We start from the raw sequence: 47,935 nt of genomic DNA, 5'->3' as shown, positions 1-47,935 counted from the left end.
TTTTTTTAATACTGTGCAAAAGGATCTATTTAAATAGATAGTTTCAACCAAGGAGGAAACAAATGCGAGATTGTCCCGAAGAATTAGACTTTATTTCATTATTTGAATGTATTCCACTTAAAAAGGACCAAAATGAGAGCTTTTTGTACGATGAGTCCACTTTTATCTTTACGAACGAAATAAACAGGTTCGAAGTGAAAATCTCACCATTCTATAATTCTTTCTCGCTTTCAGTAACGGATTTAGAAGATGATGAAATCTTTTACTACAGACTCGAATCAGTTACAAAGATTGAGATCATGAATGACAATAAAGAAAGCAAAGCAATTCGATTATTTATAGATCAAGGAATTGACCGTTTTATAATGATTATGGATTTAGTATTTAGACCCAAATTTAAAGTTGTGCTAAAAGAGGTTTTAGATTCCTAGAACGCATATCATGGTAATTGTAAATGTATGCACTCATACATGAAATAATAAGGATAAAAACTTTAAAAGGAGAAACGACTTTGAAGATAGAGAATCAGAGATTAGCAGAAAAAGCTTTACAGTATTTACTTGTAGGTAGTCAGATGGATGGAATAAAGTTCACGAGTGAGGTTTCCGCCATTTCCCTGACCTTTACTCACTACGATCGAAAGGAAGATGATGCATTCGTTTTAACGATTGAAACAGAGTGGACGTTATATGATGACGTTCCACTTGTCTACCCATCCTCAGAGAAAGAAGTCCCCGCACATACCGAAGAACAGCATTTTAAGCATATTTGGGATGTTAAGAGACAAAAAGTAGTCAATGTTCAATTAGGTCATCGGTCGCCCCATCTCATTATTTCATTTGAATCAGGCAGCACCTTGTTTGTAAACGGTCACGACCCGAATTATGAGTGCTGGCAACTAGGTGATCATTTTGCAGGTGGTAGTTGTGATTGGCTTTTAGTAGCAACTCCAGGCGATGATATAGCAGTTTGGTCTCCTGAAAGCTTTGAATAAACTTCTAGAATGCTGATTATGGTAACTTTAATAAATACTTAGGAAAGGTGAAATTAATGTTTGAAAGTCAGCCAACTAAAAAAGACTTGGTAAATAAATTAGAGAACGTTCTTAAAGGAAAGATGGCTAGAGAACAATTTAATCAATGGTCCTATAAATGGGTTCAAAACCTAGAGAGTAGAAATGTGCTCTCTTCTGATGAAGATCAACTATATGAATACCTTATTTTTTTATTATGTATAGATTTAGAGATTGAACCAAATATATATTTTCATGAAGATATAGAACTAAAAGAATGGATTAAAAAAATAACGCTAGGTATTCCATTAATTTAATATAGGTATTTCAATGATTGCCTATAATACGTTTTATGTTAACTAATTTTGTATTAGATATATACCCTAAAAATCAGAAAAAACGACTGTCTTCAGTAAGAAAGAGAAGGGCAAGCCCTTCTCTTTTTTCTATTCGATTCTGTTTTAAACGTTAAAGAAATAAAGTTAAGGGTTTTCTTTGAGCTAATGAAATTATTTTAATGCTTTGTTATACTCCTTGAATTATAATAGAGTATTTAAATCGCTCATCTTTCTTTTAACTTGCTAAGGAAATAATACTACACTAATATTGACAGGTACAACAATTGATTTTTAAATAAGAGGTGTATCAATGAAGCTAGATGAGTTTACAATTGGACAAGTATTTGAAACTAAGTCCCTTAAATTAACAAAAGAAGATATTATGAGATTTGCAAAGGAATTTGACCCTCAATATATGCATTTAGATGAAGAAAAAGCAAAACAAGGGAGATTTAATGGAATTATTGCTTCTGGAATACATACAATGGCGCTTTCATTTAAGCTTTGGATTGAACAAGGTATGTACGAGGAAGATGTTATTGCTGGAACAGAGATGAATAATATTAAATTTATAAAACCCGTTTATCCAGGCGATGAATTGCATACTATTGTCAAAGTTATTGATAAAAAAACGAAAAAAAGTGAAACGGGAATCCTTACTGTCTTATTATCTACTTATAATAAAGAGCAAAAAGTATTTGAAGGTGAGTTGTCGGTACTGATTAAAAGATAACTTCTTATTGAAAAAGAAGAAATCCAAAAACTTTGTCGACAATAAGTTAAATCAAAAGGAGCAGTATTGTTAATGTACTGCTCCTTTTATTTGAATAAATCCCGAGATAGTTAAGGATTAAACGTTAAAATAATATTTAATCTATCAATTAGTCCTTTTACTACATTTTTATCTATATCGACAACTTTTTAAATAGCAACACAGCATTATGTCCGCCAAAACCAAAACCATTAGAAATAGCATAGTTTATCTTTGTCTTAGTTGCATGATTTGGCGAATAATCTAAATCACAATCCTCATCCGGTGTTTCATAATTAATAGTAGGAGGAACTATATCTTCCATAATACTTCTGAGGGTTATTACAGCCTCAATCCCACCAGCTGCCCCAAAAAGATGTCCCGTCATTGATTTCGTGGAACTTACCTTTAAGTTATAAGCATGAGCACCAAAAACACTTTTAATCGCTTTAGTCTCTGATTTATCTCCTTCAGGGGTGCTTGTCCCATGCGCATTTATATAATCCACTTCAGTGGATTTTATATTCCCCATGTCTAAAGCCAATCTCATGGCATTTGCGGCTCCGGTATAATCAGGGGAAGTTATATGATAGGCATCTGTTGTGGAACCATAGCCTACGATTTCTCCTAAAATTGTTGCTCCTCGTTCTCTTGCGTGTTCATACTCTTCCAAGAATAAAACACCTGCTCCTTCAGACATGACAAAGCCATCACGACCTCTGTCAAATGGGCGACTTGCCTTTTCTGGAAAATCATTAAAAGTGGACATTGCTCTCATTCTTGAGAACCCAGCAAAAGCCAGTGGATTAATAGGAGCCTCAGCCCCTCCAGCTAATAGGCCATCAGAATATCCATGTCGAATATTTAGAAAAGCCTCACCAATTGCTTGATTTCCTGTTGCACAAGCAGAAACAGGTGAAAAGCTAGGTCCCTTAAAACCCGTTTTTATAGAAATAATTCCCGAGGCCATATTACTAATCATCATAGGAACCATAAATGGAGAAACTTTTCTTGGTCCTTTTTCAATTAAAGCCTTATGATTATCTAATGTAGTATTAATTCCCCCAATACCGGAACCAATATAAACCCCTAATCGCTCCTTATTCAAACTTTGTAAATCTAGATTCGCCTGTTCTAAAGCTTGTTGAGCAGCAGCAACCGCATATTGTACGAATAAGTCATATTTCCCCAATTCTTTTTTATCGAGATATTGCTCTCCATCAAAGTCGGTAATATAACCTGCAATTTGGGTGTTAATATTATTAAAGTCATCAGACTTAATTTTTTTGATACCTGACTTACCTTCTTTAATATTCTCCCAGAACGCTTGAACCGTATTTCCTAACGGTGAAACGACTCCATATCCTGTGACTACAACTCTTCGTGACATCAAAAACACTCCTCCTCTAACCTTCTTTTTTACATACAATTCAATCTCTACTTACAAGTATTGCTGGCATTGCCTCGATGAGAAGTTTTGTACCTACTCCTACGTTATGAATATTGTTTTCTCTGATAATAATGGTTATCGCCTACCCCATACACCCGTAGCTTCGAACATTGCTTTTGTAAGATTATCTACAAGTTTGGACTTGGTCTCCTTGAGGTGGTCAGGAGAATGCAGTTAGTTGCCTTTACCATAAAAATTGGATTTAAAGTATTCAAAGAAGAAAAAATGATTAAAAGCTACTTTAAATACTGGATATCTTAACTTAGTAAACAATGCACTAAACGTATTGAATGTAGTAATGTCTTGACAATGAGAAGGCATCGAATAACCTAGCCTAGATAAACTGTACCATTCTATACACAATTCGGGGAAGGACCGTGGCTAGTTTTTCTAGCACCTCCATTTGGTCATCGCTCGACCCGCGCTGTACGTTCTCTAATCGAACGAGCCATCACCTTGCGAGGTAGCAACCTCGGCAGAGATGTTACGAACCGATGGACAGCTCCTGGAATAATTAACGTCTTTCCGCGTAAGAAATCGCGATACGCTTCGTCCGCCACCTCCCCGACCCCCATGACGCCACTTTTGTATAGCTTCGAAGATCCTAATTCCGCACGAGCAATAAAGCCGGTTGCTGTCGGACCCGGACAAAGTGCTGTCACAGTAACGCCTGTGCCACTTAGTTCGTTCTCCAGAGCTTCGGTGAACGAAAGCACGTACGCCTTCGTCGCGAAGTAAACTGACATTAGAGGTCCCGGATAAAAAGCTCCTACCGAAGCCACATTCATCACACCCCCTCGGCGTCGTTTAAACATATCTGGCAAGAACAACTTCGTCATAATAGTTAAAGCCTTGATATTGACATCAATCATATTCATTTCTTGTTCCAACTGCGTCTCCAAAAATTCCCCATACAAACCAAATCCCGCATTATTGACGAGATAGTCGACAGTAATACCTTTCTTCTTAAGATCCGAGACAATTTCTTCTGCCACGCCAGGTAACGAGATATCCTTGGCATAGACCGTCACTTGCACACCATATCCTTCCCGATATTCCTTCGCGAGTTCCGCAAGTTTGTCCTCACTTCGCGCTACCAGCACCATATTGTATCCATCCTTGACGAAACGATTCGCCAACTCTTTGCCAATCCCGCCCGACGCTCCAGTAATAAGTACAGTTTTGCTCATCTTGTAACCCACCTCTACTATTATTTTTAAATCAGTTATTCGCTTAAGCATAGTTCACTCTTGACTAAGCGGCGGTTAATTTAGTACAGAATTTATCCCGATTATGCTTGGAGGTGCTTGCAGTCCAGTTCTCCGCATAACCACTCTTCACGAAAGTTCGATAACTCCAAGTACTCCAAGTTTTTCACCATGGAAATTAGTTTGTTCAACTTGGATGTTCATTGTTTTTACCTCTTTTTTGATATTCTTCCGTTTTTAAAAGTTTATAAAAACCACTTTTATATATTTGTTAAGTTTGAACTTTTTTCTTTTTTATTTTCCCATTGTAGAGCCACTAGTATTAATGTAATGACGATAATTCCTATTAAAATTCTAAAAAGCATAATTATCTCATGAGAAATGGATGGACCTCCAGTAACCAGTTTCATGATCCCGTCAACTGCATAAGTTGCTGGTAGAAAGTTACTTACATTTTGATAAAAATTTGACAATAACTCCCTTGGTATAGTTGAACCAGATGATAACAGTTGAATAGATAACATAGAAATATTTACCCATCCACCTGCATCACCCACAATAAAAAATGGAACCTGGGCAAGGAATAGAAATGTTAGCACATATATCATTTGAAAATACCACATTGTTATAAACCCTTGATGAGAATGTACGCCCATTACATAAACCATAATGGATCCAATGGTAGAAATCAGGATGGTAGCCGTAATAATTAAAAGAACTCTTGCCCCAAACCTTTGCCAACGATTGTATAAAGTCTTGAAAGCTTTAGCAGCTTTGTTCATTTCCATAATAAATAGCATTGAACCTGTAAAGGATGCCATTACTAACATCATAGGAACCATCAATCTTGAAAAATTTGAAACTTTATTAATATTGTTAACAACGGGATGTATACGTTCTGATAGTCCTTGAGACAATCCAATAACTTGATTAGAAGGTACATGCATTTGCTCAAAAGTAAATTGTAAGCCCGACTTCACCGATTCCTTATTAATCGTACTAGTTACTTTTTCCTCAACTGTTTGCATTACACTTTTTAACATACTTGGATTTGATTCATTTAAAGAGTAAATGATTTTCGCCTTTTTTTCATTATTTTGAAGCGTAGAACTAAAATCTTCTGGTATATAGATTACCATTTGAACTTTACGATCATCTAGCTTATCCATTGCACTTTTTAAGACTGAAGACTGAGTAATTTTAAATTTTAAGTTTTCTTCTAAGTTATTTGCTACTTGTGCTCCTATTTTAGAGTCTTCATTTACAATAATAATTTTAAATTGATCAATGCGATCAGTAACATGATCATATCCCGTAATCCAGATAATGCTAAATAATACTTGAAATATAATTGCAGTTATTAAACCAATAATAACGCTCCGTGTTTTTAATAAGGATAAATATAAATTTTTCATTTCAGTAATTCCCCTTAAATTTACTTATGCCTTTTAAAATCCATATTAACGTTGTGTATATTGACATTGTTAATATGGATTTCATACATTATAAGAACCTAATAAAACTACCTCCTTTTGCAGGGAGGGCAGTTTTTTAAGAGATTTTTCTATGAACTGTATCGGTAAAGAAATAATGTATCGAACCTAACAAAATGATTAGGTTATTTTCCACTTTTTATTAAAATCTTCACCTCTTTTATGACGGAAAGCACTTGCTGAAAGCCTTGAACAGCTTTAATTGGCCTTTTGTGCGAATTTTACCTGACATGACTGCTGATAACATCCCTGTTTCTTTGGCCATCAGCCGAATCCATGTTTGACTGTCTGCAATAAGTTGGAAATCTGAATCCCCGATATGTCCCTTTTCCACAGTAAGGGTCTTGTTCTGAATGATAACCGTTGCTTGAGCATTTTCTTGCCCGGTAAATGTAAAATGATAGGTAGCAGCTAAATCGTTTGCTTGATTTCTTTGAAACATATGAGGGAGCACTTGCAAAAACGCCTGAATTGATTTCGATCGTAAGCCGTTGCTCACCGGCCGAACTTGTTTATGAGGAAAACGCTTTTTTACATGATCCTCAGCGTCGGAATTCGGTACTACATACACCATTTCGCTTTTATCCTGCAGTGGTTTGACAACATCTTTCAAAAATTTCTTACGATCTTCAAGAAACTCACCAATTACGTCTTCTCCGGCAGGACAAACAGACAAACAGTAGGCTGCTTTATAGCTAGCACCAAAAGAAAGGCTCTGCCACATAGATGCTGTTTCTGCATCATTTACTTTGTCCTTATATGCTTTAGAATTTTTGCTGTCGGTAATCTTCTCCACCCAATCGGTGAAGCCACCGGAAAATTCTCTATAGTTGTGCGTATAACAGGCGGAGAAATTAAAATGACCATCGGCACCAATGGCTCCTACCGGACAGGCAGCTACACACAATTTACACTCTAAACACGGGTTATAATCAATGGGCTGACTTTCCGAAGTCATATCTACATTTGTAAGGATCGTACCTAACAAAATAAAGTTGCCGAACTTGGGATGAATGACATTTCTATGGATGCCGATTTGTCCGAGTCCAGCCGCAACCGCAATTGGTTTATGTGAGATGACCCATGCTTTTCCGGTACTTTCCTGTTCCATCGGGAATCCTGCTGGCGGATTTAACGCTTTGATGCCTTGCTCTTCAAGCTTTTTCACGATTTCATGTCCGATATGCGTTACATTATCGACAACATGATGAAATTCCGTATTTGCAATGGATCGAGCCGTCGAACGCAAGGGTTCGCGGTTCATTTTACATACGAAACTAATAAGCGTCCTAGCTTCCGGAAACAGATTCAAAATCTCTTCTCGTTGGTCCCCAAGTTCGTTTCGGTCGATAGAGACGAATCCAACATCGTCGGCTCCTGCATGTAGACATAAATTCCGCAACCATTGTGTATCTATGCGCCTGCCTTTGGTTCCCTGCATAGTTTCCTTTTTCTTGTAATATTGTTTTACAGTAGGGTGATCATTTATTGTCGCCTTTTTCATGACACTCAACTCCTTAGTCGTTCAATTTAACGCCCATCTGTCAGTACTACTCTGTTTGATGGCTTGCCCAATCATTTGAAGTCGTGCATTCCATACTGACTTCGTAAAATTGATTTTTAGTTCTAGCGTTTTGAATGCCTCTCCCTTCACTGAAGGTAGATGCGTAGGCTATTCTAATGGCTGTATTAGTAGCATCGCAAAGTACACCGTTATAGAACTTTATACCAATATTGATAGAACTTATAAGGAAAGCTTATCGGAAGAGTTAAGGCTTAAAGTTCTTTCCTCTTGCTCATCGATGATCAGGTGATATCAAATTTGACAGTATCCCTGTCAGATTTCTTAATATCATTCTAAATATTATAGGTAGTTAAAGAGACCGAACGGTCTTTTTTAGAGTAAAAAAAAGCCCTCGTCGGCTTCTTTTTTAGACTGTTAGGCAAAGTTCTGATCAAGAAACAATCTAAGATGATGCACAGCCCTTTTCATGTACTCTTGGTTCTTGTAGAGTTTGCTAAGTGCTAGCGCCCCCTCTAACGTGGAAATAAACACAGTCGCCACAAAATCGGGATCCACTCCTTGTTTAACCTCACCCTTCTTTATGCCTTCCTGAACAAGATTACGAACCATTCCGAGCAAGCTATCCATTGCTTCACGGACTTTTTCTTGAAGCAATGGGTCTGCGTCATCCGCCTCAATAGCAGCATTCATAATCGGGCAACCTCCAGGGAACAATTCCTTTTCAGCCATCCCCTCGAATACGGAAACAATGGAAAGAAGACGTTCCATGCATCCTTGTTTGCCTGCCATTGCTTCAGAGAAAAAATGACTCATCGTATCAATGGAAAAGGAAAAAGCGCTCAACATTATTTCCTCTTTATTTTCGAAATGGTTATAAATCCCTCCTTTTCGAAGACCAGTCTCGTGCATGATGTCTGATATAGAAGATGCCCTATATCCTTGGCTATTAAAAAGTTTCGATGCTTTTTCTAAGATTAGGGCTTTAGTCTGTTCTCCCTTGCGATTAACCATGAATCTATTTGCCTCCGTTTAAAAAAGTTTACGAAATTAATGAGACCGTTCGGTCTTTTTTATTGTATAATTAAGTAGTATCTTTGTAAAGTATTAAAAATAATAGGCATATAAAAAGGCAGAAAGTTTGTCTGAACGCGGTAACATTAAAGGAACAGGTACTAATTAATACATAAAAGAAAACATGCTAAGCCTCTAATGATTTTACAAAATCACTTGTATGCAAAAGATTTTGAATATGTTATATTTTTTCTAATCAAAAAATCACAGCTAAAGATGGTGAGATATTCATTAAAAACTACGATATCTGTATTCATTTTTTTCTAGGCAAAGCTTTACAAAGAGTGAAGCAAGTTAATAAACCCGAACTTTCTTTGTAGAGTGTAACACCTGTTCAATATTTACTACTTCTTCTCCTATGGAAATAGGTAATTTTATATTAGTAACCTTAATAAGTAAGGCTGGTTTTAGTTGTATATACTCTTACAATAAGCTTAATTTGTATTAATACATGCATAAATATTATAAAATTAAAAATTTTTGGTTAAAGGGGACTACATCACATTGACTGAATTACAGATAAAAGGAAAACAAGCAAAACAGGCATCCCACATCCTAGCAAATATAAGTAGTAAATGTAAACAAGATGCTCTATTTAAAATGGCTGATTATTTACTTAAATATAAGCAAGATATCTTAAAGGCAAATCAAATAGATTTAAACAATGCTTTGGAGAATGGAACATCAAAAACAATGTTAGATCGTCTATTGTTAAATGAAAATCGTATTGAAGAAATGGCAAACGGTTTACGACAAGTCGCTACTTTACCAGATCCTATTGGTGAAATACGGAATATGTCTGTACGTCCAAATGGTTTACAAATTGGACAGCAAAGTGTGCCATTAGGAGTTATAGGAATCATTTATGAAGCTCGTCCAAATGTAACTTGTGATGCAGCCGGATTATGTTTAAAATCTGGTAATGCAGCTATATTACGAGGTGGAAGTGAAGCAATATACTCTAATATAGCTATTGTAAATATATTATCAAAAGCTATTTCTGATGCAAATTTACCGTCAGGCGCTCTTCAACTAATTGAAGATACTCGACGTGAAACCGCAATATCATTAATGCAACTTAATGAATATGTAGATGTGCTTATTCCTCGTGGAGGTTCAGGGTTAATTCAGAACGTCGTGAAGAATGCAACAGTACCAGTAATCGAAACTGGTACTGGTAACTGTCACATTTATGTAGATGAATCTTGTAATATCGAAATGGCGAAATCCATTATTATTAATGCAAAAACATCTCGTCCTTCTGCATGCAATGCAGTTGAAAAAGTGCTTATACATAAAAATATAGCTGAGAAATTCTTACCAATCATCTCTCAAGCATTAATTGAAGAAAATGTTGAGATACGTGGAGATGAAAGGGTTGCTGAAATCTGTCCAAATATAAAATTGGCAACGGAAGAGGACTGGAAACAAGAATACTTAGACTACATCTTAGCTATTAAAGTGGTAGAAGATATTGATGAAGCTATTTCACATATTAATAACTATAGCTCAAACCATTCAGAAGCGATTATCACAAACGATTATAATCATGCTCAACGCTTTCTAAAACTTGTGAATTCATCAGCTGTGTATGTTAATGCATCGACTCGTTTTACTGATGGAGAAGAGTTCGGGTTTGGAGCTGAGATTGGTATTAGTACTCAAAAAATACATGCTAGGGGCCCAATGGGATTGAAGGAATTAACAACTACGAAATACATTATTTACGGAAACGGGCAAACTCGGTAACTAGAAGTTTATAAAGGGAAATATGGATTGCCAGTTTTTCCACAGAGTATATAAACATAAACTATTAAAAAAATATATTCTATTGTTTTCTTAAGGATAATGATAATTCAAACAGAATCTTTAAATAGATAAAAGGTAGCTAAGAACTATTTCTAACTGCCTTTTATTTATCTTATTAATTCCTTAAATAAGTTCCGATAACTGTGATTACGTTAACTAGGGTTTATATTCTCTGTTAAAGAAACAAAAAAGAGACCAAATACTTACTTGGTCTCTGCCTAATTATTTCTCTGGTTTGATATAAGGAACCATTTGTGCCGTGGCCCCTACAGAAGCGCCACGAATAAAATCTTTATTTTCTAACGCTTTAAAATTTTGGGTTTGGCCTGTCACCATCACCCCTAAAATTTTAACTTTATCAAATGATTTATCTTTATTTGATGCTAAAAACTTCTGGATTGTTTCATCTTCAGCATCTGCATTGTACTTTTTAAGGTTTTTGATAAATTCATTATAGCCCTCTTTCGGTGAACCAGATGGATCAAACCCATAAACAGGCATACCAGCAGGTCCTTTACTTTCATCTACAATAGGCGACGCCATATACAACCATACAATGTTCAAATTATCAGGAATTTGTTTTTGTATTTCCTTCAATGTATAAGGTTGATTAAAAGAAATAGTTACTTCCGCAACGTGATTTTTCATTTGTGAGACTGCACTTAAATCGTTTTTTATGCCTCCATAGTAATCTTTAATAGATGGATGATAAAAAGTACCCACTTTCTGTTTGGTTTGTTTATCATACTGATATAGTTCCTTACTATGCCAATAAAATCCTGGTACTAACTCATTTGTGTCGATATGAGATCTAAACCAGTCATAAGAACTTGTTAGTGTGCCCCACTGGACTACATAGCCATCAATATTTTTAGAACGATTCGTCACAATGTTACCACCAAACATTGTGCTACTACTTGTTACTTGAGAATCAATTTGGATATTTGGCTGAGCAATCTCATTATCTAAAAAAAGTGCGTCGTGAAGCCTTGTAGTACTTTTAGCTGCAAAATAATTGCCAACTCTATAAAGAGTAGCTAATGCAACAAGTACAATAACAATTGATATAATAATAATTTTAAAAAACTGTTTTCGTTTGGCTTTTTTTAAAGCTTTTTGTAAAGAACTTTCCATTAACGTTTTCCTCCTGCTTTTGAATGAATCAAGTTACGAGCACGATATAATTTCTGCTTCACACTGTTTACTTTAACGTCTAACATAGCTGCAATCTCTTCATACGAAAAATCATAGTAATACTTTAAAAAGAAGACTTCTTTGTACTCTTTTTTTATATCCCTTAACAAATAGAAGATTTCATTCTTATTTAAAATGGCATCAAATTCGTAGTCTGTATATTGCAATTTCGAATAAATTTTCTCTGTTAAATAGATGTTTTGCTGCTCCTTTTTTCTTTTTAAGTCTATGTATTCATTAAGTGCAACTCTAAAAAAACAGGGACGTAACGTGCTCTCTTTTAGATCATCTAATAGTGTGTATACCTTGTAAAACGTATTTTGAACGATGTCTTCTGCATCTTCCTTTGTAGCTCCCTTAGCTAGCAATAGTTTGAGCACTTCCTCTCCTAAATCGATAAGGTAGGAGGCGAGTATATCTTCTTTTTTCATTATTTATCCTCCCTGTACTTATACAACGAATAAGCAACAATAAATGTATACACTTAAAGGAGAGAAATAGAAAGTTTTTGATTATAAATAGAAGCTTACTTCTAATTTGGTTTTTATTACAGATGGAAATCGTAAACGATATGGAATACATTGCGACATTGTATTCCATAAAAAAAATTGTTAATATAAAGATATAATTATGAGAGGACTGATGAATGGACAATGATTAACTAATCTATATTTTTATTTGAAATGAATAACTTCAAACTACAAAATATAGGGTTAGTCTATCCATTTTTATAAATCAGTTTATACTTCATTTGTCATTATTCCGATGGCAAATAAGCACTTATTTAACATAAGTGAAAGACTAATCCTTCCAATTACAAATTGGGAGGATTTTTTATGCTCTCATAGGTAAGCTTAATATTTTTTAATTCTGCAACTTAATCTAATGAATAAAGGAGAGATAGAAATGAGCAATTTAGACACTATTGTTACGCATGTAATACTCTGTATAAGTCGTTAATATCCATCAAACTTATACAGAGTAATTTAGAATAGATGGATGTGCCGACTTTGTATAAAAAGTAAAAAGTGTTGATATACAAAGGAGGAATTATTATGTCAATGATACAAGTTCAAAATTTAACTTTTTCTTATCCAAGTAGCTTTGACAATATTTTTGAAGATGTAAACTTTCAAATAGATACGGATTGGAAACTTGGATTTATCGGTAGAAATGGACGAGGTAAAACAACATTCTTTAATTTATTATTAGAGAATTATGAGTATAGTGGGGAAATCATTTCCTCGGTAGAATTTAATTATTTCCCTTATCCAGTTTCAGATAAAAACAAGTATACTCATGAAATCTTAGAAGAAATCTGCCCCCAAGTAGAAGATTGGGAATTTCTTCGTGAAATATCCTATTTAAATGTTGATGCGGAGGTCATGTACCGACCATTTAAAACATTATCAAATGGGGAACAAACAAAGGTGTTGCTTGCTGGACTTTTTTTGAAAGAGGGTCAGTTTTTATTGATTGATGAACCAACCAATCACCTAGACACTGATGCACGAAAGATAGTCTCTGATTATCTAAGAAAGAAAAAAGGGTTTATTTTAATCTCACATGACAGAATGTTTTTAGATGGATGCGTGGATCATATCTTATCTATCAATAGAGCAAACATTGAAGTTCAAAATGGGAACTATTCTTCGTGGAAATTAAACTTTGATAGACAGCAGGAGCACGAAGAGGCAAAAAATCATCGTCTACAAAAAGACATTGGAAGATTAAAACAATCTTCAAAGCGTGCAACAGGTTGGTCTAATCAAGTGGAATCTTCAAAAAATGGGACAACAAATTCTGGTTCTAAGTTGGATAAAGGTTTTGTAGGACATAAAGCAGCAAAGATGATGAAGAGAGCAAAGAACCTTGAATCAAGGCAACAAAAAGCTATTGAAGAAAAGTCAAAGCTGTTGAAAAATGTGGAAAAAACAGAGTCGTTAAAATTAGAACCATTAGAATGTCAATCAAACGAATTGATTAATTTGACTGATGTATCTGTTAAGTATAATGACCAAATAGTAAACAAGCCAATTAGCTTTAAAGTTGAACAAGGTGACCGTATTGTACTTGATGGAAAGAATGGAAGTGGAAAAAGTAGTATTCTAAAACTAATTCTAGGAAAAACAATACAGTATACAGGCTCAATGAATTTAAGTTCAGGCCTCATTATTTCTTATGTCCAACAAGATACCTCTCATTTGAAAGGACGATTATCGGACTTTATTGAAGAATATGAGATTAATGAAACGTTATTTAAATCCATCCTACGTAAGATGGATTTTGACCGAATTCAATTTGAGAAAGATATATCTTACTATTCTGGTGGACAAAAGAAAAAGCTGCTTATAGCCAAAAGTTTATGTGAAAAAGCTCATTTATATATTTGGGATGAACCATTAAATTTTATTGATATTTATTCGCGTATGCAGATTGAAGAGCTCATTCAAAGCTTTAGTCCCACAATGGTTATCGTTGAGCATGATCAAGCATTTCAACAAACAGTTGCAACAAAAATCATCTCTATGTAAGCAGATATGAAGAATTAAAAGAAGCTATTAGTAAACTTGAAAACCTTTAGTATATATTTAACAAGACAAAACCCTTTGTAAAAAGGTTTTGTCTTGTTTTTGTACAGATAAGCAACATTATGTTAACTTTGTATATTATATTCATCTTAAAAAGAGAAAAAACTACTGGGACTAGCCAGTAGTTGAAGAAGACATCTTATAAAGCCTATCTAATACAAGGTAATAACGTGAACCCCACTCTCTCTTTTTAATATAAAGAAAAGGAGAAAATGGCTATACTTTCCGATAACTTTGTTATATCATTTTGTCAAATTCAATTTTTTACACCCACATGTTCAATTATTCGCTTCATTGCCTGAATCTGTCCCATATGAGTGGCTTCATGCATCAGTGTAACACCCGCAAGCTCTCCAAAGGTTTTACATCCCAGAAATGGCTTTTCTAAGGTATTGTTTAACTGTTCAGCAGGAACTTGCTGAATACGAGCCAATTGGTCTTTTAGCTGTATCATAAGCTCATCCATAGTAGGTACATCTCCCGTCCAATCGGCTGGTTTCGTACCATTTCCGAACAATTCCATATAGTTTGCTGGAAGATGGGTTGTTGCATGAGGAAAGCCAAACATAGTTTGTTCAGTAACTGTCAAAACGTGACCTGTATGCCAATGAATTGTGTTGTTAAAACCATCTGGCTGCACATCAGTTTGATCCTCAGAAACAGCCTCTATGATTTTGAGAAAGTACTCTCTTCCGATTTCAAATTGCTTGAATACAAGTTTGTTCATCTCTTTCTCCCCTTTCACTGATACAATCATCCATATTATACCACCTATAGAGGGAGAAAAATATAATCAAGGTACCTCTAGTGCTTTGAAATATTCGTACCCAGTTAACATAACTTATCTATTCTTGTCGTTTATATTTTATTAATAGATTGCCTTTTTCTATTTCTAAAGGAGTAAACTCTTCTTCTTTTTTTACTTGGTCTCTTAGTACAAGTTCTTTATACGCAAGAACAACCATTTTATATTTATACCACAAGATAAGTTTATAAAATACAATATTTTAATGAGTAAATATCAACTTATTTCATTTATTATGTTAGTTTTAATATTTACTCTTAATGACGACAAATAGACACTTTTTCTACAATATACAACAAATATGGCCTAGTGACAGGTAGAAATATTTTGTGGGGAAGTCGAAGTTGTTTTACCGAATAGCAACTACGGTATCGAATTTTTGAAACTATTTAAACATGATGGCATTCACGAAATAAGGTTGGCAAATATTCCAATAGTAGAAGGTTTAAGAGGTTTATGAAATGTTGTTCGTTAACAAGATATTATATGACATATCCGAAAACCCAGTTTCACATTTCCCTATATTGTGACAAGGTGTTTCTTGTTTGAAAGGGATTTAAAACTTTTTAATAGAATAATTATGAAGATGGTCAGATAATAAATTTTTACACATAAGGAGATAAAACTATGGCAAAAAACAACTTACTAAGAATGGACAATGTCAGCATCGTTGTAGAATCCCTTGATGACGCAATTTTTTTCTTTGAGGAGATTGGCTTGAACCTCGAAGGGCGAGCCACTGTCGAAGGTGAATGGGCTGGTCGCGTAACCGGATTGGGTTCTCAGTGCGTAGAGATTGCTATGATGGTTACCCCAGATGGCCACAGCCGACTTGAACTCTCGCGATTTCTCACCCCATCTACTATATCAGATCACCGGACTGCTCCTGTAAACGCCCTCGGTTATCTACGCGTCATGTTTACCGTTGAAGACATTGACGAAATGGTATCGAGACTCACTAAGTATGGTGCTCAGCTCGTTGGCGAAGTGGTTCAGTACGAGGACTCGTATCGGCTCTGCTACATTCGTGGAATCGAAGGACTTCTAATCGGTTTGGCAGAACAACTTGGTAACAAATAAGTAAGTGACATTTTATAAAAAGCCTTTACTGAAATATACATTACTGAAGTAAAAATATTCGAAGAAAATTCCTATTCAATAAAAGGGCGCAATTCACCTGTAAAGGTTCTTTTGCTGGCTCACTTCCGGAAAGAGGTATTATGTAAACTTGTTTTGTATATGATATTCATATTTAATTTCTATAAAAAGGGTAGTTTGCTTAGATAACTTCTGTTAAATTAAAGTAATTAAGGTATATAAAGTTATGTAAGGGGCATTTCATGAAGAAGAAAAGTGGTTTAAAATCATTTTGGAATCTTAGTATTATCGCAACTATAATTTTTGCTTTTATTCCAAAGGTTAGCATTAGGGTTGAAGGACCTTATCATTATTTTGGCTTTCCTGCTGATTGTTTAATATATTATAAAGGTCCAAGATTAACTCCTGATATAATAGGCATCGTATTTAATATTGCTTTCTTTTATTTTGTTTTCTTTATTTTAAACAAAATATTTAACAAGATTTTAAGAAGTACTATAAGGTAATGAGGAAAGGAGCACATTAAGTGCTCTTTTTGATTCCTGTAATTTTGATTATGTTAACTAACCATGTATAAGATACACAGCTTAAAAACAGAGAAAATTAATTACTCAAATTCGTTAATCTATAGGCGATTCTATTAAAACTATAAATTATTTCCTAATCTTATTGACAGTTTATATATGAATGTAGCATTATAAATAAGAATGAAAATCATTATCATATTTACTGGGGGATAAAATATGCGTACATATTCAAAAGCTTTACTTGCTTTATTATCCACTCTCTTTTTAGTTATCATGGCTGCTTGTGGCAGTAATGGAGCTTCAAAGGAAGAGTCAGGATCAAATTCAAAGGCAGAACAAGCTTACACAGTTAAGCATGCAATGGGAAAAGCAGAGATTCCTAAAACACCTAAGCGTGTTGTGGTTCTTACAAATGAAGGAACGGAAGCTTTGTTAGCAATGGGTATTAAACCTGTTGGGGCCGTGCAATCTTGGTTAGGTGATCCTTGGTATGACCATATTAAGGCTGATATGAAAGGTGTTCAAGTTGTCGGTACTGAAAGTGAAGTTAGCATTGAAAAGATTGCAGCATTGAAACCAGATTTAATTATCGGGAATAAAATGCGTCAAGAAGCTGTTTACGATCAATTAAGTCAAATTGCACCAACCGTATTCTCGGAGACATTAAGAGGAGATTGGAAAGAAAACTTTAAATTATATGCTAAGGCTGTAAACAAAGAAGAAAAAGGAAAAGAAGTATTGGCTGACTTTGATCAACACGTTAATGACGTTAAAGAAAAGCTTGGCGATAAAGTAAATCAAAAAGTATCTGTTGTTCGCTTTATGCCAGGAACAGCTCGTATTTACTACACCGATTCTTTCTCAGGAGTAATTTTTAAACAATTAGGATTTAAACGTACTCCAGAGCAAGAAAAAATGTTTAAAGATAATAGCAAATTAGGTAATCTTGCTATAGATGTTGGAAAAGAAGTTATACCTAAAATGGACGGGGATGTTATGTTCTACTTTACATATTCTCCAAAAGGTGACAATGAAGGTGTAACTATGGAAAAAGAATGGACTAATGATCCACTTTGGAAAAATTTAAAAGTTTCTAAGAATGGAAATGTGCATAAGGTTAGTGATGCAGTTTGGAACACTGCTGGTGGGGTAATTGCAGCTAATCAAATGTTAGATGAACTTGAGAAAATAATGGTTAATAAATAAGGTTTAATTCTTTAATGTTCTATAAAGTTGGGAATTACTATGATGCTTTTCATTTTTATGTTATAATGTTTTTACCCTTAAGAGGGATTTTCATTAACCGAAGAAACCAGCTATTTTATATAGCTGGTTTTTTTGTTCCTCCAGTCTTTCTTCGAGATTGTTCCCGCAGTCATGATAAATTGAAAAACTGAATAGTTAGATGATGTAGCAGAGAGTCTATTTCAGTATTTATATATAATTGTATTCATTCTTCACTTTGTTTAGGCCTTCTTTTCTCAAATTGCTTCTCCTGATAACGTTGATAGAACCAAATAGCAATAGCTAGCCAACAACCACTAGCAAAATATCCTCCAATAACGTCGCTAGGATAATGCACGCCTAAGTAAATACGACTAATACCTATTGCTAAAATCATTATAATGCTAGTAACGATTAAAAGTGTACGTCCCCAGCGAGTAGGAATATGACGCCAGAGCAAGAATGAAAGGACTCCATAAACAGCAAAGGCACTCATGGCATGTCCACTCGGAAAACTATAACCATTGATTTCAATTAATCGATGGAAATCAGGACGTGCACGATGAAAAAGGAGTTTTAGTAGCTCATTGAGGATTGGAGAACCTACAATGATCGCGATAAATAAAATAAGCTCTGTTCGGTGTTTTAATACTTTATAGAGAAAAAACAAACTAAAGAGAGAAATCACTGCAACAGATGGCGTAGAGCCAATGAAAGTAAAACACTTCATAATAGTCGTTAGCCCAGGAGTTTCGAACCCTTGAATTAGCGATATAATAGACCGATCAAATGCGACAATTTTTGATCCACTAATTAAAATAGCCATCCCACTAAAACAAATAAGGGACAACAAGCTTAACATAAAAGCAAGTGTAAATTGAAACTTCAACTTCATACTAGACACCTCTAATTTCTGTGCTTTATCAAGCTACTTTCGATGAAATGTGATAAGGTTTTTTTACTTTTAGATTTTGATGCTTCTTTGCTTTTGAAGTTAGGAGTATTAAAAATAAAGAGCTTGTTTTTATATGCACATTTATAGAGAGTTATTAAACAGAGGCCATACAGCCGTTACATTTGTTCCTTCGCCCTCTTTACTCTCGATGTTAATCGTACCGTGGTACTTTTCAATCCATCGTTTGGCTATAGCCAGTCCTAAGCCAAGTCCTCCTTGTTTTCTGCTCCTTGCCTTATCCACTCGGTAAAATCTATTTAAAATATAAGGTATATCTTCTTCTGGAATTCCAATTCCTTTATCCATTACTTTAAGGGATACCTTTTCATTGATTAGAGAACAGTCTATAACTACCTCTTTCTCTTCCTTCTTAGAATATTTGACTGCATTATCTAACAAAATGATTAATATTTGTTCTAGATGGCGAGAAGAAATATTCACGTACAGATTTTCATGTGAGTGTCTTATTTTAAACTCATAGTTGTTATACAGTACTTCAAAATTCCTTACAACATGTTGAACAGTGGCCAATACGTTAATAGGTTCAACATCTACAGGATTTACCAGACTATTTTCAGCTCGGGATAGCTCTAATAATTCTTGCACAAGATTCGTTAAACGCTCTACTTCTTTCAGACTAGATTTCAAGGATTTATCTAATACTGCTCCATCATTTTTCCCCCAGCGATTTAACAATGTCAAATGTCCTTGGATAATGGCTAAAGGAGTTCTTAATTCATGTGAAGCATCCTCTACAAACTGTTTTTGCTGTAAAAAGGAGTCTTCCAGGCTATCCATCAACTCATTAAATAAACTGCCTAATTGAGCAAATTCATCATTTTTTTCATTAACTGGAACCCGTTCTTCAAGGCCATTTGTTTTTATTTTTTTCATCGTCAATGTTAACGCTTGAACGTTAGATAGTATTTTCTTTGCTAGAATGGTTCCACCTAAAATACTAAAGATTAGTGAGCCTACTCCTGCAGCAAGCATTAATAAAAAAATCTTGTCCATAAAAACATCGGACATCTCCATGTTTCTAACAATTTCAACCGTTCCAGTGAAGTTGGCAGTGACAATTGGAGAACGAAGAACAAGTAGACGTTCATCATGATTTCGAGTCACTTTATACTCTTGGTGTTTTACCGTTTTTGGTTGTTGCCAGTTTGGTGAAACATTGTTTGAGGTACTGGTTATAATGTTCCCTTTTCTATCAAGAACACGAATTAACTGATTTTTTTCATTAATTTTCGATAAGTATCCTTCACTGTTTTCAATTTGTTTTAAGGATAAGGGCTCATCATCAGATTGAATAAAAGCGAGAACCTCGTTTAATTGATGAATACCATTTTGCTTCTCATAATTTAAAATACTGTTATCAATCACAAGATATTGAAAGAGGTTATAAGAAAGAAAAAGAAAAAATAAAAACATGGAAGACCATAGAGTTATCTTCCACCTTATAGGTAAGTCTTTCATATATTTTATCCATTTTCTCATTTAAACATCACGCATCACGTATCCAACCCCTCTGATGGTCTGAATATATAACTCTTTATCCTCTGCACTTAATTTGTTTCTTAGGTATCTAACATATACATCTACAACATTCGTTTCAACAACTGAATCGTATCCCCACACTTGCTCTAGGAGTATATCTCTTGTCAATACTTTATTAATGTTACGCATAAAAATGGCTAGAAGTTCAAATTCTTTGTTCGTGAGTTCAATTAGTTTTTTTTTCTTTATCACTGTTCTTGATTCCAAATCAAGTTCAATATCTTTAAATGTTAATAGTAGCTTCTGATTCACTATCTTGTTGTTTTCTTGACGTCTAAAAATGACTCGCATTCTTGCAAATAATGCTTCAATAGCAAATGGTTTGGACAAATAATCGTCAGCTCCATTATCAAGCCCCATTACCCTATCCATGACGCTACCCTTAGCTGTGAGCATAATAACAGGAGTATCTTTAGTTGTTCTTAGTCTTCTGCATACCTCAATTCCATTTAATCCAGGCATCATTAAATCAGGCAGTATAATATCGTAATCCTGCTTGGTTGCTTTGTCTAAACCAGCTCGCCCATCATAGGCTATATCAACTGAATATCCTTCATATTTAAGCTCTAATTCTAAAAAATCTACTAGTCCTTCTTCATCCTCTATAATTAGCACTTTTTGTATATAAAGTATTCTCCTTTATTTCCAAATGAAAGAATATAGAAACTTATAAACATTAAATTTTTATCTTCTCACTTTTTTAACTCTTCATAGTTTGACTTTTCTTTATTTTTTCGAATGATTTTAAAAACAAAATAAAGCTCAAAAGCTATAACTGAAAGTAATAAAGCTAAATGTACATATGATCCAGAAATTTGATTAATTTGCCTCCAATTGCTTCCTAAAGTTTTTCCAAGGTAAATAAATAAAATACTCCAAGGAATGATGGCAGCAATTGTATACAAAATAAAGCGAGTAAAAGCCATTTTTGTAATTCCAGCAGGAATTGAAATAGCATGTCGAATGATAGGAATAAAGCGAGTAAAAAAGACTACCCCTGCCCCGTACCGATTGAACCATGTTTCGGATTTTTCGAGATGCCTTGGACTTATTAAGAGAAATTTTCCGTACCTCAACAACAAAGGTCTTCCCCCATACGAACCTAATAAATATAAAAATATTTGTGCAATTAAGCCTCCTATTGTTCCAGCAATTGCGGCTCCTATAAAGGTGATTTTTCCTTGGGAGACAAGAAATCCTGCATAGGATAATACGATTTCACTAGGAATTACTTCTACCATTAATGCTGATGCTATACCTATGTATCCTAGCTTTGAAAGGTAAGCAAATGCAGCTGTAATAAATGTTTTCATTATTTCCGTCCTTCCTTAAGCACTTTTCTTCAATTTATCAAATGAAAATTAGATTTAAATAAAAAAAAGATTAAGAAAAAATGAAATTACTTCTTAACCTTCTTTAATGAACGATATAAGGTTGTTCTTGAAATTCCTGTAGCTTCTTGAATTTGCATAACTGTCATTTTTTGAGATAAATATAAAGAAATGGCTTCATTAAGCTTTTGTTGATTAACTTTAGGCCTTCCGCCTTTTCTTCCTCTAGGCCTACCTGTTTTTAAACTTGCTACTTTGCGTTCATGAAGAATGTTTCGACTAAACTCATTGAGAATTTCTAAAGTCTTAAACATAATCTTCCCTATTGGTATACGTGTATCAATCTGGTCCTCAATACTAACAAATATAATGCCTTTTTCTCGGATATAATTCGTAATCTGCAATAATTGAGTAATGGAATCTGCTAAATGCTTTAATTTACATACAACAAAGATGTCACCGGGCTTTAATAAATATAAAATCCCTAGTACTTGGCTATCTTTCTTTTCTGATGTAGAATTTTTCGAGTGGAAAAATTGATTACAACCATATTTTTTTAATGTCTCTACTTGGAATTTTAAGGTGTAATCATCATTACTATATCCTACATATCCCACTATCATGGATGTTACCTCCTATATAACATGGGTATTACGAAGAGGAGTTTTAAGTTAGGACTTTCTGAATAATAATAAAAATGTTACTTTACATTTCTTTAATCGTATATCCTATACCTCGAACTGTCTGAATAAAGGGTGAATTAAATCCTTCTTCAATCTTCTTTCTTAGATAGCTTATATAAACATCCAGTACATTTGTATCTCCCTCGTATTCATACCCCCACACATTTAGCAAAATACCTTCACGCGTAACCGTCTTATTTTTGTGAAGGACTAAATAAACCAATAAATCATATTCTTTAGGCGTTAAGCAGATATCTTGTCCAGCTCTAGTTACTTCTCTTGAATCCATATTGATGACCATATCGTTAATTAATAATAACGAGTCTTTTCCTATTTTTTCTCTAGTAGCAAGATTTTTATAACGTAGTAAAGAGCGTATTCGCGCTAATAATTCTTCCGTTTTAAACGGCTTAGTTATATAATCATTTGCTCCATGATCCAATCCCATTACCTTGTCTAGTGTTGAGTTACGAGCTGTTAAAAGAATGATAGGTACGTTAATTTCTCTTTTTCTTAATTTACGTAAAACCTCGATACCACTCATTTTAGGTAGCATAATATCAAGTAAAATTAAATCAAACGTATCTGATAAAGCCGTTTCAAGTCCGCACCGTCCATTATTTTTAATTTTCACTTGGTAGCCTTCATGTTCAAGCTCCATTTTTAATATATTTCCAATCTCTACTTCATCTTCCACGATCAAAATACTTTCTTTCATATTATCCCTCTTTTCAAACTCTACCTTCATTTATAACTTTCTGCTTTTCATGTCGGTCTTTCCATCGCCAGTAGAAGGATATAGCTACTACAAGCCAACACCCCATGGTGAAATAGGAATCTATAATATTACTAGGATAATTGAACCTAAGATAAATTCGACTTATCCCAATGCCTAAGATGACGACAGAAGCGATACACACTAAGAGAAAACGCCCCCATAGTCTAGAAATAGGACCCCATAATTGAAATAACAATATTCCATATACAATAAGTAAACTTACTGTATGTTCCCTTTCGTGTTGAAGGCTATAACCACTTATTTTAATTAAGTGATGTAAATCTGGACGACCAAAAGAGTAAAACATTTTTTGTATCTTATTAAGTATGAAAGATCCACTGGTAATTCCCAAAAACAAAATAAGTTCAGTCCTATATTTGAATATTTTATAGAAGAGAAATAAGCTTCCAAAAGAAAGCGTTATAATAAAAGGTGTGGACCCTAGAAACATAAAAACTTTCATAGCTCTTTTAAATATAGGAGATTTCAGGTGTTGAACATAAGATAAAATGATGCTATTAATATGAATAAATGTCTCACCACGAATTAAAATAAAAATCATGTCCACAAAAATGATTAAATATAAACTTAAAATAAAGGCCACTAAAAATTGGATTTTAAAATTCATATGATACAGTCCCTTGAATATAAATTTTCAGAAATCAGAATGTGGTGTCTCACTTTTTATCTATTGTTCTTTTGCTTTAATCACCATTACTTCGCTAATATTATTAAAGGTGGATGAGGGTTTTACAACAGCCAATTGTGTTAATCCATATTCATCAGGTTGTACCTTAATCACTTTTCCTAAAGCCAATCCACCTTGGAATATGGAACTGATGGGAGAAGTTTGAACTTTATCCCCTACATTGACCTCAGCCTCACTAGGGATTTTTCTAACAATTAAATTGCCCTTCTTTTCATCATAGCTTTCTAGTGTTCCATTCACATCTTTTTTATCCTTTAGAATTACGGCCATACGATTTGTCCTAAGATTTGAGCAAATTAGTTCAACCAAAGAAGTTGATGAAAAGACTTTAGCTACTTTGCCAATAACTCCATTTGAATTAAGCACATTCATATCTACTTTTATTCCTAGCTTAGCTCCCTTATCAATAATTAACTCATTATCCCAATTACTTATTGAACGATCAATTACAGTAGCAGATATAGGATTATAGGCTGTCATTCCATTTTGAACTTTTAAAAGTTCTGTTAGTTCTTTATTTTTATGTTTTATCTTATAAACATTCGCTTCAGCCTGACTTTCAGTGGCTAGTTCATTCTTTAGGGTGGCGTTCTCTTTGTAAGTTGGAAATAACTGACTCAATTGTTGAGATTCACTCCAAGAAACCTTGTTTAAAAAAGGCATGCTACCTTTGTACAAGGTCCCAATAAAAATGAATGATCCTACAGTAAGAATTCCTCCTAATAAAACATATCTGTATCTTTTTCTCTTTTTTTGAAAACGTATCAAATCTACACCTTCCTACCATTAGTCATCCTATTTACAATGTTACTAACTATTTCTTAAAAATTTATTAATTCACTTTAATTAAACGTACTTATACCACTCTTTAAAAGGTTAAAGAGTGGTATATATGGATGCTTCTAAAGTTTTTTATAAAGATATTCACCCTTATTTTTCATGGATAAAGGGCACTTGATCCTTTTTCGTTTTAGTTAGATAAATAACCAAGCTTAAGATTACTAAAAGAAATATTGCACTTGTTCCCATTGTTCCTAATCCAAGTCCACCAGCATGCTGAGGCTGTGACAGGTAGTCCCCTACAGAAGCTCCTAAAGGACGGGTTAAGATATAAGCAATCCAAAAAGAAAGGACAGCAGGAAGCTTAAAACGATAGTAAGCAATTGTTACAATTCCAATTAATACAGCAAACATTAAGGCTGACTTCCAATAACCCATGTGAAGACTCTCTGCTATAAAGTCTCCTGCTGCAGTACCTAGCGCAAACGTAAAAAGAATTGCTAACCAATAAAATGCTTCTCGCTTGCGTGTGAAAATAGAGTGAATAGATAGTGTTTTTTCTTTTGCATACCACACAAAAAATGTAATAGACAGTAAGAGAGCAAAAACAATATTGCTAACTTCAAGAGGCACGCCAAAATGATCAGTTAGGTTATCCGTAACAAGAGTACCCACGACGCTAATTAACAGGACTGTTAACCAATAGATACTAGGTATATATTTTCTCGCCTTAAATTGTACAAATAACACGATAGCAAGCAGTATACCCATGATATAGGTTGTATTCGTTAATCCTAGATGTAAATTTTCATTCAAAAAATCAGCAGCTGTTTCTCCAACCGTAGTTGCCATAATTTTGATAATCCAAAAGAAAATTGTCACTTCAGGTACCTTATTCAGTATTCTGCTTGTTAGAGAATTAGAATTCGAAGTGTTTTCCACTTGGGTCATATTTAAATCATTATTTTCCGTCTCTGAATCGAACGCCATTTATAATACCTCCCCTATCTTTCTAGTGTTTACTCTTATTTTTCTTTTTTTGTTTTAATGTGTTGCATAAATTTAATTTAATAGACTGGGATGAAATTAAGATGAGAATAAAATGAGAATTTCATAAAAAATATATTATCTATGGATCCTAAGATAATTGTTATATTATAGGGATTCAAGGAGGGACAAATTAAAAAAACGTTTTAGTCAATACTCATTATGGTTATCGTTGCTTGGAATTGTTATTGGGGTGGGACAATATTTTATATCAATATATAGTTCAAATATTCTTTATGTAGGAATCGTCATTTATCTTATGGGCTTTTCATCTGGAGTAATAACTTTTGGAAAACAGGAAAAAGGGCTAATGAAATATTTTAGTTTGTCCTCTTTTGTTGTAATTCCATTACTTATCATGTTAGGTATGCTATTTTTTGCAATGAATTTTGGTGAAAATTAAAAGAAGCAAGCATGCTATGCTCGCTTCTTTTTGTTTCCTAGACAATCTATTAATATTTTAGACTTCAAGATAAAAGATAATTATTTCCTATTGCAATATATATTATAGTGAATGGCAATACTCAATCAGAAGGAAATTCTATGGAGAAATTATCAAAAAATGCTTTAAAGGTATCAATATCCTCTTTATAATGAATACTCTTGAAATTAAATAATTGAACTTTTCTCTAAGACATGATTGATAGATTTTTACTCACATTTACGCTAGTTGATTGCCTTCACTTTTATCCATTTTCTTATATGTGATCGTAGAAATAACAATGCTAATTTCATATAGTACAATAAGTGGACATGTAATTAATAAGTGTGTCATCAATTCTGGTGGTGCAATGACTGCTGCGACAATAAGCATAATAAAATAAGCATATTTGCGAGATTTTTTCAAAAGAGCTGGTGTAATTAACATGATTCTTGTTAAAAACATCGTAAGTAGAGGCATTTGAAATAAAAAACCAAACGGCAATGTCATTTGAAGTAAAAAACGAAAATATTCTAAAACACCGATTGTATTGTGAATCTTAAGATCATTATTTAGTTGATACATAAATTTAAATGTAAAAGGAAACACGATCGTATATGAAAAAACAAGTCCAATTAAAAAAAGCAACACAATAACTGGGATATAAAAAAGCGTTATCCTCTGTTCTGTCTCATAAAGACCAGGTTTTACAAACGCCCAAATCTGATAAAAAAATAACGGTGACACGAGTATAAGCCCAATTACAAAAGCAAGCTGAATATATACTTGAAACGGATCAGTGACTTGAAAAGCATTCATCGTTATGCTTTTTCCTACACCTGCATGTTGAAGGTAAATCATAATTGGTTTGGCAACAAACATACCAACAGCAAACGTCATTACAACCATAATAAGTATAAAAATAAGCCTCATTCGCAATTCGTTAAAATGGTGAGTAAGGCTGAATTGTTTATCATCCATCATTTGTTCACTTATTTTGTATCCTTATCTTTCTTTTCGTCCTTGTCTTCCATAAGATTTGCCGTTGCATTTTTAAATTCTCTTAACGTATCTCCTGCTGCTTTACCGAGCTCCGGTAATTTTTTGGGACCAAAAACAATGAGCGCAACCGCACCGATTAAAACTAAACCTCCTGGACCTACCATGGTATACCCTCCTCTTAATATGAAAACACTTCTCAATTAGCGTGAAATATTCAAGAGAATTATAGAATTCAATTGATTGTATGTCAATAACAAATAAAGTAATTGCATTCTCTCCTCTCTTAACTCATTTTTCACTCCTATGTTCTCTGAAAATATTACCAATAAAAAAAGATGTTGACACCTTTAAAACTGAAGCTATACTTAATTTAGATAATGAAAATCATTATCAATTATTAGTCAAAAGAAGGTGGGTTTTTGAAAAGAAACATACATACGTACGGTCTTATTTTATTCTTCTTTCTCAGCTGTTTCTTTTTGCCCTTACATCAACATGCTTTCGCTGAAAAAGCAACTAGTCCTGATGTGGACGAAGTTTTAAAGCATGTAGGCAAGGCTTCTACTGCTTTAAAAAATAAGCAGTTAGATATGGCTAAACAAGAAAGCAGTTCAATTAAAGTATGGTGGAACCTCAACAAACAAAAAGTAAAAGATACCTCTTTAACTATGGCAACCGATGTAGAAAAAGAAATTGCTGACCTATCTCTTGCTTTAGTAACGGAACGCTCCACCGAAGCGTCTACGCATTTAAAAAAATTGCGCCAAGATCTCGAAAACTATCGAGATGGTGCTTACGTTGATAATGAGGGAAATACTCAATTAACACTGCGTACGTACATACTTAAAATGGAAGAGACGCAAAAGCTTCTTCAGCAAAAAGATTGGAACGAAGCTCAACAAAATGTACAGCTTCTGTCTAGCCAATGGCTCAGCGTAGAGGGTGACGTGGTTAGTCAATCGCAAGCAGTCTATAACGATTCAGAGCGAGATTTACTTTTACTCTCTTCTTATGTAAACACACCGTCTAAACAGGATCAGGCGGAACCACTGCTCGAAAATATGATTGAATCATTAAAGCCTCTTGCTGAAGCTGAATATTCCATGTGGGACGCAGCTTTAATTCCAATTCGTGAAGGAATGGAAGCTATTCTTGTTGTGGGCTCCCTTCTAACGCTTAGCCGAAAAGCAAAGTCGAAGCAGGCAAGTCGCTGGGTAATTGGCGGATCAGTTGTTGGAACAGTTATCAGTATCATTTTAGGTATTCTTGTCGTAGTGCTGTTTACATCATCAGCTTTTGGCACAAATAATATGCTCATCAACGGATGGTCAGGCGTTATTGCTAGCTTTCTTCTTTTATATGTTAGCTACTGGCTTCACAAAAATTCTGATATAAAACGCTGGAATGCTTATTTGGATAAAAAAAGCCAGCAGGCTATCAATAAGAAAAAAATGGTTGGTTTTGCAGTGCTAGCTTGTTTAGCTATTTTACGAGAAGGGTTAGAAACGGTGTTTTTTTTAATCGGAATGGCTGGGAAGATGAACTTATCTCAATTGGTTTCTGGTATCGGAGTAGGTTTTGGAATCTTATTCATTATTGCGATTTTAATGATGAAACTTGGAACAAAACTTCCATTAAGACCTTTCTTTCTTTTTTCAAGCATTGTCGTATTTTATTTATGCTTCAAATTCATGGGCTCGGGAATTCATAGTCTACAATTGGCAAACGTCTTGCCTTCAACGGTAACTGATTATTTGCCTTCAATTAATTGGATTAGCTTTTACCCTTCGTGGTATAGCGCATTGCCTCAGCTTTTATTCTTACTTGGAGCTATTTTAATGTTACTTTTCTCAAAGCTAAAAAGAGTAGAAACGACACATATCAAACAAAAACAAACGATTTAATTTTTGGGGGTTTACGATGAAAAAAGCAATTTTATCACTATCAACAGTATTAATGATTTCAACAGGTATTGCAGGATGTCAGTCAAATCAAACAGAAACAACTTCAAAACAACAAAGCAGTGCTTCTTCGGAATCATCTACGAAAACTTCTTCGTCTATTAAAAAGGATGCAATTCGAATGCAAAAGGAAACAAAAGCACTCCAGACGGCTATTGAATCAAAAGACAATTCGGCTATTAAGAAGACTGCGGAAACAGTAAATAACGATTGGCTTTCATTTGAGAATAACGTACGAGACTCTTTTCCTCTTCTTTATACAGAGATTGAAAAATATGAACAGCCAATTTTTATGGAAGCTTTCAATGATAAACCCGATATAGAAAAATTAGCACAGGATGCAGAAAAACTTCAAAAAGCTTTAGCTCAGCTTGAAAAAGCAAAAGAATCAAAATCCAAAACGTCAGCTGTATTAAATGAAGCTGTTAAAAACTATCAGTCTTATGTAAATGTACAAATGGATGAGCTTGTGAAAGAAACAACGACATTTACCGAAGCAGTAAAAGCTCAAAACATCGATCAAGCAAAAGAATCATATAAAAAAGCACGCGTGTATTACGAACGAATCGAACCTATTGCTGAAAGTTTTGGAGATTTAGACCCTAAAATCGATGCTCGAATTGCCGATGTCGAATCTGAAGCAAAATGGACGGGCTTCCACCGCATTGAAAAAGCCCTTTGGAAAGATAATTCTGCTGCAGGGCAAGAAAAAGTAGCAAACCAGCTGCTTGCAGATGTTAAAGAACTGCAGACTAAAACCAAAAGTTTAACGTTGAAACCAGAAGCAATGGTAGCCGGCGCGCAGGAACTTTTAAATGAGGCTGCTATTAGTAAAATCACAGGTGAAGAAGAAGCTTACTCACGCATTGACTTAATCGACCTTGCAGCAAATGAAGAAGGATCAAAAGCTGTGTATCAAGCTGTTCTTCCTGCTTTAGTTGAAAATAATAAAAAGCTCGCAGATCAATTAGATGCACAGTTTAATAAAATTGAAGCAACTCTTGTCACGTTGAAAAAAGATGGTGAATATCTACCTTATAATGAAATGTCAAAAGATCAAATTCGTCAACTAAGCGATGAGCTTAGTCAGCTTTCTAACTTAATGAAAGATACAGCACAGATTTTATAAACGGAGTGAAAGAGAAATGACAGAAGAAAAAAAGAACGGATATACACGTCGTGAGATGTTAAAAGTGTCTGCAGTGGCAGGTGCGGGGATCGCTATTGGAGCGAGTGGCCTTGGTACGGTTTTAAGTATAGGAAAAACTTTATCTCCTGCTAAAGAAACAGCTGCTACGTCGAAAGCTGATGATACAATCCCTTTTTACGCGAAACATCAGGCAGGCATTATTACTCCGCAGCAAGAATTTATTTACTTAGGTTCTTTTAATCTTACAACAAGCAGCAAAGATCAAGTCATTGCCTTATTAAAAGATTGGACTAAACTCAGTGATGTGTTGACGCGAGGAGCTATCCGAAGTAGTACAGACAACAAGCTTTTACCGCCTAATGATACTGGAGAAGCCATTGATTTATCTCCTGCAAAGTTAACTGTCACCTTTGGCTTTGGATCTAGTTTTTTTAAAGTAAATGGCGTGGATCGGTTTGGCATCTCGGATAAACAGCCTGCATTTTTAAAAGATATCCCTCATATGCCGCATGATAATTTAGATAAAAAAGCAAGTGGGGGCGATATTTGTATTCAAGTATGTGCTGACAATGAACAAGTTGCATTTCACGCTCTTCGCCAGTTCATTAAAGCAAGTACAGGTACGGCGTCTGTACACTGGATTCAAAAGGGATTCATTGCATCTGAAGGTGGCAAAACACCTAGAAACCTATTTGGATTCAAGGATGGGACGGCAAACGCAGCACCGACAAATGAGGCATTTCATAAAAGCTATATTTGGACAAAAGAAAATGAACCAAGCTGGATGAATGACGGCACGTATATGTGCTACCGGAAAATCCGCATGTTTTTGGAAGTATGGGACCGTACATCTCTTCAAGATCAAGAGGATACATTTGGACGCAAAAAAGATACAGGCGCTCCATACGGAAGAAAAAAAGAATCGGACTCCGTTAATATGCAAAAACAGCCGGTAAATTCTCATGTTCGTTTAGCAAAGCAAGCTGCTCAACCAATTTTACGTCGCGGTTATTCATATGTTGATGGCATGGACGAAGCGACTGGAAATGTGGATGCGGGACTTATTTTTATCAGCTTTCAAAAAAACCCTGAAAAACAAATTCTTCCTATGCTAAAAGTGCTTGGAAATCAAGACGCACTCAATGAATATATCTCTCATATAGGGAGTGCTATGTTCGCTTGTCCAAAAGGCGTTTCTCAGGGTTCGTACATTGGAAAAGATATTTTTGAAGCTTAATAATTGGGTTTAGCATTTTATATTTACTCTATACAAACAACTAAAATAAGTAATCTTTGATTCTCTTCTTTTAGAGTCAAAGGTTACCTTTTTATGATAATTTTTTATGAAAAAAACTTAATTTTCCGTCTATTATAAGGTAGCAATTTATAGAAAGAAGGCTCTTCTTTATGAAACCAAGAAAAGTGATTGCTAAGATTCACTTATGGCTCAGCATGATTGTAGGTATATTTATCGTATTAATCGGTCTAACTGGCAGTTTGCTCGTTTTTGAACCTGAAATTAATAACATGTTACACCCTGATTTTTATAAAGTAACAAAAGGTGAAAAGGTTTCTTATCAAGATGCATTAAAAACCGTCTCAAACACTTATCCAAAAGGCGAAATAGATCGTGTGTACACACCAGCAGAACCGACTGGGCGTGGAGTATACGTTTTCCGTGTAAATCAAAATGAAAAACAGCAGGCAATCTATATAGACCCTGGCACTGGAAAAATAAATGGTACACTCGGCGATAAAGCATTTTTCAATGTTGTGCTTGGTTTTCACGAATACTTGTTATTAGAACAATTTAATGGAGAAAGCATCGTTGGTATCATTGGATTTCTATTCTTTTTTATTTCACTATCCGGCATTTATTTATGGTGGCCTGGTTTAAAAAAATGGTCGCGCGGTTTTATCATGAGGCAAAGTAAAAACCCTTACGTAAAACAATATGATGTACATAAGGTCATTGGAGGCGTGTCCATTCCTTTCCTATTAGTTGTGTCATTAACAGGCGCGCTTTTTGCCTTTGACGAAACCATTTTCGGTTGGTTTGGAGGACAGGCAAAAGTTACACCTCCAAAAGAAAACTTAATTTCTACTCCCCTTGCTTCGGGCAAGGTTCCACTGGATCACCTATTAAGCAACGCTGAAAAAGCTGTACCACACGGGACAATCATGCAAGTTCGTCTCCCTGAAAAACCTGAAAAAGGATCCTCAGAAGGTGCGGTTGAAATTCGATTAAGCCGGTCATATGACCCTGGAAACGGGAATGTAAAAGTATGGTTAGATCAATATAGTGGAAAAGTAGTTGGTAAATTAGACCCTAAAGTTAACTCCGGTCTATTTTATCAAACGTGGCATTTACCCTTGCATACCGGTAGTTATGGAGGAGTATTCACAAAAATTTTATATGTAATTGGTGGTCTCACTCCCTCTATTTTAATGTTTACAGGAACCTATATGTGGTGGTACAAACGCAAAAACAAACAGAAAAAGAAAAAACAGCAAATGCCTCAATCAACAGTAGCTTAAACGCTTCTGATGCAAAGAGTAAAGTTGTATGAAAGAGATTTATAGATTATTATTGGAGTGTATTCTTAGAGAAAGACGGACGAAATTATTCGTCCGTCTTTCTCTTTATACTTTATACATATATTCTTTTGAAAGGTTTGTTTGGCATTATCGATAGCTATTTTACATAGTTGGTTTTTTTGTTGTCTAAATTAAATAAATTCTCTTTTTACTATAGATGAGTGGTCAGTATTCAAGCAAGAGAATAAGAATCCGGAAGAGTGCTTGCTTTTACTTCTTATCATATACCACTCTATCTTCTATTTTCCTTTCAGGAAATTTCTGTATTCATGGTGAACAAACAGAAAATCCGATAGCACCTAACATTAATGTATTTTTAATAAGGTGAATTCATTTATAAATATAAAATTAATTCATTTTATATAAAGAAGCAAATGAATAAACTCACTTATAAAAATAATAGTTTTACTATTTACTCTAGATGACGACAAATATGGGCTTTTTCTACATTAGTAGTAAATGATAAAGGAATCATAACAAAAATATTTTACTATTTACTATAAATTCAAAGTTTGTCATACATTTTTCTTTTTGTTATATATATATAGTTCTGTTTCTATCAAGAAATACAAACGAATTAAACTTATGTTCACGAATTACTACTTTATTAATTACATCATAGCTTTCCTATAAACATAAAAAACCTACTCCCTGTGCTTTGGGAATAGGCTAGATGACATGAAATGTTAAAAACAATCTCCAATATGCTTTTTTATTCTACAACAATTTAATGAAGAAATCACTTACAATTTTATTCTTAAAAATATATAAAAAAAATCGTGGAACAACATCATCGGTTTATTAAAAAGCGAGTTCGTTCAATGTTAGGATTACATTACTTTCGCACAGCTATATCCATTATTTCTGGAATAGAAGCAATACATATGATAAAAAAGGGGCAATTTGTTTTATAGGACAAGCCTGTCCGAAATCAAATGAAGTTTATATATCAACTATTTAGAAGGGCTGCCAAAGAACAGATTAGGTTAGGAATCTATATGCTTCCTTCACAGGGACTTAATCTTTGCACCAGAACCGCCTTTAATGATCTTAGGAAAGAGCACTTAAATAAAGATTTAATGAATCTTCTACTTCTTTTACAATTAACTGAATGAAATCTTGATAATTTTTGGTTGTATGAGATTTATCTAATGCTTCATAATAAGCTAATCGGTTTTCTACTTTAATAACGACTGCAGGAAAACCAGCTTTCATCAATTCTAAATTTAAAAGAAGGCGAGATGTACGCCCATTGCCATCAATGAACGGATGGATTCCAACGAATATTGCATGTAGCATAGCTCCTCGCTCCACTGGATGTAACTTTTGTGCTTCATTTTCATACCACTTGATTAACTGTTCCATTTGTTCCTTGATTAAATAAGGCGCTGGTGGTGTATGTTTTGCACCAGCAATAAACACTTGTTGGTCACGATACACACCTGCGTACTCATCATCAATTCCTTTTAAAACTAATCGATGGAGATTTTTTATTTGCCATTCTGTTAATGGCTCTCCTTTTTGCACAATTTCTTCAACGTATGCAATTGCATCCCGATGATTAATGACTTCTAAATGCTCTCGCATCGTTTTACCGCCAACAGTAATTCCTTCTAACACAACCTTTGTTTCATTCATTGTTAATGTGTTACCTTCAATAGCGTTAGTATTATATGTCCATTCAAGCAATAGCTTTTCACGCAAGCTCTTTAATGTATACTTCGGCAATGGACGTAAGGTATCTAGATTCACCTTTTTCCTGTTTATTTGTTCAAACATCTAATTTCACCTCTATGCATCGTTCTATATTTCTTATCTCAATTTTACACTAACTATTAAGTAAAAACAGCTTACACTATTCTAATGATGAGCAAACTATTTTATCAATCTTTATTTCAAAACAGTACAACTTTATTCTAAATCACACTAATAGGATATAAGGAAAAAAGAGTCTTATACAGCCTTGTTATTACATAATGAAATTATAAAAGTGTTTCTACACAAAACGAGTAAATCTATTATCTATCCACTGGTTGTTTTGCTTTTTTACTGTTAATAACATGTTTTATGGTGTGACAAGTAGTCGCTTTTATATAGTATGGCTTACGTCACTGGTTTAAACTCAAAAATAGAGGGTCTTTTACACTAAACTAGTACAGAGTAATGGAGATTTACATCATGTTAAAATCCAACTTGTTTACTATTAGGTACAATGCCTATTATGAAATGAAAAATCACTGTAAAGGTGATTTAAATTCACTATGATCATATAATTGAAGAACCTCGCGTAACAGTTCGATTTGTTGATACACGCTTTCTTTCGTTAACGGATCTGTACAAGTAGGATAGTCTTTAGTTAAATTTGAAAGTTCCCTCGTAAATAAGAGCACTTCATATTCATCTAGCATAAACCCTTCTCTTTTCTCATAAGGAATTTATAACCATACAATATATTTTCTATATACCCCTAAGAAAAAATAACCAACTACTATGTGTTATCCAAATTACTACAATTATTCCACTAAAAAAACAGAAAAACTCCCTGAATGCGTTAAAGGAGTTTTTCTGTTACACATATCTTATTTAAGGACTCATGCCTCACGTCATCTTGAGTAGTTTGCTCAAAATATTGGAGATCATTCATTTTATAAAGAATATTATTCGTTTGATTTTTTATGAAAGCCAATTACCTAAATATAAAAGCATGCATTACATACTTTTTCGAACGGATTAGCTCATTCATGTCTGTATTTTTTGTAATTTTTTGATATGTTTTGTAGAAACCATTTTCATTCTATCTTATATTGCTCATAATATTTTTTGTTGGCTCTATTTCTTTATTATGGACCTGCTAAATTTACTAGAGACTGAAAAAATTCGATGAGGTGAGAAGAAGCTATGTCAATGGTAGTTAATCCAGTAGGTCAAGTAGAAGACTTACGAAAGTGTATTTCAAAAAAAAGGAAAGAGTTAATTGATCTAGGTAGTAATTATGGACTTTTAGACGAAAAAACAATTAAGTGTAGTCAAGATTTGGACAAGCTTATAAATTTGCATATGAAATCTTATTCTGGTTCAACTAACATGTTTTTAGATAACGGAGGGGATCTACCTAGAATGAGACCCTCGTATGATACTTATAAAGTTAGTGATTTCAAATATGAGGTAAAAACCGTTGAGCTTGCAAGAAGTAATATTCGTTTTTGTGCTGCCCGATTGATTGCTAATTCAAACCTAGCAACATTTGGAGTATGTACTGTTTTAGTTCTAGTTGGTAACGGAACTAAAACATGTTTTGTTGCCCTTCAAAATTTACGACAGTTAACAACTCATTCGTAAAATCTATCTTTTCTAACATTTTAAACTAAATTTATAAGTACTTAAAAAACATCAGATTAGAAAAAACTGATGTTTTTTTAAATCACTTTAAGCTCAGAAAGTGATACTAATTTAACTTTTCCTAATGAACCTTGTTCCTTAATTTCACAAGTACCATTGTTGTATAACCACAAAACAGTATAATTTTTTTCGTCAAATATGACGTTACAACCAATCTTCACTAATTATCCCTCCAAGTATAAGATTTTCTATTTGCATAGTAAACTAAGTGAATATTTAAGTCATTTAATATTTTACATAATTGTAATCACTTTCTATTCATTAGTAAATATATGTTTCATCTAACTACACTTATGCGGGATATGTCATACCAAACAATATATGAATTTTCGTATGTAAATCATACAAAAAAAGGTTTTTTTGACTTTCTATCTAATTTTATAAGGTAACAAGTGTGTAGAAGCTAGGTTAACACCTCTACATACTAAGTTAAAATAATAGGATGAGGTGTTTGAATATGAATAAAATGGACCTAGTTAGTGCTGTTGCAACAAAAGCAGAACTAACACAGAAAGATGCTGAAAAGGCTGTAAATGCGCTACTGGAAACAATTTATGACACACTTGCCAAGAAAGAAAAAATCCAACTGATTGGATTTGGGACATTTGAAGTGAGGGACCGTGCGGCACGAACAGGTCGTAATCTTCGAACAGGTGAAGAAGTAAATATTCCTGCTTCGAAAGTGGCTGCTTTTAAAGCAGGAAAGGAGTTAAAACAAGCTGTTAAATAGCTATAGTTTTTGATAAATAAAACCACTAAAAATCGGAAATTAATTATAGAGATGGAAATATCGACTCCAATTTTATTATGGTGTATGTTCTCAAAAAAACTACCTCCTGAGGTAGTTTTTTTGCATTTGAAAATGTATACTTTATGCTTTTTTAGTTTACATAACAGCAATTATCGACAATAACAAGCGAAAAAGCCCTTTTTATTTAACGCAAATCTATCGTTTTTTTCTAGGGCCTAAAATTAATTTGATTCCTGTTCGTTCTTCATTATCGATTAAAATATTTGTAAACCCAGGAACAACAACCAAATCAACACCACTAGGAGCTACGAATCCCCTTGCAATGGCAACTGCTTTAATCGCTTGATTTAAAGCACCGGCTCCCATTACTTGAATTTCTACATTGCCTCTTTCTCTAAATATAGCTGTAATTGCACCTGCAACTGAATTTGGATTTGATATTGATGATACTCTTAATATAGTATCCATATAAAGTGCTCCTCCTGTTATTTAATCGATTTATTTGATCATTGGAACGAATGCAATTGACGTATCTTTAAATCATATTCATATCTCGATTAAACTGAACTATTAAACCGATTCCTAGATGGGTGCCTCAATTAAAGGATCTAAGACATACATCTCTTAACTTTTGTTTATTTTCCGACCATTCCCATGATAAATGGAGTAAGATCACTCAACTTTGTTTTATCGCTAAGAACCTTCAAAAAAACAGTTGAGACATGTTCAGGTATAGGTGTTCGACTATCTACAGTTGCTGTCAAAAAATAATATAAAAAATCAAAATGATTTCCTCTTCTCATGGCATCACTCAAATATTGAGCATAAAGATTATTATTTAATAGCTTCCTCTTTACGACTGTTCCAAAATCATACAATTCATTAACAGTTGTATTCACAAGGTATTCCTCCTTCTAAAGTTCAGACGGTTAAAAACCGGATACCACATAGTTACTATAAACTGAACGAAAAAACTTTTTAACTGCGTGTAGAAAAAACACTCTACTATCTATAATGAAAATACTACGTAATATTGCAGGTGGAAGCTGTTAAATAAGTGTATTATATTAGAAAAGGGGAACTTGTATGGATACGCGTAGAAGATAGTGGGGAAGAGAAAAATTATCCCTGTAGCAAAGGATTGTTAATCCCATGGGCAATTTAATTAGCTTGATTTGATGATTTTTGCACTAATACCATATTAAGATGACTAAAAAGAAATCATTGATAAACTAATAATTACACTTTCTCCTTACCAGCTTTAAAGAAAATTAGGAGGTTTTATTTTATATATATTCTTTTTTAAACTAAATTCCCCTGCTCTATTTCTTCTAGTAAATCTTTAATCTGTTTACATAAATTAATCCTCAAATTTAACATTACGCTTTCTTTTGACATCAAATTAGCTCCCGATAAAAAGATTTATAACAGCAATAAACGACCTATTCATTCGATTAGAATCATAAGGTCGCCTACATTATTTTCATTTTCATTTTTTATCCTTCCAGGATTCACATACGGAAATTCATATATTGTTTGGTATGATAAATTCTGCATAAGTATACTTAGATGAAAAGTATAACTATAATTTTTATAGATTTATTTATCTATTTACTTCAATTACACGTTTCTGTTTTAGTGGGTGCTTTTGATATGCCATTATTTCTGATCATCATAATTTGAAAGAAAGTATTTAAGCGTGTGAATTTCTCCTAAATCTAGAAGATCCTCTTTCATTTTCATAACTCGAAGTTTTATTGTGTCACCCATTGCCGGGAAATTCATCATATCAAACCTATCTCCTAAACCTAATGGAATATTTTCCCCATGCATGCTTCCTTCTTTAAAAAATTCAGAGGCTGGACCTTCCATTAATAAATTTCCATCTAAGTAAAACTCTACTTTTTCTTTTCCTGTGATTTTAGCCATAGCTTCCACCTCCTTTTCCATAAGTTACTTGCACTTTATATTTTATATTATTCTGAATACTATCGATACCTATTTCCTATATTGGTTTAAAGATAAGTTGGATAAGGTTGCAGGAAGTACAAATTGAATACCGAATTATCCTTAACAAATAGATTTCTTCTTACATCCAAAAGTTTTTTGTATGTTAACGAGCATGTATAATACCTATACTGTTGAAAAGGAGATGAGTGCTAGTTGTATTCTAGGAGGGTAACGAAGTATAACCCCTTAAAAAGAGATAATAATGGTTACTTTCTCAATGATGAATGGACTTGTTTTTCTGAAGTAGGAGTAAAGATAAATATGGATGAGTATTTGAAAGTGGAAAAAAATTATATTAATGCGGTTGTGACATTCATGAATGAAATGAATATTAACAAACTTTATATAAAAGGGTTAGAACAATGGTCTGAAGATATAGAAGCTCAAAATGCAACTGAATTTATATCAAAATTATGGATAGGACAATGGATAAGTATTCAAGAAGTAAAAGAGCTAGTAAAGCTAACATTACGAAATGCAGTGTGGTGTAAATTAGAGTTAGGAAACCAGTTCTTTGTCCATTTTGGCTATGATTATTATATGTACATAGGAACCTCTCACAAATGTTCTAATGCTTTAGAAAAAGTAGTTTTAACAGGTTTACATGTTGAAATGGTTGATTCTCCGTATCTATAACTGTGAAAAATAAATTTCTCAAATGTGTGTTATGTAAAGAATATTAGTTAATTAGCAGGGTTTGTAATTATTTCCTTGTAATAGTAAGAGTAGAAAAGATGATGGAGTAATATTTTACACATGACAAACACACCGGCTAAGTCGATATCAAATTAGCTCAGAATAATTAGATAGTACTGAACTAGATTATAGGAGGAAGAAAATAGTATGACAAACACCATTGAAACAGTAGAACAGTATATGGATCAAGTAGTGCCAGACAATCGAAAGCATGATTTGATCCAACTTCGCAACTTAATTATTCAAATAGTACCTAATGCTATAGAATCCATTAAATATGGAATGCCTTATTATGAACTAAACGGTTCACTATGTGCATTTGCTTCTCAAAAAAATTATATGAGTCTGTACTTTCTAAATACTCCTATTCTGCAAAAGAATATAGATTCTTTAAGAGACCTAAATGTCGGAAAAGGATGTATTCGATTCAGAAATATTGATCAGCTTTCGATAACTGTCATTCAGAAAATCTTAGAAGAATCAGTGGAAGATAACTTGGCTCGTTATAATGATCATTGCTAAATGCAATATTATTGGATTAATATCATGATAAGGAAAAAGGTATAGTGATAGTATTACTCCTAATCACCTACCGATAATTCGTGTTCGTAACTGAATAGCAGGGTTATATTAAGTGAATGCAACAAGAAAATCGTAAGCCATACAAGGTTGAAAAGAGAAAAAACAGCAGGCTTGTTAGACAGCCTGCTGCAGAAGACAAAATGGTTTTAAGGTATTGGTATTAAACTAACTTTAAGAGTCTGCTCTATTTAAGAAGCGCATATCTTATGGTATTCATTCTTAGCTCTGCGTTCACTCAGTTTAATGAAGTCCTGTCTCAACTCCAATTATACTTCCTATCTTATTTGGATCTTTCACTAAATTCATCAATTTCAACCAGTAACTTTCATTTTTCGTAACCGGTCTAATCGTTTTTGAATGCCCCTAGTAGAACGTCCCATTAATTCGCCTATTTCTTTTTGAGTACGGCCTTCTCCGTAAAACATGTGCCTTAGGCGAGTATCTTCCTCATCGTTCCAGTTTTTGTTTTCATTCCTAGGACGAGTAAGATAATCAATATCCCTTTGTTTATCTACCCAATCTGGCTCTGGAACAAGAGCGTTCTTTGGCACTTTATAAAAATTAATAAGCCCTCTATTCTGTTCAACCCATCCCCAAAAAATCAGTACGTCAATCAACATAAATTCACGCGTTTTCGCTACCATCTTTTTATAGGGCATTTTGTTATTCTTAATCCAGTTGTAAACAGTATGAACATCAACTTGAAGACACTCGGCTAATTCGTAGACTGTAATGTTTGTTGTATTTGCTTTTGCTCCATATACACCCAAACGATTTAACCTAGACTCTAAGGCTTTTACAGTTCTTTGTAAACTTTCTGATATATGTTTAAGAGATGCGGAGCCATAGTAATTTAATAGGTACTCATCTTCTTCATCCGTCCATCTACGAACTTTTTCTTTCCATTCAAGATTTAATACTTTGATACGTGTAACAACAGAACTGGCTACTTTCCCTAAATGTTCGCCTATTTCACGATTACTCATGGTATCGATGTTTTCTTTGAGAAAAGTATCTTGATTCTCCGTCCAGTTTTTGCGTAACCGTGTTTCTTCGGTCCGAAGTTTTAATCTACTAATACGTTTATTAACAGATTCTTTACTCCGATTTAAATGTTCGCCAATCTTTTGTAACGTCATTCGTCCATATTGTACTGTAACGAATAAATCTTCTTCGTCCGTCCAGATTCTCTGACTCTTACTCAACGTTATCTCACTCCTTTTCATCTAAAAAATAAAGAAGTCAATAAAAAAGGCGTTAGTGTGTGTACTATCTCCCTTGATGTTCTTAATCATTTTATGGTCTAACTGTGTTGTCCTCTTAAATTATCCAAATTATAGATCGTGGTATTTGGTATATTTAATAATCTGTAATGTTTCTACCTAAATAAGTGCTACTTTGTCATACTAATTATACACCCTTTTTAAGTAGTAGTATCGGTATGACAAAGAGAGGAATAACCTTTTCAAAAAAATTCGGTAACAAAACCAGATAAACCTCAACTGATATATTTTATTGAATAAAAAAGGAATTTTTTCTCACTCAAGGAATTATCAGTTTCATTTTCTATTATGAATATTTGATGAATGTTATATCTAAGTGTTGATTTTTTTGTGCATAACACCATTGAATCCCTAATCCCTCTTTGCTCTTAAATTTGTTTTGTTAGAATTTGATCAATTAAACCATACTCTTTTGCAGAATCGGCATTTAGAAAATAATCACGATTTGTATCTCTTTCAATTTCTTTTATTGTTCTTCCTGTATGGTAAGCCAGTAACTTATTTAGTCGATTCCTCATACTTAAGATTCTTTTAGCACTAATATCAATGTCAGATGCTTGCCCCTTAGCCCCACCTAATGGTTGATGAATCATAATTTCACTATTGGGAAGGGAAAATCGTTTTCCTTTTTTACCACCTGCAAGTAAAAAAGCCCCCATTGATGCAGCTATTCCAATGCATAATGTACTTACATCAGGACGAACTTGTTGCATGGTATCGTAAATTCCCAAGCCATCTGTGATAGATCCTCCTGGTGAGTTAATGTAAATAATAATGTCCTTTTTGTCATCCTCTGCTTGCAGGAACAATAATTGTGCAATGATACTACATGCAGTTTCGCCATTAATTTCTCCACTGATCCAGATAATACGCTCTTGTAATAATCGTGAATAAATATCATAAGCTCGTTCACCTGTTCGTGTTTGCTCAATTACATATGGGACAAAGTTCATTTGATTTCCTCCATCTTCAAGAATTCAGTTATTTTTATGTGCAATTTGGTTTACGATGATAGCCATTTCATAATCAACCATAATTAATATATGCTTATCTTTTAATTTTAAGGATCTTTAAAATTTAGTTCTTCCTAATAAAGCAGTCCCAAAAGGTACACCTTTTTATACTATAGGAAAACTAATGACAAAACGTCTACTTACTCTACTAAATAAACCTTATTATACGCACAAAAAGTAATTAACCTTTTTATACGTTAGAAGGTTACGTAAGCTCAAATTAGCTTCTCATTTTCTCTTATAAATCACAATTAGAACAATCTTGATTGTTCAGGAATAGACGCAAAAGCTTATCAAGACCAAATCGTAAAAAGTCATAAAAAAATAGATAGTGATACATATTAGTCATGTATAATATGTGTCACCATTTTACTTCTTGTTCAACAAACGCGCCCTTTATTAGAACAACTGTTTTTTAATAATTTTAGGTAAACCATCTTTATCGTTTGACAAAGGCTAAATTTGCCATTATCATCAACTCAAACTTATTTACAGGGAGAGGTTAAGATGAAAATTTATGTTGATGCCGATGCTTGTCCAGTAAAAGATATCATTATCTCTGAAGGTACGAATGCTGAAATTCCTGTTATCCTTGTCACTAGTTTTTCTCATTTTTCTAATGCAGAACAACCATCAGGAGTGGAAACCATTTATGTTGATTCTGGAGCAGATGCTGCGGATTATCGTATTATGAGGTTAGCAGAAAAAGGAGATATAATCGTTACGCAAGATTATGGTCTTGCTTCGCTAGGTTTAGCAAAAGGGTGTGCGGTACTTCACCATAATGGGGCTAGCTATACAAATGAAAACATTGACCAATTATTACAAACACGTTATTTGAGTGCAATGGCTCGAAAAAGCGGAAAGCGTACAAAGGGGCCAAAACCATTTACATCAGAAGATAAGGAGAAATTTAAGGGGCTTTTTAAAAGAGCGATTTCACGTTAAAAAAGAATCATCCATTGTTAAGAAAAACCTAGAAAAATAAATTGTCCAAATATTAAACTAACCTGCTCCGTTAGCTTAAGTACATTTCTTAACAATCTTCTCTATTTACTTCAACAAAATTTATCTAATTCGCTCATTAAGTGTTATTCCACAAAAGGGCCCTTAATAAAAAGAAAGAGCACAATTCTTGTTAACATAATGTCTCTTTACGGAGATAAGAAAGCAAAAGAACCCTTGGGGCGGTAGGCTTCCACCAAGGATTTTTCACCCGAATCATGCAACTTTTTATGCATCGTTGATATGACTATGTTCTTTGGATAGTTGAAAGAAACAAGAACGTATAAAAAGTGCACCTTTTATACATATGCTTATACGGAAAAATATAGTATCTCCAGCAAAAATGTGCTATTGTTTATTTGCAGTTATTTCTTTCATATTCAACTACGTGTGAACCCTATTAAAAGCAACCTCGCTTGCCAATGCCGAGGTTGCTTTTTATTTTGTTAACGATAATAATGACTTTCACATCGTATAATAGATTTAAATATTTTGTCCGTAAAAGTATATTTTTCATTTAAATAGACGTTTTTTGAATCATTTTTTCATCGTCTAAAAAGGTGTACCTTTTCGAACTATCTATATTGAACAACCTCAATCATAAATTAACTATACACAGTTAAGGGGATTCTGGTGCAGAAGTGTTGAAATGTTGTTACTAAAAAACTACCAGAAAAAATATCCTTTATATCGCGGTTAAATGTCTGTTTATTGCAATTCTGAGTATTTCTCATAATACTGTTTTTAGTGAAGGAGTTGGGGAGATTGAAAAAAATCATATACTGGATTATTTTTATTTTTTTGATTGTAGCTTATGTGACTGACATAGAAAACATTGACTTAAAGAATTTATTCCCTTTATCACACGAAAATACTACATCCTATGATAAATAAAGGAACTCGCCAAAGTAGTAGCAGGTTTAAGCCTGCTTTTGCTATATAAATGGTTTATATCTTAATTGAGCAACCTACCTAAGATGAATGAATCACCACCTTATAAGTAGTGATATGTAAAACAGAAAAAACCACTAGGATGGATTCTAGTGGTTTTACTGTTTAAAAATCGTTATATTCTTCTAAGTCGTCATCGTCTAATGAGCCAGATATATTTTCTAAATCTGCAACCTTTCCTTCTTTCAGTTGTGGAACCTTCGAAGGCTCTTCTTTTTGGAAGGAATGGTTTCCTACAAAACTTGTCGTTTTTGCTAATGTTTTTAAATCAGCTAATTCATTCTTGATATGTTCAAGCATTTCGTAGGTTTTTTTGTCTTCTATTGCTTTTCTTCCATTAGATGAATCATCTAGATCACGTAGAATTAAAGATGAAATATAGTCCCCTAACTTACGCGATTTAGCATGTTTAGCTAGTTTATTATAAACTTCATCACTCAATCGATTGGTCTTAATCGTAAAGGCGTTTTGACGCTCTGACATCCCTATCACCTACGTTATTAGGATTTAACGGTTTTCTTCTCTGCTGCTTGCTTCTTTTGAACATAACCAATACTACGAATCTCCAAGCCAAATAAATTTAAGTGGCGGCTATCTTGGGGAACCTTATGATACTTCTCCGTACGTTCTTCTCCAATTTTCTCACGCATACTATTCATGATAGCTACTTCTAAAGTGGGAGCTACTCCGCCGCAATATACATACTTACGTAGTTTATTCGCTGGTGGTGGTGCGACGTCATTTAGTTTAGCTAATAAAATCTCCACATATTCTCGTAGTGAAGATTTGATTGTACTTGTTAAATCAATAGATTCACCTGTATTCTCGTTTTTTAATACAAACTTTTGCTTGCTGTAGTTATCGAGAATAAATTGATCAAAGGCACGTAAGTCTGTAAATAATTCTAGAAATTTCTCTTTACGCAATTTATCAATATGAGCTAAATAAGGAATACCTTCAATGCTTTGAAACGATTCACGACTATTGGCAGCTTTCAACCCTTCTGGTAGAATAACCACATCAATGGAACCACCGCCTATGTCCACCATGACTGTTTCACATTCTACATACTCATTCGCATCTTCACGATCTTGAAGCGTTAAGTCTTTTTTTAACGCAAAACGTGCACTTTCTCCCTCTTTTAAGCATGCACTTTCTTCTACTACTACCTTTAAAGTCTTCTCAAAACCAGGCGTATGCACGGTAAACGTATGATCGCCTAAGAAACGATTGGCCATGGCTTTTTGAGCCGCGCCAAATGTGCTTTCTTTCTTAAGGAGCCAGATTGGTAACATGGTAGAAAAATAGTCAATTTCAATTGTATTGTCTTTTTTATCTTTGGCATGTAACGCATGGTAATACGCAATCGCAGCTAAAAAAGTGATGTATGGAATATGACTTGTAATTTTATTATGTAATTTATTAATGTGATTGTTGGCAAGCAATTGACTAGCTGCAATGTCACCTACTAAGAAATAACGCTCTTTCTCTTCTACCTCAATGGTTGTAGAAAGTAAAATGCGCTTCTTAAATTCTTCTGGAGCTGTCACCGCATCTGTAAAGAACGAATCAGCAGCATCTTTTTGCAGTTCGACTACATTCGTTGGGAAATCAAATAGATATCCATCCATAATGTTCATATCGACAGAGTTACCGCAGTCTTTATTAAAGCGTGAAATTTTCATCTATAAACACCTCATTTTTTAAGTTGAACTTATATTCAACTTATTGTACTTGATATAGGATAAATATTCAAGATGTGGGAGCAACATAATTATCTACAAAACATTACATATATCAACAATTATGCAAATTAAGTGGAACTTGTATCCCCTACGATACTCAAATTCATTATCTTATGTACCTTACTTTATATCATGAATATAAAAAGAGTCTGCACCAAAAAAGGACGTCTGGAAAGATCACTGCTGTAGCATTTATGAAGAAAGTAGGAATGAAAAGGCGATATTTTATAATAAGGTAAAAGCTTACAGGGTAAGGAATTAATCCCCTTTTGTATCTCTATGATGTTAGACATGCTAGCAAAATAGGTGATGCTTGCTATTTGTAGTTATTCCAATGCAAGCAATAGGTTAGTCTTTTTTCTAAACTGAACATCTCGACACTGAAGTCATTCATTGAAAAACTTTTAGAGGTTGTGTAAGAAAGTAGTAATTCACTTAAGTTCACACATATAGCTCTGGTAAAAACACTCTAATCCAAAAAAGCACCCTGAAAGGATGCTTAATAGTTAGCCTGTAAAACTTCAATTTTTTTCTTGAGTTTTTGGCTTTCTTCCTCTAATTCAATGATTCTATCTTGGAGTTCTTTATTATCCCAGTTATTTTCTAGCTCTTCAGATAATTCCATTCGCTTTTTATGGATTTCAATTCGTTGTTTAGCCATTTCTTCTACCTCTTTATTTAATTGAAATTGTTCGTATGGATTCATATGAATTCCTCCTTTATTTTTACTTTCAACATAAACAGGCAATCCCTTTAAAATAAAGTCCAGTGAGTGTTGCCCACAAACATAGTGACAGCCCCGAACGCACTAGCAATAAAGCTAAAATTCCATACAGTCCGCATCCAAACTACCAAAGATCCATATGTCTTTCTGAAGGCTACTTCACGCATAAAGATGAGATAAAGTACTGTAAACCCATATACACCAAATGCTACCCATTGGAAAGTTTCTTGAATTTGAGGGGCTACTAAGGCAACTGCTACTAAAGCTACGGTGAAAATGAGGTTCACAACCATAAAAAAGCTTACAAAACGCATCCACTTAAACCCTTTCTCATACAGTTTACCTGCATCTTGGTCTTCTTGTTTTAATTCTTCCATTATTCATTGCCCCTAGTATTTAATTTTTATCTATTATAGCACGCGATATTAGTTTCATTTTTAGATTGCTAGTATTAGTAGTATATTCAATCTTAGGAGATTAGCCGCGAGTATTTTGTAGTTTGTCCATTAGAGTTTCATATCATATTTAATTAAAAGCAGTTTACAAATGTAAACTGCTTTTTTACTGACTACTTAGACTGAAGAATCGCTTCTTTAACATACACTTTGTAGTCAATAATTGCATCCTCTATTATGGGCAGTTCACTTTCTGAATTGATATATCCAGCTAATGGTTTCGTACTTGCCACAAAATAAGGGAGTTTTT

50 protein-coding genes and 1 pseudogene (1 of these 51 cut by a window edge) are annotated in these 47,935 nt (G+C 33.9%); 19 read left to right on the top strand and 32 right to left on the bottom strand.

Annotated elements, in window-relative coordinates:
- Window positions 1-62 precede the first annotated feature (62 nt).
- The 4 genes from MKY06_RS30005 to MKY06_RS29990 all read left to right on the top strand — a co-directional run bounded on the left by MKY06_RS30005 (window position 63) and on the right by MKY06_RS29990 (window position 2,083).
- Entirely contained in the window at window positions 63-431 is a 369-nt protein-coding gene (locus MKY06_RS30005; RefSeq protein WP_053487900.1) for a hypothetical protein, read from the top strand.
- An 80-nt stretch (window positions 432-511) separates the two neighbouring features.
- Window positions 512-994, top strand: coding sequence for a hypothetical protein (locus MKY06_RS30000; protein ID WP_272812635.1), 483 nt, complete (start codon window positions 512-514; stop codon window positions 992-994).
- 56 nt (window positions 995-1,050) lie between these two features.
- Window positions 1,051-1,329, top strand: coding sequence for a hypothetical protein (locus tag MKY06_RS29995; RefSeq protein ID WP_098239713.1), 279 nt, complete (start codon window positions 1,051-1,053; stop codon window positions 1,327-1,329).
- A 331-nt stretch (window positions 1,330-1,660) separates the two neighbouring features.
- Window positions 1,661-2,083 carry a MaoC family dehydratase gene (locus MKY06_RS29990; protein WP_098239714.1) on the top strand — a complete coding sequence of 141 codons (423 nt, stop codon included), beginning with the start codon at window positions 1,661-1,663 and terminating at the stop codon, window positions 2,081-2,083.
- Window positions 2,084-2,255: 172 nt separating this feature from the next.
- On the opposite strand, the gene fabF is transcribed toward MKY06_RS29990, so the two are convergent.
- The 5 genes from fabF to MKY06_RS29965 form a co-directional block, all read right to left on the bottom strand.
- The gene (fabF, locus tag MKY06_RS29985; RefSeq protein ID WP_272812636.1) at window positions 2,256-3,491 is read right to left on the bottom strand and encodes a beta-ketoacyl-ACP synthase II; all 1,236 of its coding nucleotides are present in this window, start codon (window positions 3,489-3,491) and stop codon (window positions 2,256-2,258) included.
- Between the two features lie 467 nt (window positions 3,492-3,958).
- Window positions 3,959-4,741: an SDR family NAD(P)-dependent oxidoreductase gene (locus tag MKY06_RS29980; protein ID WP_272812637.1), complete on the bottom strand. Its 783-nt coding sequence runs from the start codon at window positions 4,739-4,741 to the stop codon at window positions 3,959-3,961.
- 278 nt (window positions 4,742-5,019) lie between these two features.
- Window positions 5,020-6,174: a YhgE/Pip domain-containing protein gene (locus MKY06_RS29975; RefSeq protein WP_098535056.1), complete on the bottom strand. Its 1,155-nt coding sequence runs from the start codon at window positions 6,172-6,174 to the stop codon at window positions 5,020-5,022.
- Window positions 6,175-6,412: 238 nt separating this feature from the next.
- Entirely contained in the window at window positions 6,413-7,756 is a 1,344-nt protein-coding gene (locus MKY06_RS29970; protein WP_194758361.1) for an SCP2 sterol-binding domain-containing protein, read from the bottom strand.
- A gap of 435 nt (window positions 7,757-8,191) precedes the next feature.
- Window positions 8,192-8,788 (bottom strand): TetR/AcrR family transcriptional regulator, encoded by a 597-nt coding sequence (locus MKY06_RS29965; protein WP_098239722.1) that lies wholly within the window; start codon window positions 8,786-8,788, stop codon window positions 8,192-8,194.
- A 564-nt stretch (window positions 8,789-9,352) separates the two neighbouring features.
- Here MKY06_RS29965 and MKY06_RS29960 point away from each other — a divergent pair.
- On the top strand, window positions 9,353-10,597 hold the full coding sequence (locus MKY06_RS29960; RefSeq protein WP_272812630.1) for a glutamate-5-semialdehyde dehydrogenase: 1,245 nt from the start codon (window positions 9,353-9,355) through the stop codon (window positions 10,595-10,597).
- Between the two features lie 282 nt (window positions 10,598-10,879).
- On the opposite strand, the gene MKY06_RS29955 is transcribed toward MKY06_RS29960, so the two are convergent.
- Entirely contained in the window at window positions 10,880-11,791 is a 912-nt protein-coding gene (locus MKY06_RS29955; protein WP_116299429.1) for a sigma factor regulator N-terminal domain-containing protein, read from the bottom strand.
- Window positions 11,791-12,282 (bottom strand): RNA polymerase sigma factor, encoded by a 492-nt coding sequence (locus MKY06_RS29950; protein ID WP_116299430.1) that lies wholly within the window; start codon window positions 12,280-12,282, stop codon window positions 11,791-11,793. Before MKY06_RS29950 ends, MKY06_RS29955 begins: the two co-directional genes overlap by 1 nt.
- Before the next feature lie 624 nt (window positions 12,283-12,906).
- Here MKY06_RS29950 and MKY06_RS29945 point away from each other — a divergent pair.
- Complete coding sequence (locus tag MKY06_RS29945) at window positions 12,907-14,385, top strand: Lsa family ABC-F type ribosomal protection protein (RefSeq protein WP_098322459.1); 1,479 nt, start codon at window positions 12,907-12,909, stop codon at window positions 14,383-14,385.
- A gap of 313 nt (window positions 14,386-14,698) precedes the next feature.
- On the opposite strand, the gene MKY06_RS29940 is transcribed toward MKY06_RS29945, so the two are convergent.
- A complete protein-coding gene (locus MKY06_RS29940; RefSeq protein ID WP_098322464.1) occupies window positions 14,699-15,169 on the bottom strand; it encodes a DinB family protein in 471 nt (156 codons plus the stop codon).
- Between the two features lie 705 nt (window positions 15,170-15,874).
- On the opposite strand from MKY06_RS29940, the gene MKY06_RS29935 reads away from it, so the two are divergent.
- From MKY06_RS29935 to MKY06_RS29925, 3 genes are all read left to right on the top strand, one after another.
- Window positions 15,875-16,327, top strand: coding sequence for a VOC family protein (locus MKY06_RS29935; protein ID WP_098278156.1), 453 nt, complete (start codon window positions 15,875-15,877; stop codon window positions 16,325-16,327).
- Between the two features lie 260 nt (window positions 16,328-16,587).
- Window positions 16,588-16,851 (top strand): hypothetical protein, encoded by a 264-nt coding sequence (locus tag MKY06_RS29930; RefSeq protein ID WP_340962245.1) that lies wholly within the window; start codon window positions 16,588-16,590, stop codon window positions 16,849-16,851.
- A 237-nt stretch (window positions 16,852-17,088) separates the two neighbouring features.
- Complete coding sequence (locus tag MKY06_RS29925) at window positions 17,089-18,078, top strand: ABC transporter substrate-binding protein (protein ID WP_029324047.1); 990 nt, start codon at window positions 17,089-17,091, stop codon at window positions 18,076-18,078.
- 244 nt (window positions 18,079-18,322) lie between these two features.
- Here MKY06_RS29925 and MKY06_RS29920 read toward each other — a convergent pair whose 3' ends face one another.
- From MKY06_RS29920 to MKY06_RS29875, 11 genes are all read right to left on the bottom strand, one after another.
- Window positions 18,323-18,991: a phosphatase PAP2 family protein gene (locus MKY06_RS29920; protein WP_029324045.1), complete on the bottom strand. Its 669-nt coding sequence runs from the start codon at window positions 18,989-18,991 to the stop codon at window positions 18,323-18,325.
- Window positions 18,992-19,132: 141 nt separating this feature from the next.
- On the bottom strand, window positions 19,133-20,551 hold the full coding sequence (locus tag MKY06_RS29915; protein ID WP_340962243.1) for a HAMP domain-containing sensor histidine kinase: 1,419 nt from the start codon (window positions 20,549-20,551) through the stop codon (window positions 19,133-19,135).
- Complete coding sequence (locus tag MKY06_RS29910; RefSeq protein ID WP_029324042.1) at window positions 20,552-21,235, bottom strand: response regulator transcription factor; 684 nt, start codon at window positions 21,233-21,235, stop codon at window positions 20,552-20,554. It abuts the gene before it with no gap.
- A gap of 68 nt (window positions 21,236-21,303) precedes the next feature.
- A complete protein-coding gene (locus MKY06_RS29905; protein WP_445670383.1) occupies window positions 21,304-21,927 on the bottom strand; it encodes a DedA family protein in 624 nt (207 codons plus the stop codon).
- Window positions 21,928-22,010: 83 nt separating this feature from the next.
- Window positions 22,011-22,565 carry a recombinase family protein gene (locus MKY06_RS29900; RefSeq protein WP_029324038.1) on the bottom strand — a complete coding sequence of 185 codons (555 nt, stop codon included), beginning with the start codon at window positions 22,563-22,565 and terminating at the stop codon, window positions 22,011-22,013.
- An 82-nt stretch (window positions 22,566-22,647) separates the two neighbouring features.
- On the bottom strand, window positions 22,648-23,343 hold the full coding sequence (locus MKY06_RS29895; protein WP_029324036.1) for a response regulator transcription factor: 696 nt from the start codon (window positions 23,341-23,343) through the stop codon (window positions 22,648-22,650).
- 13 nt (window positions 23,344-23,356) lie between these two features.
- Window positions 23,357-23,854 (bottom strand): phosphatase PAP2 family protein, encoded by a 498-nt coding sequence (locus MKY06_RS30760; protein ID WP_223272415.1) that lies wholly within the window; start codon window positions 23,852-23,854, stop codon window positions 23,357-23,359.
- Between the two features lie 237 nt (window positions 23,855-24,091).
- Window positions 24,092-24,880, bottom strand: coding sequence for a rod shape-determining protein MreC (gene mreC / locus MKY06_RS29890; protein WP_029324033.1), 789 nt, complete (start codon window positions 24,878-24,880; stop codon window positions 24,092-24,094).
- A gap of 162 nt (window positions 24,881-25,042) precedes the next feature.
- Window positions 25,043-25,843 (bottom strand): COG4705 family protein, encoded by an 801-nt coding sequence (locus MKY06_RS29885; protein WP_049815236.1) that lies wholly within the window; start codon window positions 25,841-25,843, stop codon window positions 25,043-25,045.
- A 757-nt stretch (window positions 25,844-26,600) separates the two neighbouring features.
- Complete coding sequence (gene tatC / locus MKY06_RS29880) at window positions 26,601-27,341, bottom strand: twin-arginine translocase subunit TatC (protein ID WP_218813166.1); 741 nt, start codon at window positions 27,339-27,341, stop codon at window positions 26,601-26,603.
- Between the two features lie 11 nt (window positions 27,342-27,352).
- Window positions 27,353-27,526 (bottom strand): twin-arginine translocase TatA/TatE family subunit, encoded by a 174-nt coding sequence (locus MKY06_RS29875; protein ID WP_025601539.1) that lies wholly within the window; start codon window positions 27,524-27,526, stop codon window positions 27,353-27,355.
- A 255-nt stretch (window positions 27,527-27,781) separates the two neighbouring features.
- Between MKY06_RS29875 and MKY06_RS29870 the strand changes: the two genes are divergently transcribed.
- From MKY06_RS29870 to MKY06_RS29850, 5 genes and pseudogenes are all read left to right on the top strand, one after another.
- The gene (locus tag MKY06_RS29870; protein ID WP_098449926.1) at window positions 27,782-29,266 is read left to right on the top strand and encodes an FTR1 family iron permease; all 1,485 of its coding nucleotides are present in this window, start codon (window positions 27,782-27,784) and stop codon (window positions 29,264-29,266) included.
- A gap of 16 nt (window positions 29,267-29,282) precedes the next feature.
- Complete coding sequence (efeO, locus tag MKY06_RS29865; protein ID WP_025601543.1) at window positions 29,283-30,452, top strand: iron uptake system protein EfeO; 1,170 nt, start codon at window positions 29,283-29,285, stop codon at window positions 30,450-30,452.
- Between the two features lie 16 nt (window positions 30,453-30,468).
- Entirely contained in the window at window positions 30,469-31,710 is a 1,242-nt protein-coding gene (gene efeB, locus MKY06_RS29860; protein WP_218813164.1) for an iron uptake transporter deferrochelatase/peroxidase subunit, read from the top strand.
- Between the two features lie 170 nt (window positions 31,711-31,880).
- Window positions 31,881-33,011 (top strand): PepSY-associated TM helix domain-containing protein, encoded by a 1,131-nt coding sequence (locus MKY06_RS29855; protein ID WP_218216148.1) that lies wholly within the window; start codon window positions 31,881-31,883, stop codon window positions 33,009-33,011.
- Between the two features lie 821 nt (window positions 33,012-33,832).
- Window positions 33,833-33,985: pseudogene (locus tag MKY06_RS29850) on the top strand (DDE-type integrase/transposase/recombinase); the annotation flags it as partial.
- Between the two features lie 136 nt (window positions 33,986-34,121).
- Here MKY06_RS29850 and MKY06_RS29845 read toward each other — a convergent pair.
- Window positions 34,122-34,850 (bottom strand): Fic family protein, encoded by a 729-nt coding sequence (locus MKY06_RS29845; protein WP_055992225.1) that lies wholly within the window; start codon window positions 34,848-34,850, stop codon window positions 34,122-34,124.
- A gap of 455 nt (window positions 34,851-35,305) precedes the next feature.
- The gene (locus MKY06_RS29840; RefSeq protein WP_156376633.1) at window positions 35,306-35,479 is read right to left on the bottom strand and encodes a hypothetical protein; all 174 of its coding nucleotides are present in this window, start codon (window positions 35,477-35,479) and stop codon (window positions 35,306-35,308) included.
- 490 nt (window positions 35,480-35,969) lie between these two features.
- On the opposite strand from MKY06_RS29840, the gene MKY06_RS29835 reads away from it, so the two are divergent.
- Complete coding sequence (locus MKY06_RS29835; protein WP_098240124.1) at window positions 35,970-36,410, top strand: aspartyl-phosphate phosphatase Spo0E family protein; 441 nt, start codon at window positions 35,970-35,972, stop codon at window positions 36,408-36,410.
- Window positions 36,411-36,487: 77 nt separating this feature from the next.
- Here the strand turns inward: MKY06_RS29835 and MKY06_RS29830 are convergent, their stop codons facing one another.
- Window positions 36,488-36,631 (bottom strand): hypothetical protein, encoded by a 144-nt coding sequence (locus MKY06_RS29830; protein ID WP_172738007.1) that lies wholly within the window; start codon window positions 36,629-36,631, stop codon window positions 36,488-36,490.
- Window positions 36,632-36,927: 296 nt separating this feature from the next.
- On the opposite strand from MKY06_RS29830, the gene MKY06_RS29825 reads away from it, so the two are divergent.
- Window positions 36,928-37,200, top strand: coding sequence for an HU family DNA-binding protein (locus tag MKY06_RS29825; RefSeq protein WP_055992231.1), 273 nt, complete (start codon window positions 36,928-36,930; stop codon window positions 37,198-37,200).
- Window positions 37,201-37,416: 216 nt separating this feature from the next.
- Here the strand turns inward: MKY06_RS29825 and MKY06_RS29820 are convergent, their stop codons facing one another.
- From MKY06_RS29820 to MKY06_RS29810, 3 genes are all read right to left on the bottom strand, one after another.
- Window positions 37,417-37,689 (bottom strand): stage V sporulation protein S, encoded by a 273-nt coding sequence (locus tag MKY06_RS29820; protein WP_055992234.1) that lies wholly within the window; start codon window positions 37,687-37,689, stop codon window positions 37,417-37,419.
- Window positions 37,690-37,856: 167 nt separating this feature from the next.
- Window positions 37,857-38,120: a hypothetical protein gene (locus tag MKY06_RS29815; protein WP_055992237.1), complete on the bottom strand. Its 264-nt coding sequence runs from the start codon at window positions 38,118-38,120 to the stop codon at window positions 37,857-37,859.
- A gap of 760 nt (window positions 38,121-38,880) precedes the next feature.
- Window positions 38,881-39,150, bottom strand: a complete 270-nt coding sequence (locus MKY06_RS29810; protein ID WP_055992240.1) for a hypothetical protein — start codon at window positions 39,148-39,150, stop codon at window positions 38,881-38,883.
- 342 nt (window positions 39,151-39,492) lie between these two features.
- Between MKY06_RS29810 and MKY06_RS29805 the strand changes: the two genes are divergently transcribed.
- Both MKY06_RS29805 and MKY06_RS29800 read left to right on the top strand, forming a co-directional pair.
- Window positions 39,493-39,867 (top strand): hypothetical protein, encoded by a 375-nt coding sequence (locus MKY06_RS29805; RefSeq protein ID WP_055992243.1) that lies wholly within the window; start codon window positions 39,493-39,495, stop codon window positions 39,865-39,867.
- Window positions 39,868-40,074: 207 nt separating this feature from the next.
- On the top strand, window positions 40,075-40,449 hold the full coding sequence (locus MKY06_RS29800; RefSeq protein ID WP_055992245.1) for an iron chaperone: 375 nt from the start codon (window positions 40,075-40,077) through the stop codon (window positions 40,447-40,449).
- A 371-nt stretch (window positions 40,450-40,820) separates the two neighbouring features.
- Here MKY06_RS29800 and MKY06_RS29795 read toward each other — a convergent pair whose 3' ends face one another.
- Window positions 40,821-41,714, bottom strand: a complete 894-nt coding sequence (locus MKY06_RS29795) for a hypothetical protein (RefSeq protein ID WP_055992248.1) — start codon at window positions 41,712-41,714, stop codon at window positions 40,821-40,823.
- Between the two features lie 446 nt (window positions 41,715-42,160).
- Window positions 42,161-42,745 carry an ATP-dependent Clp endopeptidase proteolytic subunit ClpP gene (gene clpP, locus MKY06_RS29790; protein WP_055992250.1) on the bottom strand — a complete coding sequence of 195 codons (585 nt, stop codon included), beginning with the start codon at window positions 42,743-42,745 and terminating at the stop codon, window positions 42,161-42,163.
- Between the two features lie 567 nt (window positions 42,746-43,312).
- Between clpP and MKY06_RS29785 the strand changes: the two genes are divergently transcribed.
- The gene (locus tag MKY06_RS29785) at window positions 43,313-43,753 is read left to right on the top strand and encodes a YaiI/YqxD family protein (protein ID WP_098591279.1); all 441 of its coding nucleotides are present in this window, start codon (window positions 43,313-43,315) and stop codon (window positions 43,751-43,753) included.
- A 1,113-nt stretch (window positions 43,754-44,866) separates the two neighbouring features.
- Here MKY06_RS29785 and MKY06_RS29780 read toward each other — a convergent pair.
- The 5 genes from MKY06_RS29780 to MKY06_RS29760 all read right to left on the bottom strand — a co-directional run.
- Complete coding sequence (locus tag MKY06_RS29780; RefSeq protein ID WP_029325566.1) at window positions 44,867-45,244, bottom strand: hypothetical protein; 378 nt, start codon at window positions 45,242-45,244, stop codon at window positions 44,867-44,869.
- Between the two features lie 17 nt (window positions 45,245-45,261).
- Window positions 45,262-46,446, bottom strand: a complete 1,185-nt coding sequence (locus MKY06_RS29775) for a ParM/StbA family protein (RefSeq protein WP_116299563.1) — start codon at window positions 46,444-46,446, stop codon at window positions 45,262-45,264.
- A gap of 559 nt (window positions 46,447-47,005) precedes the next feature.
- Window positions 47,006-47,212, bottom strand: coding sequence for a hypothetical protein (locus MKY06_RS29770; RefSeq protein WP_055992259.1), 207 nt, complete (start codon window positions 47,210-47,212; stop codon window positions 47,006-47,008).
- A gap of 47 nt (window positions 47,213-47,259) precedes the next feature.
- Window positions 47,260-47,607 carry a hypothetical protein gene (locus MKY06_RS29765; RefSeq protein WP_055992262.1) on the bottom strand — a complete coding sequence of 116 codons (348 nt, stop codon included), beginning with the start codon at window positions 47,605-47,607 and terminating at the stop codon, window positions 47,260-47,262.
- A 191-nt stretch (window positions 47,608-47,798) separates the two neighbouring features.
- On the bottom strand, window positions 47,799-47,935 hold the final stretch of the coding sequence (locus tag MKY06_RS29760) for a hypothetical protein (protein ID WP_055992265.1). The gene runs 178 nt beyond the window's last position; only the last 137 of its 315 coding nucleotides appear in the window; its start codon lies off the right edge, out of view; the stop codon is at window positions 47,799-47,801.

This window comes from Priestia sp. FSL P4-0332 (genome assembly GCF_038005845.1).
Classification (GTDB): domain Bacteria; phylum Bacillota; class Bacilli; order Bacillales; family Bacillaceae_H; genus Priestia.
Note: the sequence above shows the minus strand (reverse complement) of the source record. Positions and strands in the feature narration are given on the sequence as shown.

Bases quoted from the DNA above. Each gene is read 5' to 3' on its own strand.
- MKY06_RS30005 (WP_053487900.1), top strand. From the start codon at position 63: ATGCGAGATTGTCCCGAAGAATTAGACTTTATTTCATTATTTGAATGT.
- MKY06_RS29995 (WP_098239713.1), top strand. From the start codon at position 1,051: ATGTTTGAAAGTCAGCCAACTAAAAAAGACTTGGTAAATAAATTAGAG.
- MKY06_RS29990 (WP_098239714.1), top strand. From the start codon at position 1,661: ATGAAGCTAGATGAGTTTACAATTGGACAAGTATTTGAAACTAAGTCC.
- fabF (WP_272812636.1), bottom strand. From the start codon at position 3,491: ATGTCACGAAGAGTTGTAGTCACAGGATATGGAGTCGTTTCACCGTTA.
- MKY06_RS29980 (WP_272812637.1), bottom strand. From the start codon at position 4,741: ATGAGCAAAACTGTACTTATTACTGGAGCGTCGGGCGGGATTGGCAAA.
- MKY06_RS29975 (WP_098535056.1), bottom strand. From the start codon at position 6,174: ATGAAAAATTTATATTTATCCTTATTAAAAACACGGAGCGTTATTATT.
- MKY06_RS29970 (WP_194758361.1), bottom strand. From the start codon at position 7,756: ATGAAAAAGGCGACAATAAATGATCACCCTACTGTAAAACAATATTAC.
- MKY06_RS29965 (WP_098239722.1), bottom strand. From the start codon at position 8,788: ATGGTTAATCGCAAGGGAGAACAGACTAAAGCCCTAATCTTAGAAAAA.
- MKY06_RS29955 (WP_116299429.1), bottom strand. From the start codon at position 11,791: ATGGAAAGTTCTTTACAAAAAGCTTTAAAAAAAGCCAAACGAAAACAG.
- MKY06_RS29950 (WP_116299430.1), bottom strand. From the start codon at position 12,282: ATGAAAAAAGAAGATATACTCGCCTCCTACCTTATCGATTTAGGAGAG.
- MKY06_RS29945 (WP_098322459.1), top strand. From the start codon at position 12,907: ATGTCAATGATACAAGTTCAAAATTTAACTTTTTCTTATCCAAGTAGC.
- MKY06_RS29940 (WP_098322464.1), bottom strand. From the start codon at position 15,169: ATGAACAAACTTGTATTCAAGCAATTTGAAATCGGAAGAGAGTACTTT.
- MKY06_RS29935 (WP_098278156.1), top strand. From the start codon at position 15,875: ATGGCAAAAAACAACTTACTAAGAATGGACAATGTCAGCATCGTTGTA.
- MKY06_RS29930 (WP_340962245.1), top strand. From the start codon at position 16,588: ATGAAGAAGAAAAGTGGTTTAAAATCATTTTGGAATCTTAGTATTATC.
- MKY06_RS29925 (WP_029324047.1), top strand. From the start codon at position 17,089: ATGCGTACATATTCAAAAGCTTTACTTGCTTTATTATCCACTCTCTTT.
- MKY06_RS29920 (WP_029324045.1), bottom strand. From the start codon at position 18,991: ATGAAGTTGAAGTTTCAATTTACACTTGCTTTTATGTTAAGCTTGTTG.
- MKY06_RS29915 (WP_340962243.1), bottom strand. From the start codon at position 20,551: ATGAGAAAATGGATAAAATATATGAAAGACTTACCTATAAGGTGGAAG.
- MKY06_RS29900 (WP_029324038.1), bottom strand. From the start codon at position 22,565: ATGATAGTGGGATATGTAGGATATAGTAATGATGATTACACCTTAAAA.
- MKY06_RS29895 (WP_029324036.1), bottom strand. From the start codon at position 23,343: ATGAAAGAAAGTATTTTGATCGTGGAAGATGAAGTAGAGATTGGAAAT.
- MKY06_RS30760 (WP_223272415.1), bottom strand. From the start codon at position 23,854: ATGTTTCTAGGGTCCACACCTTTTATTATAACGCTTTCTTTTGGAAGC.
- MKY06_RS29885 (WP_049815236.1), bottom strand. From the start codon at position 25,843: ATGACCCAAGTGGAAAACACTTCGAATTCTAATTCTCTAACAAGCAGA.
- tatC (WP_218813166.1), bottom strand. From the start codon at position 27,341: ATGGATGATAAACAATTCAGCCTTACTCACCATTTTAACGAATTGCGA.
- MKY06_RS29875 (WP_025601539.1), bottom strand. From the start codon at position 27,526: ATGGTAGGTCCAGGAGGTTTAGTTTTAATCGGTGCGGTTGCGCTCATT.
- efeO (WP_025601543.1), top strand. From the start codon at position 29,283: ATGAAAAAAGCAATTTTATCACTATCAACAGTATTAATGATTTCAACA.
- efeB (WP_218813164.1), top strand. From the start codon at position 30,469: ATGACAGAAGAAAAAAAGAACGGATATACACGTCGTGAGATGTTAAAA.
- MKY06_RS29855 (WP_218216148.1), top strand. From the start codon at position 31,881: ATGAAACCAAGAAAAGTGATTGCTAAGATTCACTTATGGCTCAGCATG.
- MKY06_RS29845 (WP_055992225.1), bottom strand. From the start codon at position 34,850: ATGTTTGAACAAATAAACAGGAAAAAGGTGAATCTAGATACCTTACGT.
- MKY06_RS29840 (WP_156376633.1), bottom strand. From the start codon at position 35,479: ATGCTAGATGAATATGAAGTGCTCTTATTTACGAGGGAACTTTCAAAT.
- MKY06_RS29835 (WP_098240124.1), top strand. From the start codon at position 35,970: ATGTCAATGGTAGTTAATCCAGTAGGTCAAGTAGAAGACTTACGAAAG.
- MKY06_RS29825 (WP_055992231.1), top strand. From the start codon at position 36,928: ATGAATAAAATGGACCTAGTTAGTGCTGTTGCAACAAAAGCAGAACTA.
- MKY06_RS29820 (WP_055992234.1), bottom strand. From the start codon at position 37,689: ATGGATACTATATTAAGAGTATCATCAATATCAAATCCAAATTCAGTT.
- MKY06_RS29810 (WP_055992240.1), bottom strand. From the start codon at position 39,150: ATGGCTAAAATCACAGGAAAAGAAAAAGTAGAGTTTTACTTAGATGGA.
- MKY06_RS29805 (WP_055992243.1), top strand. From the start codon at position 39,493: ATGGATGAGTATTTGAAAGTGGAAAAAAATTATATTAATGCGGTTGTG.
- MKY06_RS29800 (WP_055992245.1), top strand. From the start codon at position 40,075: ATGACAAACACCATTGAAACAGTAGAACAGTATATGGATCAAGTAGTG.
- clpP (WP_055992250.1), bottom strand. From the start codon at position 42,745: ATGAACTTTGTCCCATATGTAATTGAGCAAACACGAACAGGTGAACGA.
- MKY06_RS29785 (WP_098591279.1), top strand. From the start codon at position 43,313: ATGAAAATTTATGTTGATGCCGATGCTTGTCCAGTAAAAGATATCATT.
- MKY06_RS29780 (WP_029325566.1), bottom strand. From the start codon at position 45,244: ATGTCAGAGCGTCAAAACGCCTTTACGATTAAGACCAATCGATTGAGT.
- MKY06_RS29775 (WP_116299563.1), bottom strand. From the start codon at position 46,446: ATGAAAATTTCACGCTTTAATAAAGACTGCGGTAACTCTGTCGATATG.
- MKY06_RS29770 (WP_055992259.1), bottom strand. From the start codon at position 47,212: ATGAATCCATACGAACAATTTCAATTAAATAAAGAGGTAGAAGAAATG.
- MKY06_RS29765 (WP_055992262.1), bottom strand. From the start codon at position 47,607: ATGGAAGAATTAAAACAAGAAGACCAAGATGCAGGTAAACTGTATGAG.